Consider the following 57,671-nt stretch of genomic DNA (forward strand, 5'->3'; position numbering starts at 1 on the left):
CAAAAGAAGCAACCTTACCAACGGCCGGATTTTACTCCGCCACGCTCAGCACCACGCCGGCGTTCCAATGGCCTGCTTTGTCACCGCCGCATCCACGTGGCGATGCCACGCCGAAATTGTGGCCGAGCTACCGCAATCTGCTCGTCCGAATGTTCGACCAGAATCAGACTGATGTCGTCGGCCGACCAGAAGAGCTGCCCGAACTCTACGCGTTCGACGCAGCCATAGAACGCGAGGCAAAGAACCTCGCCGAAGATCAAGCCGAGATGCCTGCGCAGGATGATATGTTGCGTCGAGTTAGAGCCCAACGCGACCGGATCAGCGAAATATTCGATCGTGCAGGGATGCGGTCGGAATGGTTCAGGTCGGACGATGCTCTGACGCACGGGAGGGATCGGTTTCAGCGCGCATTCGCCGAGTAGTAGACCATTTACAGGAAAAAGCGGTCGGCCGCCGATAGCACCCGCGCATCGTTCGCGTATTTACCGGTCAGTCCGTCGTTGATCTCACCTATAAGCCGTTTCATAGAGGCAACGCAGTGATCGAAGTAGGGCTGCCCGACATCCAAACGCTGGCCAACCTTGGCACGCGCGAGATCTCCGGCTTTTTCGATATAGATCGCGTTCGCGCGACCATTAGCGTGAACTATCATATCCCTCGTCGCCTTTGCTTCGCTGAACTTGGCTACCGTTTCATCGACCGCTTTCAACTGCAGGATCGCGGAAAGATACTTGAGGTATTCGGTCGGCCTAGCGTGAAGCACGCGGTGGAGACGCTGCTGTATCCGCTCGTCGATGATCGCGTCTCTACCCTTCACGAGCAGGTCATCAAGCGTGATCGGCGTTTCCGAGGGGCCGCCCTTAGGTCCCAAAGCGAGCCTCTCGGGATACGCGCGAAGCATCATGCGCATAGCATTATGGAGATAATCCTCTGTGATGCCGACACACAGCAGCATCGCCTTCGCGCACTCATCGTGTGAGATGAGCTTGTCGATGAGCGTCGCCATCTGCTTTGGGTCACGTCGGATGCGACCGACGGAGGAACCGCCCGACGGAACGACGAAGTGATGATAAGGACTTTTCTTGCGCTGCACTGGCACCGTTTCACTCAGTTCATTTAGCGACCTCAACGTCAGCTGCGTTCCAAGGTGCACATCGTTCAAACGCTTGAAATACACTCGCTTGAAATGGTCCAATCCACCCACCGTAGCTTGTTTTTTCGGCTCTAGGATCATCACGTCATCCCCTCACAGCACCACTATGCGAGGATTGCACACGTCCGTCCCGCTCGCGACCGCCAATGATCTCGCCCGCGACCAGAATGCCTGGTCCACCTCGGCGTCGAGGAGTGCGAGAGTATCCTGATCACGATCCGCCAATGCTGTCCGGCCACGCGGCAACACGGTGTGGCCATCGGCCAGGCAGCCGCGCCGTCCGCCGGTTAGCGATTGCCAGTTAGCGTCGATTCCTGGTATGTTCCAACGTCATCAGCGCATCCGACGCGATCTGGAGGCGACTGGCTTAGATAGACCGTTGGCGGCGCGAGAGCGCCGATCCTATAAGCCGTCACATGTTCAAGGAATGATGGCGTGATGAAGTGCTGAACACCGAGATATCGAGCGTTTCTTCAGCGTTAAGCGCCTTCGAGGTTATCAACCTGGATGCCGCGGCGAACACCGTTCCGACAGAAGAGGTGATCGACGCGGTCGTCGCGGCAATGCGCAGCGGCGCTGCAAATGCGGCCAGCGTGCACGAGCTCGGAAACCGTTCGCGGGCCGCGCTCACCCGCGCCCGAGATGCCGTATTATCGCTTGTGAGCGGCGCGCAGGATGATGGCGTGACATTCACATCAGGCTGCACCGAGGCGAACAACACCGTGTTCGCAGGCATACCGGCAAGCACGATCATCACGAGCACCGTCGAGCACCCCTCCGTGCTCCGGTCGGCCGAGCGGGCCGCATCCTGCGGAACTAACGTTCTTTTCGTCGGTGTCGATCGGGCTGGCTTGGTGGACCTCGAGCAGCTCGAGGCGATGGTCGCGTCAGCGCAGGGGCCGCTTCTCGTCTCGATCCAGTTCGCGAACAGCGAGACCGGGGTGATCCAGCCTGTTGCCGCGATCGCGGCCATGTTGGACACCCGACCGCAGACGACGTTCCACTCGGATGCAGCGCAGGCGTTCGGGAAGCTGCCGATAGATTTATCGCGCGGCGTCGGCCCTGACGTGATCACCGTGTCCGGCCACAAGCTGCACGCGCCGATGGGCGTCGGCGCGATGGTGGTCGCGGAACGAGGCGTCGCGCTCGCGCCGCTACTCGTCGGTGGCGACCAGGAGGGTTCGCTTAGAGCGGGCACCGAGGCGGTTCCGCTGATCGCTGGCTTTGGTGCTGCCTGCGAAGCGCGAGCCGACGCGATGAACGAGTGCGTCATCCACATGGCGCAGTTGCGCGATCATCTAGAGGCGAGATTGCGCGGCGCCCTTCCCGACGTTGTGCTTTCCCACGAGAGAGCCGAACGGCTGCCCAATATTTCTAGCGTCCGGTTCCCGGGTGTCGACGGCATGTCCCTGATCGCGCAGCTGGACAGCCGCGGCGTCGCCGCATCGCAGGGATCGGCATGCTCAAGCCGACGCCCCGAGCCGTCGCATGTCCTGATGGCGATGGGCATGTCCGAGAGCGATGCTTTCGAAACCGTCCGCTTCTCCATTTCCGCCATCAACACAGAGGCAGAGATGGACGAAGCGGCAACGATCATCGCCGATGCTGTAAGTCATTTGAGGAGCGTGTCATGGTCACGAGCATGATGCGCTTCTCCTATGGCGGCCACGTCACCTTCCCGGTTCGCTACGGTTGGCTGCCGAAGGGTCTGTCGCGCATGCACAAGGATGGTGCCTTCCATCCCAACACCGAGGTGGGCGACGATCTTGGTCTCGGCTCAAAGATGGTTGAGTCCTTGGCATTCTGGCTCAAGGCTACCGGCCTGGCGCGCGACGGTGACGATGGACGGTCGGGCCGTGTGGCGTCTGAGATCGCCGATTTGGTCACCGCACATGATCCCTATTGCGAGCTACCCGGCACTTGGTGGTTCCTCCACCTGATCCTGGCTACGCGTGAAGGAACGGTCTGGTCATGGTTCTTCAACGACCATTCGGATCGCATCTTCGACCGAGCCGCGTGCGCCGAGGCCTTCCTTCAGTTCACGCGCGCAAAGGCCATGCGGCCGGCAAGCGAAGCCATGGCGCTCAAGGATGTCTCATGCCTTCTCAGCGCTTATGCCGCGCGGCCGGGCGTCGATCTGGTGGATCCTGACGACGTTGGCGCGTGCCCGTTCCGCGAACTGGGCCTCATCGTCCGTCATGATCTGGTTCGGCGCTTCGAGCGCACCCGTGCCCCCGTCGGCCTGCCGGTCGAGGCGTTCCTCGCCTGCTCCTCGCTGCTCGCCGAGGAGACTGGCAGGAACGCGTTGTCCCTGCGCGAACTCGCCACGCTTCGCTCCGGTCCGGGGCGGGTGTTCTGCGCTGGCCTAGACGCCGTCGACGAGATGGTTGGTAGAGCGTCAAAAGCAATGTGGATGAAAGGTGTCAGCGTCGAGACGCTGGCGGGTGAGCGGTATCTGCGTGCGACGGTCAGGCCAATTGAACGATGGCTGGGCGACTATTACGCCCGCGTCGAGAAAACATCATGATCGGCGCCGACTTCTTCCGCTCACTCAGCTTAGTTGAAGACCTGGAGCACCCCGAGCGGTTCGGCCACTATCGCCCGACCCGCCGGGCGTTGCCGATCATCACGGCGATCCTGGAACCAGGCGCCACGACGATGGTGATTGCGCCCTATGGCAGCGGAAAGAGCCTGGCCGCTGGTGTAGGAGCGCTGCTGGTGTTCAATTCGAACGAACACCGTCGCCCGCTCGCGCCTGTGTTGGACCGCGTCGACCAAGTCGATGCACCAGCGGGAATGGCGCTACGCAGCCGGTCAGCCGGATCGCTTCGGGGTCACGTGGTCGTTCTATCGGGAATGGTCGACGACCCGATCGCCGCGATCGCCGAAGCTGTCGGGATGGAGCAGCCGCCCAAGAGCGTTGAGGGCTTCGGCAAGGCGATGCGCGATGCTGGGTGGGATCACGTCGCGATCGTCTGGGACGAGTTCGGGCGACATCTCGAAGGCTTGGTCGCCGATGGCCGATCGGGCGAGCTCGACGTAGTCCAGCGTCTGGCCGAACGCGTTTCACGCGCGTCAGCGCCGACGATGAGCCTAACGCTACTGCTGCACCAGAATCTGCTCGCCTACGCGACACGCCTGAACGAAACGTCGCGCAGCGAGTGGCGGAAGATCGAAGGCCGGTTCCGCCCGCTTCGCATGATCGAGGACAGTCAGGAGTTCTACCGTCTCATCGCCGACATCGTGTCGGAGATGCGCGCGCCTGACAGTCCCTCTATCATGGCGCCTGTTGGTCAGGACATTGCCGACGAGGTCGTCAAGTGGAAGTGGCTCGACGGTATTGAGGACACGAGCCAGGCGCTAGCGATCCTGAACGACGCGAGGCCCTTGTCGCCTGGCGCGCTGCAGATCCTGCCCACGCTTGTCGCACGGGTGGGACAGAACGAGCGCAGTCTGTTCTCCTTCTTGCGCGAGATAGACCTGACTCGAAAAGTCGACATCGAGGCCGTATACACGGCGTTCTCGGACGCGATGCGAACCGACGTCGGTATCGGGGGCACCTACCGCCGCTGGATCGAGACCGAGAGCGCGCGGTCGCGGGCTGGAACACCTCTTCAGCGAATGCTGCTGGCAGCGGCATGCGTGCTCCAGCTCGGCACCAGTGGCGAACGACGACGCCTGCCGCGAGACGTGCTCCAGCTAGCGGTGGCCGAGGCGGACCTCCCCGCCACCGAAGTCGCCGCCGCGGTCGACGAACTTCTCGCCGCCAAGTTGCTGCTCTGGCGCAAACACACCGACGACGTGGCGGTTTGGCACGGCGCAGACATCGACGTGGCGATACGCGTGCGCGAGGAACGCGAGCGGCGGATGAGCGCCTTCGATTTGCGAACCTTCCTGGAAGGCCGTTTCCCGGCACCACACCTGCGGGCGCCGCGTCACAACGCGGAGTTCGGGGTAAACCGTTTCCTGATGGGGCGCTACGCTTCCGTCGACGAGCTGGAGACACTGCTCGACAGCGGAGGCGGCGCGGCCGGCGCGATCATCTACGTGCTCGCCGAGGACAAGGCCGAGATAGCAGCCGCGCGGAAGCTGGCGAAGAAGTCAGATGCCCAAGGAATCATCGCGGTGCCTAACCGGCCGCTCGCCGCCGAAAGCGCAGCGATCGAACTGACGTCGATCGAGGCGCTCCGTTCCGACAAGGACTTCGTAGCTTCGGATCCGATGGTGACTACCGAGATCGACGAACTCCAGTCGGTGGCGTTCGAGGAGCTGGCGACGCTTCTGCGCGGACTGCTCGATCCACGCGCCACCGGCTCGACATGGTATTCGCAGGGTCAGCGTCTCGAGGTATCGCCGGAGCGCCCGGGGCCGATGGCCGCCTCGCGTCTACTCAGCAAGTGGTTCGATAAGACGCCAAGGATCGCGAACGAGCAGCTCATGCGCGGCGCGGCGTCGCGCACAATGCAGACCGCCCGCGTGCGCGTCGTTGGGTCTATCCTAGAACGCTCCGACCGCCCGCGGTTGGGATATGAGGAGGGTGATCGCAGCGCGGAAGGGTCGATCTACCGAACGGTGATCGAGAACACCGGCCTTCGCCCCGCGGGATCGAAACGGTTCGCCGACCCCGATCAGATTACCGAGCCCGGCCTTCAGGAGGTCTGGTTCCGCATCGCCGCCTTCTTCATGACCCCAACAGGCCACGGTAAGGGAGCATACCGTGACCTGAACGCATTTGTCTCTAGCCTGGCATCAGCGCCGATGGGCGTCCCGATGGCCGTCATACCGGTGCTCGTCGCTGCCGGGTTCAAGCATTTCTCGCGTGCGGTGGCGCTTTACGACAGCGGTCGATACGTGGCGGACACCCTCGGCTTCCAGTTTGACAACATGGTGTCGAGCCCGGAGGGGTTCTGCGTCCAGGTGCTGGACCCCACACCCGATCTTGTCGAATACCTATCCGAGATCGCCTACGTCTTCGCCCACGAACGACCGACGGCGAGCACTGAACTCGTCCGTTTCGCCCAGGATGCGCTGACGCGCTGGCTGCTCACCGTTCCAGACGGGTCACGACGCTCGCAGAAGCTGGGGACGCATGCGAGGGGGCTGTTGCGGACAGTGGACAGCTCCTCCGATCCCGTGCAGCTCCTACTCAATGATCTTCCTTCAGCGCTCGGTGCGAAAGGCCCCTCGCCCACCCTGATCGGAAAGCTCGAAGCGGCGCGGAACGAGATCGACCATCTTCGTGACCAGTTCGCTCAAGATGCTGTCGAGGTGATCGCCGAGAGTTTTCGGTCCGCCTACATTGGCGTCGATCCTTTGGAGGCGGTTACCGCATGGGCGGGCTGCTTTGATGCCGCGTCGCTCGACCGGCGCGACGATCTGCGCATCGTCGATCGCGCGGTGCTGCGAAAGGCCGTCGAGGCGGTGAATGGCCGCTTTTCGCCTAAATCACTAGCAAACGCGCTCAGTTCGATCCTGCTCCAGCGCAGCCTCGACAAGTGGGACGATCGCACCGCCGCGCAGTTTAGATCCGCGCTGCGCGACGCGCGGGAACGGATCGAGGCGGCGGCGCTAGAAACCGATACACCGACGGTGGCCCTGAGGCCGATCGTTCACGCCCGCGTCGAAGAACTTACCAGAATGCTTGTTAAAATTGACGAGACCGAAGACAGTCGCATCCGCGACCTTCAGGTCGCCGGGGAAAAAATATGAGCTTGGTGGCCACCAACGTCGATGACGCGGTGAAGGATACTGGGGCACGGCACATCGTGCCTGTGTCCGGGGGCAAGGATTCGTCCGCGCTCGCCGTCTATCTCAAGCAGCGCAATCCCGAGGTGAACTTCGAGTATGTTTTCTCCGACACAGGCGTCGAGCTGCCCGAGACGATCGACTACCTAGACCGGCTCGAGAATATTATCGGAGTGAAGATCCACCGGGTCTCGGCGATGGAGATGTTCGACGTCGCTGAGAAGCCGGGCCGCACGGCGTTCGACGTCGCGCTGTTCGAACACTTCGCCGGCTTCCTGCCCAGCCCGCGCGCGCGTTGGTGCACGCGCATCATGAAGATCGCGCCGTTCGAGCGCTTCATCGGTGGCGACCGAGCCTATTCCTACATTGGCATACGCGCGGACGAGAACCGCGCTGGATACCTCGGGACGGGCACGGCTGGCGCCAAGCCAGTGGTGATATCGGAAAAGCCCAACATCACGCCCGTCTATCCCTACCGGGACGACGCGATCGACATCGCGGAGGTTGGCCGGATTCTCGATAGCGCCGGGCTCGGCCTGCCTGATTACTACGAATGGCGGAGCCGTTCAGGGTGCTATTTCTGCTTCTATCAGCAGATCGGCGAATGGCAGGGTCTCAAGGAGCGTCATCCCGAGCTGTATGAAAAGGCGAAGGCATACGAGACGATGAAGAAGGGGCGGAAATACACTTGGGTCGATGGCCGATCTCTAGACGATGTCGAGAACATGCCGCGACGGGCGGTTAAGTCCAAGGCGGATGACGGCTGCGCCGTCTGCCACCTTTGATGAGTGCGCCGGCCCATAACAGGCTCGTAGACTTCCTTGCGACATACGGCCCGGTCGCCGCCTCGGACAGCCTGTGCGACGAGAACATCCGGATCGCAGAGGAAGAATATGGCATAGCCAGCATCAGCACGCAGGCACCACGCCTTAAGGACATAGCCACGGAGCTGAACACGAATGGCGGTAGGAACGTCATCCTCACTGGCACCGCGGGAGATGGCAAGACGTTCCATATCCGGCGTTTTCTCGAGGAGCATCACCCTGCCGCTCTGGTCGGCTGGCCGGGCGCGGAAGGGGTGCTCCGGATTGCGCTTGCCGACGGTCGAGAGCTCCGCGTCATCCGCGATCTGAGCGAGATATCAGATAGCGAGAAGGTCGCCGAGCTCGCGAACTTTGCGAGTGCTCTGCTCGGCGAGACCGAAGAGCGATTATACTTGGTAGCCGCGAACGACGGCCAGCTGCTGAAATACTTCCGAGACGCCGCTCGGGCGGGGGGAACCGAGGTGGATCGCTACCGGCTGCTCCACGAACGCATCACCGAGATGCTGCGCGCCGAGAGCGAGATTGCGGACGGTGTTTCACTGCGGCTGATGAACCTTAGCCGGACCTGGAGCAGCGCAACAGTCGATGCCATTTTCGACGCGGTCCTCGAACATCCCGACTGGGACGGGGCCTGCTCTGGATGTCCGGGCGCCTCGGGCGAAAACCCATGTCCGATCCAGTTGAACCGCTCCCTGCTGATGGCGTCGAACGGAGTGCCATCGTCGTTCCGAAATCGACTGCGGGAGTCGCTTCGCCTCGCCGCGGCCAATGATCAGCATGTGCCCATCCGGCAGCTGCTGACACTCGTCGTGAACATCATTCTCGGCGACGCGAAGAACGCCGATCGGCCCTTGCTCGACTGCGCCACGGCGAAGAAGCGGACGGCGGCACGCGACTACGGCAGCACAAATCCCTACAACAACGCGATGGGTCGCAACCTGCGTGACGACAGGCGTCGCGCGAACCGGGTCTTCGGGATCTTCGAAGTGCTCGGGGTGGGGTTCGAGACGAACAACCTCGTCGACGCGATGCTCGTGCAGCGCGAGCCGAAGTCGCTCTACGACACGCTGTTTGGTCAAGAGCAAACCTACGGTTCCAACCTCTTCGACCCACTCCGTCAGGAATATCTCGGCGGAGGCGGCGGCGATGTCGCGATCCGCGCGTTCCGCCGCGGCTTGGAAGCGCAACGCCGACGCGCGTTCTTCCTCCTTCCCGACCATGCAGACTTTGAGGCAGCCACGCCGTGGCGGCTGACAATCTTCCATCACGGGGGCGAATATCTCCGACTGCTGGACGCACTCGCGGATGGCGCTGGGCGAGACGTCACCGATCCATTCACGCGGCAGCTCGTCCGCGGCCTCAACCGGGCACTGACGGGCATGATGGCCGCCGACGACAACCATCTCTGGCTGTCGGGGACGATAGGCAAGACCGACGACCCCTCCGGAAGGGTCGCCACAGTCGAGGCCGTAGACCGCACGTCCACCACCAACTTGTCGGTGAAGCTGTCGCGGGATCCCGTCACGCGCCGCCCATCGCTCGGGGTGGCGGTCCCCAAACTCTGGGTGCAGTCGAAGATGCCGCAACTCGACTTGCGGCCGCTCCTCTTCGAGTATCTGATGCGTGTCGCCAACGGCAGCCTTCCAGCCAGCTTCTCGCGGCAATGCCACCAAGAGATACGGCACTACGCGCTGGTAGCGACGGCGGCGATCCGCGCGATGCACGTCGACGATGAGCCAGGCCCGGAGGTCGTTCGCATGCTGTCGCTCGGCACCCAAGGCGAGATTCAGGCCAGCAGGATCGAGATCTGATGACGACGAGCCGGAACCAGCACCTGCAGCTCGCGAAGAACGCCGTGCGCGTGCCCGAGACCCAGAACCTTTCGAGTGTCAAGCTGTGGTGCGAGTATGCGATCTGGGGCCTGCTGTTCTATGACGACCAGTCACCCTGGCTCACCGTGGTCGAGGCGCTGCACATCTGCTTCCACCGTAAGGGACAGGGAGATCCCGTCTTCACGCCGGTTGCACCCGTGGATTCGGCGAAGCACGAAGCAGTCACCTACGGACTGCGGCTCAATTACGAGCTCCGACACATGCTCTTCCGCGACCGTGAAGTGCTCCGTATCGCTAACGGCCAGTCAGTGGACGAGAAGGCGCGCTGGCAGACCTGGCTCGAAACCGTCGGTCGCGACTATGCGGGCCTCGAATTGGGTTACCTGCAGGAGGAATTCGAGACGTTCGGCGAGATGGCCCGCTCGGTCGAGTTGCTCCGCACCGCCGAGATTGAGGCCCAGTCTGCAAAGCGGTGGACGTCGCGGCACATATTGCCGCTCGGACCAGAGATGCTGTTCGCAGACGTGAATGACAAGAACTCGCTTGATCGCAAGTTCATGCGTCGAACGGGTGAGATGCTTTACCTCATGCTGAACCGCGCCTCGCCGCGGGAGGCGCTTGGCGAACTCATCGAGAGGCGCCTCCTCAGCGCGACGGGCCCCTGGAACCGGCTAGCAAAGCGCGTTGGCGGGCCGGCCCCTGCATCGGTCGGCGATACGCACATCGGTTATCTGCCAGTGCCATGCGCTACCAGCTACAATCGGTTAGCCGAAGACTGGATCGCCCTGCTCTCCCTTGGCAACATCCCGGTCGAGAACCTGCTCGATCCCCTCGAGCGTGTCAGCGGGCTGATGCAGATTCTCTATATCCTTGGGCGTGCACAGGAGACGATCGGCGACGACGTTCCGGTTCCCCCCTTCTTCCTGGATCTTCTCGGCGCGCCCGGAAACAACCCAGTACGCAAGCTATCCGCGAACCAATTCAAGCGGCATCGCTCGATGCCACAGGAAGCGATCTGCGCCTTCATCGACGACTTCGCCGCGTCGGACGAGTGGAGCGGTATCCTGGCCAGCGCCGCAGGTGCGAAGGAGTCCATGGATCTTCTTGCGTCGCGCTTTCTGTGGAAGCCAAGCCGATCGCCAAATCCGGACTGGATGCCCTCCCCGCGGGACCAGCTCGCTGAACTGCGGACGCAGGCGCAGAACAGCAAAGGACACTCAATCACATCGACATTCTCGAACCACGCCAAGCACATCGGCATGCTAAGGGCACAGCGCAGCTCGGGCACATGGTATGCGCCAAGCGACGCATTTCTCGAGGCGCTGGTGCTGGCAAACGTCAAGACGCCAATGGAATTCGGCGATTTTCTCAATCGCCTTATGACAAGATACAACATCGTCATTGGACCAGAAGAGGTGCGAAGCGCCTTCAACGTCAAGACAAGCGCCCTTCCTGCGCCGTTGGCGGACCTGAAGGACAACGAGCGACGGCTGGAGGACAGACTGCGCGTGCTTGGCTTCCTCGACCGTAAGTCCGACGACTGCGCGTTTGTCATAAATCCATTCCATGACGCGACAGCGGTCACCAGCGGAGCAGCGCAACTTGTCCACGCTTGAACTAATTGGACAGGTGGCCGCGCGTCGCCTCGCCGACGTGCGCGATACGTCAACTGGCCGCGCATTCTACTGCATCATCGGTCTCGACGCCGCCGTGACCAGCGCCATCGCGAAAAGCGTGGCGCAGGATGCGGCGGCGCACGGTGGAGATGTTGAGGTGTTCATCCACCCGAAACTGGCCATTGGAGACGTGGCGCCCGCTGTCATATCGGACCAGACAGCACCGTGGCACCGTAATCATGCGACGGTGGGAATGAAGCTAACGGTATGCACCGTTCCGCCTGACATGGTGAAGGCGACCGAACCAACGTTGGCGCACAATTCGAAAATCGATGAGGCATGGCTGCTGCAAAGTCCTGCCATCTGGTCACAGGTGGCACTCAAGCAAAGCTCGGAAGAGATCCGCGACAAGTTCACCAACGTTCTCGAAGGGGTGCTAAGCGCATTCGTCGCACACGACGCGGAGACGATCGGCGACTTTGTGTCGAGCGTCGTCATTCAGCTCATCGACAACGGCCTCGCGCCCGAGAACGCGGTCCGTGCCTCCCTCCCCGCGTTGCGGCTTCCAAGGGACAGCGGTGATCTGCGAATGAAGATCACGGAGTCGGCCGAAACGGCAGCGCGCTTCTTCCGCAAGATCGTTGAGGACGTCCAGCCAGCGATCTACCTGCGCGCCAAGGACGGCGATCCCCTCAACCGCGGCGAGCTGCGCCAGAGGCTGGCAGATATGAAGGCCGATGGTGCGCTCACAGATGAACTTCATGACAAACTCCAGGCGCTTGTCGCCGACCGTGGCGTTCACGACGGGCAGTGGACCCCGAGCCAGCAGGCGGTCTCCGAGCTTGGATGGGACCGCATCGAGCCGTTCTTCAGCGAATCCAAGCGCAAGCCGAAGCAGTCGTTCGGTGGCGAGACAAAGTCCTTCTTCGAGCGCCAATATCCCGGCACGTTGACGCCAGCCGACGACGAGTTGCTCACCGACTTGGCGAAGGAAAACCTCAAGCCTTCAGAGCAGGTCGATGACTTCTTCGCCAGGCATCGTCCACGGCTCCAAACCGACCCGAAACTCTACAAGCGGTGGGAGCGGATGGTATTCCGCGCACCGATCGAGACACGAGACCTCGGCGAAGGCCTTCTGCGATTGGCGCACCGCGCCTTCCCGGAAACCGATGATGCCGACACGGAGGAAACTCCGCGCGTTCTATTCATCCGGCTCCGCAATGCAGAGAAGATGGATTTCTGGGCGTCGGAGAAGAACACACGTATCCTGCGTTACCTTCGTGACCGATACCGCGGCCTTCCCGGTCTGCTCGCGCCACACACGATCCTCGACTTCGGACGATGCTGGGCGGATAGCTGGGAGCAGAGCGTCGCCGAGGAGAATACCAGCAGCGGGAAGACGGCGACCGAACTCGAATTCGAGGCATTCCTCGTCACGCCTCAAGAGCTCGAGGCCGTTCTCAAGGACCGATCCAGCAAGCCTCACGCCAACCGAGCGCAGATGGTCTGGAAACCGCATCCCGAGGCCCTGGGCCTTTCGCTCTCGATTGATCTGCGACAAATCCGCCAGCAGGACGCAACACATCCGACGCACCTGATCTCGGGACGAATTCACCAGAATAGGGCGAGCCGCAGCGCCGCGCCCAGCACCGTCGATCTCGCTCAACGAAGCTCCGTGTCGGACGCGTTCCAGCAGAGCGAAGGGCTGCTGGCGAACCCAGGGCGCGAGGAGAACCGGATCGACCTCATCTGGCCGCGCTCGCTGGCGGCCATCGTCGATCAGGGCGTAATTACGCACGATCAGGGACAAGAGCTGCGATCAGCATACGACGCGTTTGTCGCATCGTATGGCGCGGCTGTGGACGCGCTTGTGCGGGGCACGGGCATCGGTGCCGACGAGATCCTACTTCAGGCCGAACTCTATGGCGACCTGCTCCGCAGCGTCATGACGATCGCACCGCAGGAACTATGCATCCGCGACTTGCTCGCCCCCCTGGCCAGCATCGGCCTCGTAACCGTCGAGGGCGAAACGCCGTCAGCCATCCTGACCGCATGGCATCCGCTAAGGCTTGCCGAGATCGGTGCGAAGGCCCGCCAGCTGGCCGAGGCAGTGACCGCCGTCGTCACCAGCGATCCCGATCAGCGCAGCGGTGTCGAGGATTTCGTTTGCGACCGGATCGCGACACTCGGCGGCACCTACTATGGCGATATCGCCGTTTTACAGACCCTCGATGCCCAGCTCCTCGCCGAAACCCAGGCCATCATGGACTACAGCCTGCTTGAGCCAATCTCGGGGGGCACGCAGCACGGCGTGACCAACGAACCAGCCGATGCTGCCATCGCGGCGTTCGACCGGGTAGCGGACGAATACCTGAAACTACGGCCGCACGAGCGTGCTAACTTCTCGGTGGTGATCTTGAACGCCGACTCCGAGAACCTCCCGCTTGCCATGGCCAACGGGCTTTCGCGGAGGGTCGAAGACGACAGCGAGATCCGGTGCGAACTGGTCGTCACCGATGACGACCCTGTCCGACTGCGACAGGTCTACGAGCGACAGAACCGCCGTATCAGCCACGAGATCGACACCAGCCTCGCCAGCGAGGCCGCCCGAAACTTCCTGTCGCGCCTGCGCGTCGGCATTTTCAGCCCCGAGACGCTCGCGCAGGAGACGCAGAAGGCGAATGACGTCGTTCTGCTCCAAGATGTGATCGCGCGCAGCAGCAAGGTTCGCTGGACAAAGGGGTTCGACGATGGCGCCAGCGAGGAGATAGCGACCTTCGTCCCGACCGCGCGCTCTAAGCGAAGGCCGTTCCGCAAGGGGAACACCACGTCGGCGTTGTATCTGACCGCGCCGAGGCAGCCGCTCGCCGGACGGGTCTACGTGGACGCCCTGCGCACGATCATGATGCGCGACGTCGCGACGAATGCGGAACCTTGGCTTCCCGTGCAAGAGGTCGAGTTCAAGGCTGGCGAGGTCAGCCAGATACTCGCGAAGGCGCACAAACTCGGCAACTGGGTGATGACGTTCGACCGTGTCGCCGACCGCCGCCTCATCGCGACCGACGAACGCCGCATCATCCGATACTTCAGCGTGCCAGGATCGACGCACAACGTGATCGTGTCGACGGAGATCACGGAGCGCGAGCTTGGCGACTGCATTGATACGGACATCGGCATTCTGCTCCAGGGTCTCGATGCAGACACGCTTTCGGCACTCCGGCACCAGCTGTTCATCCGTGCGGCGCAGCTCTCGGGCGGCGTCGTCATGCGTGGCGCACAGTGGGCGAACTACGCTCACGAGCTGCTCGGCCTCGTCCTATCCCAGCGCGAACTCGACCGACTCCTGCGCGTCGATCGCGAGAACAGGACCGCGTGGTTCTTCCTCGATGACTACCGAGACTGGCTCGACCTGACCGGGGAGATGGCCGATATCCTCGCCATCGACTTCGCGGTCGGCGCGAACGGGCCCGAGATCCGCGTCGTTGTGGCCGAGGCTAAATACGTCGCTCAGGACGGAATCTCCGAGCACCGCAAACGGTCGGCCGGACAGCTGGAGGCGACCTGGACGGCGCTGAACCACCGCCTGCTTGGCGGCGCTGCAAACCTCGACCCGGCGATCTGGCGACATCGACTTGCGGACATGGTCCTCGAGCATATGGAACCCTTCGATCAGGTCGGCGGCATCGGACAGGACCGCTGGCTCGAAGGGCTGCGGGACGGCACCTTCCCCATCTCGGTCGACGGACACTCGATGGTGTTCAGTCACGAGCTTGACGCCGTCTTTGAGCCAATGCCTCAGCTGCCCGACGAGGCAAAGGTGATCGCCGAGAGGAGGCGCCTTGCGCAATGGGTATTCTCACGCGCGGATACGGCGAAGGCTCTGCGCGGCCTGGCCGACGACTCGGTAGCCGCCATGATCCACGTGCCAGCCGGTTGGCCGCAGCCGGTCGCAGACGCTGGAGCAAGCGACGTCGAGGCGAAGTCGATATCTCCGCAGGGGAATACTGGGCTGACGCAAGATGGTCCCCATAACGATGCATCATCTTCATCATCGCCGCCGTCCGATCCACAGCCAGACGTGCCAGCTTCCATGAGCGACGAGGCGGACGAAGGGTCCGCCGATACTTCTGCAACTGAGGGGCTCGCCGAATCTGTAGGCCCCTGGAGCCACGATATCGCCAAGGCGCTCCACCGCCTTAGCAATGCTAGCGATCAGGCGGAGGGCCAGTCATGGCTGACCGGACAGATCGACGCACTGCGCGCGGCGCTCCAAGCCGAGGGTATGGACGCACCCGTAATGGGCCAGCGGCTGACGCCAAACACGGGTCTCGTCTATGTCGGCGGTCGCACGCTTACCGTCGCCTGGCTGGAACGGAAGCGCACGGACCTTCTAACCCGCTACGGGCTCGACATTGTGCGCATCTCGCCAATGCCTGGACAGATCGCGATTGGTCTGCGGCGACCTGCACGCGCAATCCTTCACCTCGCCGACGCGTGGTTGAAGCGAGCGACGGACCCTACAGATGGCCAGCGCACGTCGCCGCTGCTGGGCGAGAAGGAGGATGACGGCAGCCTGTGCTACCTGCCGCTGGCCAGCGGCTACCTCTCACAGGAGCGCGCGGCGCCCCATAACCTGATCTCGGGTAACACTGGCAGCGGCAAGGGCATCCTCGTCACTAACCTCATGCTTGACCTCTGCGCGCTCAACAGCCCCGAAGAGCTGGAGATGCACCTGATCGATCCCAAGCGTGGGGTTGATTACGCGTGGGCGCGTCGCCTGCCGCACCTGAAAGGCGGCATAATCGACGATCAGGAGGAGGCGATGGCGCTGCTGGAGCGGCTGGTTGGCGACATGGACCGACGATACGATGAGATCAGCCGCGAGAACTGCCGCAACATCGATCAATACAACCGAAAGGTGCCACCCGCGCGGCGCATGCCACGGATCATCATATTCTTCGACGAGGTCGCCAACTGGATGCAGGACGACGACTTCAAGAAGGTGGTCGACGGCCTCATCAACAAGATCGCAACGAAGTCTCGCGCGGCGGGCTTCCATCTGTTCATGGTTTATCAGCGAGCCGACAACCAGGTCATGACGATGCAGTTGAGGACCAATCTCGGCAACAAGCTGATTCTGCGCCTCGGCGACGAGGGGAGCTCGCGGATCGCGCTCGGAGAGACCGGCGCGGACCGGCTGCTTGGTAAGGGCCATCTGATCGCCAAACTCGACACCGACGACAAGATTTACCTGCAGGTGCCCTTCATCGGCGATGACGAGGTCGAAGAGCTCGCGGACGCGGTGATCGCGACCTGGGCGGAGGCACGACGGGAAGCGGCGGAGTAGATGGCGGTCGGGAAGCTAGTCCGTGGCGCGCTCTATGCCCACCGCGACGCGATCGGGGCGCTCGAAAAGGATGTGCGGTCGATAATCGACAAGGCGGTTGCGATCGCCGGTGCAACCCGGTGGAACGTCGCGCGCGTCGAGAAGCATGTCGTCGGGCTGCTGGAATACGAGGACTTTGACGCAGCCGCCTTTCCGCGGCTCATCGCCTCGACCCGCGTGAACGTCGCGAACGGTGAGCATGCTCGGACCGACTTCAGTCGCTCCGCCAACCCACTAATCCTGCACCGCAAGGAACAGCTGCTGACGCTGGACGATCCGCGCGTCGGGCGCTGGGCTGAGACCACAAGACTTCTAGTCGAGATGGGACTATTCAGGGATAGCCATCTCATCGGGCGACAGAAAGTCTGGCGGGAGCGACTTGCGCAGGCGGGGCTGGCTTTCGTCGGAGACTAAGTGTTGCAGGCATGACCAACGTTACCGTTCACCGCCATCGCACCGCCATGGTGCGGCACACCCTATCGCAGCCGATGTCGCTTGCGGTTCGCCACGGTATGGTGCGGCCTGGGGTGACTGTGTTCGACTACGGCTGCGGCCAAGGAGACGACCTGCGAGCGCTGGCGGCGGCGGGCGTTGAGGCGGTGGGCTGGGACCCCCATTTCGCACCCGAGGCACCACGGCATGAGGGCGAGATCGTCAACCTAGGCTTCGTCCTGAACGTGATCGAGGATCCGGTCGAACGGGCCGATGCCCTAAAGGGAGCGTGGGCGCTCGCGACGCGCGTGCTGATCGTCTCGGTGATGATCGTAGGCGCCGTTCCTGTGGACGGCCTGCGCCAGTTTGGCGACGGCTACGTAACGGCCAGGGGCACTTTCCAGAAATACTTCCAGCAGGCCGAGCTCAAGGCAATGTTGACCCTGACCTCGGGGATCGAGCCCGTCGCTTTGGCACCAGGCATCTTTGCGCTCTTCCGCTCACCTGAGGACGAGCAGGATTTCCTTCTCGATCGACGCCGCGGATGCCGTGCGTCCACGAGCGCATACCGTGCCAATCGCCCCGCCCGGGCAGCAGTCGCCAGACCGCAACTCGCCGATCGGATTGCCAGTGCCGTCGACGCTATAGCCAACTTCGCACTTGAGCGTGGGCGGTTGCCTCACCCCGACGAAATGGAACCAGGTCTACACGATCTTCTTGCCGCGGAGCGCGTGTCGTTCGCGCGAGCGATCGAGGCCAGCCGAGATGATGGCATAGATGCAGGGTTGTTCGCGCAGGCGGCGACAGAACGACGCGAAGATTTGCTTGTCCATCAGGCGCTCAACATTCTCAACCGGTCACGCACCGCCGCGCGCCCGAGCCCTGCCATCGTGCGCGACATTCGCCATCACTTCGGCAGCCAGCAGCAGTTCGGCGAGCAGGCGCTCGAATATCTCCATGCCCTTGCCGATCCGCAGCGCACTGTGATCGCCATGAGGCGCGCGGCCGCTTCGGGTTTGGGCGCGCTCGATGAGGACGAGCGCCTCGTCATCGACAGCAAACGAGTCTCCGAGCTTGAGGGAGTGCTCAGGTGTTATGTTGGGTGCGCGCTCTACCTTTCAGGCGATATTGAACAGGAACATCTCGTCCGGCTCGACCCGCTGCGCCGTCGCACCACGCTCTTCCCGCTAGCCGGAAGGCGCCAGCCGTTTCCCGAGACGAACATCTCGATCACGATAGACCTGAAGCGACAAGACTTCGTCGTCCGCACCGATTCCCGCGTCCTCGTCCGCAAGGCGGATGTGTTTGGAATGGCGCGACGCTCACGGCAGCGATCGCTTGAGGAACAGCATCGCATTACCAATGGCAACGGAGAGGTGAAGGTTCTCGTCAGAACGTGATCTGATTCGAGCGAATGGCCGCGACATATCTGCCCTCGGCGCTCTGATGGGTGGTCCACTGGTCGGGCGCTGCTAATCGAGGAGCTGCCTAAGATCGGCTGGCAGGCGACGGGCAGCTCGACTTCGCTACCGAACGGAACCGCGCAGTCATGATTTATTGACGATCGCTGCCCTATCGCGCTCGTCTCGTCCCGCCCTGCGCGACCGCCCCCCAAATAGGCATGAGGTTTGAACCGTCGGCAGTCCGCCTCGACGTTTTGGGATTGGTGAAGTGGGAACTGCGATGGTGCGGGGAAAACAGATGCGCTTACGCCGCATCGGGAGACAGTTAAGATGCCGAATGAAGTTGCGAACACCGAACTCTCGCTGCTTGCGTTGATGGTCGCGAGGCAGTTGAAGACGGAGCACGGGATCGACGAGGCGCCACACGTTGCCGACTACGAGATCCAAATGGCAAGTGTCCGGCCCAATGGCTCGACTGACGTCCGCGTCGAGATACCTCTCGCCCGCGGCATCGCGATCGACGTGAAACAGCACTGGTGGGTCAATGACGGCAAAGACCTAACCGAGCTGGTCGAGGCGGCGACCGAAATCGCCGCCAAAGTCGCATCGGTGAATGACGTTCGTGAGGAAATTGTCGACATGACGAGGTCGGTACGGGCGGCCGCCTCCCGCGAGATTGCCAGAGCACGTCGGCGCGGGCTCCGGTACCGTTTGGTCTCGTGTAAGCCTGAAACGGTCTACAGCACCGTCGACGAAGGAGTCTCCGTCAGGGTCGTCTGCGAGCACTTGTCCGAATATCTCCGGCCGGAACAAGTGGAGTTCATGGCCGGATGCGTTGACGATGTCATCCGGGAGTTCGAGGCCAATCGGGAGGAGCAGGCGAAGCGGACGATCCGTCGCTACCATCTCGACGAAGTCGGCGGCACGGGAGAGTTGACAGCGTCGTGATGAACACCGTTCGTGAGCCTGGTCATGACGTCGCCAAGGTCCTGAAGCAGCTCGCCACGTTTAATCCGCGACATCTTTCGCCGCGCCTACGGGGTCCAATATAACAAGCCGTTCTGGCATTACCGCATCAGCTCGATGCTGGTGATCGTGGCGTCGGTCGTGCTGGCGCTGCTGTTGTTCCTCATTCAGGGCCTGCTCACGGCGGTCGAGCGCTCATCTACTTGCTTGGCGTCAGCCAACTCCGCTTAGCGATTATCCACGGTGTTCGGCATAATCGACGCGACAGCCGCCACGACCGGCCGAAGCGCCGAGACCATCACGCCGATACCCGACCAGGAGTCTATCTCAGCGGCGTCCAGCCGCGCGAAACGGATAGCATTGTGCGCCGCTACCGCATTGGCTGCGAACGATGCCAGATGCGCTTCTGACCAAGGCGTTCCCCTGGCGCCAACACGGCGAGGAGCCCCTCCCCGCGGATGAAGGGGCAGGGTGTCGATCGCGCCGTCCAGGACATCGGCGAGGCGATCGCCGCTCCGACGACGCTCGCCCGCCACCACGGTCGCGGTCGGCGCGCCTTCACGCAATGCCATGTCCATCGTATGCAACTGTTGCATGTCGCTCGTGCCAACGACGATGGTGACGTCGGCGGGCAGCGGACGCTGCACATCGAGCCTGCGACTGACGAGTGTGGCCAGGCCCTGCGCGAGCGCCGACCGCTGCAAGGCAAGTGCGCGTATAGTAGGGCCAACCGCATAGCCGAGCACCAGTCCGCTCGACACTTCGACGGTCGCGGCAATGACGGCCGGGTGCTCGCCGCCCCCCGCCTCGCATTCGATTCCCAAGGCGCACACGTCCGAGAGCAGTTGTCGACCGTAATGTTCGGCGAGCCAGACCGGATCCGCACGCAGCCTTGCGCGCCGCTCTCGTGCCACGATGCGCGCAGTGTTCAGTGCCAGCGTGACGCCCGTGCGCGCCAGCGCCTCCCGCGTCAGAGTGACCAGCGTCCACGGGCGCGGCTCGGCCAGCAGTCCATCTAACGCCCGCTCGAGCGCCTGATGGGCATCACTCTCGCCGCGCTGACGCTTCGCACGACTGGCATACGGAAGCAGCGTGCGCGGATGGCGTTCCTGCCGCCATCGCCGCACCAGCGACTGGAAGCCGGCATTCGTGATACCGCGCGGATCATTCAGGGGTGCCCGAGATGCCGGACGTTGGCCCGCCTCGACCTCGAGCAACGCGGCCAGCCTGTGTTCCGCCACGTTCTGCTCGTCGGGATTCAGCTTTGCGAGCAGCGCCTCGCCGTCGGGATCAACACCGTCCGGCCAAGCCTCACGCACGGTGTTTCGCAGGCGGTCGCCCAACCCGTCGCTCATTTGATCCAGCCAAATTTCATCATTCGCATCTACTAATACGCGGATCAGTGCGCAAGGCTTTTGACCTGCTGTTAGCCAACCATGCGGTCTAGCTCGAGAGGATGGAGCCGGTCATCTGACGCGGACCTCCCCCAGCTCGAACTGTGCCCCGGCGGCGGGCTATCATTGTCATATGCTGATATCTTGTTTACGTTCCCCGTTGCGCTCACCTCTTGTCCATGAACTGGCGCCGAAAAACCGGTCGCATCGGATGGCTTCTGGGAGACACACGATCTCGTCGGCAAGAGGGAAGCTGACCGCCTGACGGCTGACGCGCCTTGGTCGACTAAGCCACCACAGCGCGATGTTCTCATTTTCATCTGCTGGTATGTTGACATCGAACCGGTTTAGGCCCATCTCATCTTCATGAGCTGGTATGTAAACACGATTCGCCGCGTCAAGGCGCAGAGACAGGATCTCATCCCGACGGACGACGCGCTCGCTTTGTTCGGGAGCGAGACTGTCCACGGGGTCACTATCGTGCGGGCGCCCGACCGGGATCAGCTGCGCGGGCAGATCACGGGCAAGAAGTCGATAAGGACGGTCGGATATCCGTCTAAGAAAATGCGCCGGGCCCGCTACGGCGAAGCCGGAACAGAATGCAACCGGATCCCCGAGGAAGAAGTGGTCGTCGATTTCGTCGACGCAATTGCGCAACAGGTTCGCGTCGAAGCGTATATCGGCGATAAAATCTATACCCACATCCTCGACTTCACCAATCTACTCGCGGACGGCCGTCGGGTTCTGGCGGATGCCAAACGCACATGGGCTGACTTCCGCAAACCCGATGGGGTCAAGCAGACATTCCTCGGCATGCTCGCTGCGGAGGCGATGGGCTACGAATACGAACGCATCGTCTTCGCCAATGGTGGCGACGACGTCCGGCGCTCCAACATCGACGAGATCCAGGCCTCGCGCTTCGTCCCCGTGCCCGACCATCTTGTGGCCCGCGCCGCCCGCGCACTTGGTCAGGGTCCGATCTCGCTCGGAAACCTCGGAGCCCTCCTTCACCCGGTGAACAGTCGGTCGATGGCCTATGCCCTTATGATCAGGCGCGTGGTCGAGATCGACCTCGACAGCCGCCTCACGGACAAAAGCGAATGCAGGGCAGTGCCCCCGCTCCCGCTCTCGATGCCGAGCATACGGCGATGACCCACGGCCAGCGACTCACCGCGCGTGTGCCCCGGCGCGCGGTGATGCCCGGCGGTGGAAGCCGCGGGCCACCATGGAGCATCGGATCCACACATCAACGCCCACCACAGACTGGACCAAGATTTTCCATGAATACCCTCGACAAGGAGATGCCGCTTGCACCGCTTGGCCGTCGCGCCGGCGGGGCGTGTCGCGGGCCACCAGGGCGCGGGCGACCTCACGGCGCCCGCGCGCCAAGAAGAGTCTTCGTAGTCGAACCGACAGCATCCTCACGATCAAAAACGATTTGAAGCGGCCCCGCTCGTGATGTCGATGCCGGGCATTCGCCGATGATGCGCAGTGGTGGAAGCAGCGGGCACCAACAAGCGTCGCATCAAAACCCCCACGATCATGACCAGACTGGACCAAGAACTCCAATGAATACCCCCAACAAGGAGATGCCGCTCTCCCCGCTCGGCCGTCGCGCCGGCGGGGCGCGCCGTGGCCCACCATGGCGCGGACGGCCTTCCGTCGTCCGCGCGCCCTACGCGAGCCAACATCGGCGCGGCGCCGCCGCGCGAACGACGGAGAATTCAAATGAACGACGACGGCAAGAAGAACACCATCAACGGTGTAATCGGATCAACATTCATCACCCCGGAGGGCCAGAAACTGCTCATCGAGCGCGAGCTCGGCGACGGTCTCCTCCACATCGTGAGCCTTCCTTCCGGAACCACCTTCCGCGTCGAGGACCCGGAGACCGGTAACCTCATGCTGCCGGACACCGCCTGGTTGGAGCGCGAGCTTGCGCAGAACGGACTTCGTTTTCTGGCCGACGCGAGCGGCCCGGTCGCGCCCGAGCGTCAGACCGCCAAGCTGTTTGATCGGGAAGAAATACTGAAGCTAGACCCCTACGCCGAGGCGAGGCTCGTCCTCATGCTGGGCCTGATCAACAAGGGCATCGACGGCTCAAATCCGCGATTGAGTGCGGAGATCGACGAGCTCTGGACGCCGGGACTCGAGGCGAAGCACGGACCGAGACCCACCACGGCGACCGTCCGTGAGTGGTTCGGCCGTTGCAACGGCGCCACCGTCGACCTCAACGACATGTTGAGCATGTCTGGTCGCGTTCCCCGCGCCAACCGCCTCGAACCGGAGGTCGAGATGATCATCGACGAGGAGCGGAAGCGCTTCTGGATGCACCGCGGCTTCAAGATCGTCGACGTCGCCGCAGCCGTTTTGACACGTGTCCTCGCGGAGAACACGCGGCGCGTTGCATCTGGCGAGCCCCAGCTTACGCTTCCCGGAAAGGAGACGATCAGACGGCGCGTCAACGAGATGCTCTGTCGCGACACCTACGCGTTGAAATTTGGCGAGAAGGCGGCAAAGCGCAAGTTTGACGGCTCCGGCCGCGGCATCACCGCATATAAGATCCTCCAGATCGGACTAATGGACGACGCGGTCATCGATCTCGTCACCTGCCTCGACGTGGATCGCGGGCTCATCGCCGGCCGACCCTATCTGACGGTGCTCATCGACGTGCACTCGAGGTGTGTCGTTGCCGCTTCGGTCAGCTTTCAGCCGCCGTCCGTCCGGAAGGCGGCCGACTGCATCCGCATCGCGCTGCAGTGCGTGAGATCCGGCAATCAGCCTAAGATCGACATCCGCCCCGAACGACTCGCCCGATACCCGAACCTCGCGCGCATCAATGGGAAGTTCACGAAAATCGTAACCGACAACGGCACGAATTTCGTCTCACCCGGCTTCTCCGAGATGCTGCTGGACCTTGGCATCACCCACGAGCTCGCCCCGGTAGGTGCGCCGCGGCACAAGGCGATCATCGAGCGGTTCTTCCACACTCTGAACACCTGGCTGATCGGAAAATTGCCGGGCTCGACCCTGGACCCGAGCATATTACGAAAGCTCGGCATCGACCCGACCGCCGAGGCGATTGTCACCACCACCGAGCTCAAGGAACTGCTCGCCGAGTTCCTCTACGTCTACCACATCAGCCACCATAGTGGCATTGACGCCGTCCCGCTTCAGAAGTGGGGTGCCAGCATGGCCGTGCACGGGCGGGACATGATCCTCGACGGGCGTAAGGTCGATATCGTCACCGGCGTCACGGTGCACAACAAACGTGTCACCGCCAACGGCGGCGTGCGCATGTTTGGGATGACCTGGAAGGGCGAGAATCTTCAGAACGGCGTAATCAATCCGCTTTGTGCGGCAGAGCCGCACCGTGACCGGATTGACGGGACCACGGTCGTCACCACCAAGATCAAATACAATCCCGAGGACACGCTCTACATCCACGTTTTCGTCGGCGACGACTGGGTGCGACTGGAGAACACCCAGCCCGAATACGCAGCGGGCCTGGGACTGTGGCAACACAAGCAGATCCAGAACTGGGCGAAGCAGCAGCACCTCGACTTCAACACCCAGGCGGAGCGGCTCGCTGCGCGCGATGACTTGAACAAGATGATCCGGACGCTGTTCCCGGACATGGACGCGCGCGAGCGTCGCGCGATGGCGCGCATGTGCGGCGCAACCCCCGAACCCACGTTCGAGGTCGTTTTCGCCGAAGCGGAGCCGCGCCACGACGGAATGGGACCGATCATCGAACACGATGCGCCCGCCAACGAGCGTGAGGACGCACAGCGCCCCACAAGCCGTCCGGCAATCGAAAAGCCGAACGATGACACGCCCGGCGACGAGACGAACGACGACACTCCCGACGATGAAACGAACGACGGCGAGGACCACGAACCGGTCCTCGGCAAGGCCAAGCCGATCGTCGAGCCGGCGGAGCCCGACGAGCACGACGACAACGAAGACGGAGAATACGCATGAGCGGCAAGAAGAGCAAATCGCCTCTCGGGGCGTTCAGCCCCGAGGAACTGCTACCCAGCACCGGCTATCCCGACGCTCGACCGAGCCCCGCGAAGTCGGCCGCAACGCGCGTTCGCGACCAGCTCGTCCGGTCGATCTACATCCATAATCCGAACCACGTGAACGTGTTCAAGGCTCTGGACCTGGTCATATCCCTTGGCGTGAAAGGGGAATTCCAGACAGGCGTAAGGAATGCCGCGAGGAGCTACGCCGGCAAGAGCTCGTCGGCAGACGAGTTCGCGCGGATCGTGGCCGCCCGAGGCACCTACCCGGCCGGAAGCCGACCGGTCGTCAGGGTGGAACTCGAGCAGGCCTGCACCTCAAAGCGCTTCTGGACCTCGATTCTAAACGAGTATGGCGACGGGTTTGCCTCATCAAGGGATGAGGAAGGTCTGAGGCGCGCCGCATATGACGCGATCGCGAAATACGGCACCGTGCTCCTCATCATCGACGAAGTGCAGCACGCCGGATATCGGTCCAAGGGCAGCTCGGCGGCGACCGACGTGATCAAGCGTTTCATCTCAGACGCGCAGGTCGGCATCGGGCTCTTCGGGAACGAGGACGCGCTAGAACTGCTGCAGTCCAACAATCAGCTTAGCCACCGCCTCATCGAGCCGTGCGACATCAAGCCGCTCAACCTCTCGGATACAGGCGATCAGGCCCGGTTCCGAACCTTCGTGCGAAAATATGGCGAGGCGCTGGTGGCGCACAAGCTGTTCGGAGAGATGGCGAGCCTTTCCGATCCCAGAGTAATCGACTGCCTGATGGCCATCTCCGGTGGCTATCTCGGTCGCGTCAGCACGCTGCTGAAGATCGCAGGACGCCGCGCCTTCATGCGCGACGCAACCACGATTGAGATCTGCGATCTCTCGCATGCCAGCACGGCATGGGCGGTTGAGCAGCGGCTGACACCCAAAGATCCCTTCCGCTACGGCACAGGAGGTCAGAATGGCTGACGTGGCGGCACTCCGGCAACCCACTTGGAACGGCCAAGGCTCACTATCCGACTGGCTCGCGGACAACTGCGGCTGCGCGGTCTGCGTAACTTCTAACCCGGACCGAACCGGGCCGCGGGTGATGTCGAGTATCATAGCGCACCCCGACGAAAGCCTCGTCAGCCTTATCGCTCGCGCGTCCGCGGAGAACTGGCTGCCGCGCCTTCGAGCGATCTTGAGCACTGCCTCGCCGACCTGGCATGCTCACTTCAATCTTGCGGCCCGTGAAGACTTCGACTTCGGACAACTCGCGTTCGCGGCAAGGCTGCCGCCGCACGAAGTCGAGGCTCGGCGCTACCGACGGTCGGAGATGATTCCCGACCTTCCGATCGTCGGCTTCCACGGCGCAAGCGTCCCGGTATATGATCTGAACCTCAAACCCCGCAGAGTGACCACCAGCTGGCTGAAGAGCGGTTACCACTCGGCGTTCGGGCATCATGCGCTCGTAACGCACTGTCCCGCCACGGGCGAACTGCTGTTCGACAAGTGTCCCCGCTGCAGCACCGCCCTGACATGGACAAAATCTGCAATCACCCGCTGCACAGCGTGCGGGCTCGACATCGCCGATCACGAGGGCGAGCGTGTTTCCCGGAGGACGCTCGCGGCCACCCGTTTGATGCTGGACATCATCCATCCCCACCCGGCGCGGCACTCGGAGGCAATGGCGGACCTTCACACGCAACTCGCGGGGCTCGACCGTGGCCTCGTGTTCGAACTCGGATGGCGCATGGGCTGTGTCCTGGTCGGTGTGGGGCTTGGCGGCCGCGATGAAGCGGCACGTTTGCCGATCGACGTACGGCTGAAGGTCCTGGAGGCCGGTTCCAGCGTCCTGTCGTCATGGCCCGAGAGTCTCTATGAGGCACTCAAAGGGCGCATAGCAGGCTCAACGGTAGCGCCCTCGACGAAACTCGCTGGTCAGATCCGTGAAATCCTCACTGCGAAGAACTGCTGGCCCTCATTGCGCGAGGTCCTGCATCAAGCTGTGCCCGGGTTGAAATGGTCCGCAGGCTCTGCGGTTAAGTCGGTCCTTGAGCTTGGCGTGAACTCGGGTGAGCTGCAGCAGACGCTTGGCGTCAGCCAGAAAGTGCTCGATCGCCTGCGGGTCACGCCCCACCTGACCGCCGTCCGCTCGTCCGGGGAGGTGAACTCGCACGAAATATTCGAGGCCGCCGGGCTCCAAGATCTGAAGGTCCTGCTCGACGACCGTGTAAGCGTCGGCTCTATCGCCGAGCGTCTAGATATCAGCCGACACGGCGTTGAGCAGCTGGCATGCCTTGGCTTCATCAAGCTGTTCGATCATGGGCCGCTGCGCAGCGGATTTCTCGCACGACAGGCAAAGAGATCCGACTACCTGACGATGATGGAGCGCCTTAATAAGTCGGCGATCGACGAGCCGGATCACGGCGAGGCCAAAAAATCGATCATCTCCATTGACCTGGCGTTAAAAGTGATCGGCGGACGAGAAAAACCGTGGGGTCCGGTGATCGCGGCAATGCTCAACGGCACCCTCCCGTTCTATCTCGACCGATCTAACGAGGACAGGTTCATGGGTCGCGTGAGCATCGCCGCCGGCGATGTCCGCCTTGTCGCTGGCATGCGCTTCAAGACAGACAACTTCGCCGTTGAAGCAATAGAATTCGAGCCGCTCATAAACGGACGCGACGCCGAGGAACTACTCAACATTTTCCCCAAATACACTAGGGCTGCTCGGCTGGACCGCTCGCTGCCGCCGTTCCGGGATAAACACTACGACCGAGCTACGATCCTCGAGCTCGCGACCAAGCACATCACCGCTTCCGAAATCCTCGCTCGCTGGAACGGGCGCGATAAGAAAATGCCCAAGCCCTTCGTTGGCCGCCGCGGACTTCGTAAGCTAAATACCTTGGGATGGGACCGCATTGCTGCGGAACGCGCGATGACCGTGTTTCACGCAGATTCGTCAGCGCATCGCCTTCAGGGCCTCCAATTGTGAGATCGCAGGAGCCTAGTCGCGAATATGGCCTCTCGATTGCCGAGCAGTATATTTTTAGCAATCTTCCGAGGCTCGTCGAACTAGAGGCAGGCGAGGTCCTGACGGTGGGCTATTCTTGGAACACGATATCTATCGCCGTCGAACGGCATTTCTCTCCGGTGATTACCTTTGTCGATCCTGCGGTGGCTTTGATGCGCGGCATGGCGCGCAGAGTCGCGATCGAAAGCGACGTTGCCCGTGCCCTCACAGCACTTGCGCGATTGCGCATATGGCGCAGCGTCGGAACGATCGCTCCCCCCGCCACACTTTTCTGCGGCAACGAGCTATGGGATGCCCTCGCCGCCTCCGGCCGCCTAGAGCCCCAGAGCTTAATAGACCGGGTCCACTGGGCGATGGGCGATCCCGACGAGTGTGCCGACACAACGGCGCCGGAAGGCACCTGGCGCACCATGGGTCGAAAGCCGCTGCCGATCGCGCGCTGCCGGGAACTGGTCGGTCGCCATCATGTTCAGCGGCGAGGGAACGAGCCCTGGCTATCAGGAAGTATGCACGGTGAGAGGCTCTCGGTGACCACGTATGCCCGTGACGACACGTTCGCGATCCGGATGGCAAGTCCTGTCCGCCGAGGCGGCAAGCTCCACGCGACCTACGAGGTCAGATCGACGATGATCCTCCCGGAAACCCTGGTCGACGCCACCATCGGACGGCTTGTTTCGACCGTCATCGATGAGGACGTCGTCAACGAACTCGCCGGCGAGATCATTGATGCGCGGAACGCTACGACCACCCGCAGATTCCGAGTTATGATGGGCCAGCGCCCTCCTGTATTCCGCCAGATCGAACATGCGGTGGCATTCATGTCAGAAGTGGAAAAGCTGATGCCCCGGGCGAACGCGATATCCGCCATGATCGACCGGGCGTTCGACCGCCACTAGTCTTACTTGCCATCGCTATCGCCCCGTCTTGCCCGGGACGAAGGGCCTCTCGACGTATCCCCATAGGATCTCGCCACTCTCCCCGGCGGCGCGTTCTTCACGCCTTCAGCGGCTTTTTTTGGGCGAATACAGCGTTAGTGGGTTTGACGCACTGAAATGGGTCTGTAAGTGGGTTTCGGGCTATGGGTCGAACGTCCAGATTGGCCTTCCCACGAGGGGCGGACCAAATGTTTCTAAACGGGTCCGATCATCCTGACAGCGTCGGAGACATGGTGATGACGATGCGTACGGTCTTCATCACGGGCGGAACCTCGGGCATCGGCGAGGCCGCGGTCCGCGCGTTCGCTGGCGCTGGCTGGCGCGTCGTCACCACCGGGCGCCGGGCCGATCGGCTGCAGGCATTGGCCGATTCGCTCGGTGACACGGTCCACACGCTCGCCTTCGACATTCGCGACCGCGCGGCGATGGAGGCCGCGATCGCCAGCCTGCCACCCGAGTTCGCGCAGATCGACGCGCTCATCAACAATGCCGGCCTCGCGCTCGGCACCGCGCCCGCGCAGGACGCAAAGCTCGAAGACTGGCAGACGATGATCGACACCAACGTGTCGGCGCTGGTCGCCGTCACGCGGGCGCTGCTGCCGGGCCTCGTCGCGCGCAAGGGCGCGATCCTCAATCTGTCGTCGGTCGCGGCGACCTACCCTTACGCAGGCGGCAACGTCTATGGTGGGACCAAGGCGTTCGTCCGCCAGTTCAGCCTCGGCCTGCGCGCCGATCTCCACGGCACCGGCGTGCGCGTCACCTCGATCGAGCCCGGCATGGTCGAGACCGAATTTACCGTTGTGCGCACCGGCGGCAACCGGGCCGCGTCGGACACGCTCTATGCCGGCGCCAACCCGATGACCGGCGGCGACATCGCGGCAACGCTGCTGTGGATCGCCGAACTGCCGGCGCACCTCAACATCAACACGCTCGAACTCATGCCGGTCAACCAGTCGTTCGCGGGGTTTGCCGTGGCGCGCGAAAGCTGATCGCACCGCACACGGTCCGCAGCGGATCGCAGGATATGTCAGGCGTGTAACGAGATTTTAGGGGGCTAGACGCCACAAGGCGCGGGTCCGTAGTCCAGACAGGCCCGACCACCATGCGCTACCCCTTGATCGCTCCCAACCCTCCGCGGCTCAGCGATCATGTCGACGCACTGCAGCGCGTCGAGGCGTCGGGCCATTTCAGCAACAACGGCCCCGAGGTCCGCGCGTTCGAGGCCGCGGCGACCGCGCAGCTCTTCGACGGCCAAGGCGCCTGCCTTGCGGTCAATAATGCAACGCTCGGCCTGATGATCGCGATCCGCGAAGCTGCGGGCGAGCGCACCGCCGGCCGCTACGCGCTGATGCCCGCGCTGACCTTCGCCGCGACCGCGCAAGCGGCCTTGTGGGCGGGGCTGACCCCCTTGATCTGCGACATCGACCCGGCCGACTGGACCGCGAGCGCCGAAGCCGAGGAGCGCTTGCTGCGCGACTATGGCGATCGCATCGCGGTGCTGCTGCCCTATGCGACCTTCGGCACCGCGATCGACCTCGACCGCTACGCCTGGCTCCAGCGCGAACACGGCGTCGGCGTGGTGGTCGATGCGGCCGCCTCGCTTGGCACGCGCGACGCTGGCGGCGGCGGGTTCGGCGCGGGGGCGCCGTTCGCGGTGGTGCATTCGATGCACGCGACCAAGACCTTTTCTGTTGCCGAGGGCGGGTTGATCCATTCGGGTGACACCGACTTGATCGCGCGGCTGCGCGCGATGACCAATTTCGGTTTCGAGGCCAATCGCAGCGCGACGGTGTTCGGGCTCAACGCCAAATTGCCCGAAGTGCTCGCGGTGATGGCGCGCGCCAAGCTCGCCGAGATCGACACGGTATGCGACCAGCGCGCCGCGCTCGAGCATGCCTACCGTACGCAACTAAAGGGAGTCGCGTTCCAGCAGGCGGAAGGCCAGCGCCGCGCCAGCCAGTTCATGCCGGTGCTGCTGCCCGAAGCGGTGGCGCATCGTCGGAGCGAAATTGCCGCCGCGCTCGCAGCGGTCGGGATCGGGTCGGGCCAGTATTTCAGCCCGCATCTCGGCGAACAGCCGCTGTTCCAGCGCACCGCGACGATCCTGCCGACGCCAGTCGCCGATTCGATCGGGGCGCGGTCGCTCTCGTTGCCCGTCACCGACGCGATGACCATCGCCGACGTCGCGGTGATCGCCAAGGCCTTCAACCGCATCCTGGCGCGCGAAACGCGCAGCGCCGCCCGGCCGCGCCAGCACGCGATCGCCTCGCTGCTCATCGTCGGCGGCGGCCCTGCCGGCACCGCGCTGCTCACCGCCGCGAGCAAGCGGGGTCGTCTGCCCGAGCTGGCAGCATCGGGACTGATCGTCGCCGAACGCGAAGCGACGCTCGGCGAAGGGCGGATCGGTCGCTACGCGATCACCTCGGACAGCACCGCCGAGACTTTTCTCAGCGCGGTGCGCGACAATCCGCATCCCGAACTCGCCGCGCTGGTCGATCATCCGACCGGACAAGCCGTGGGTCACTATATCGGCGCGATCGGCGTGCCGCTCGTTGAAGTGGGCCCGTTCGTCCAAGCCACCGGTCATCGCCTCCAGACACTGGTGGCGCAGCATGGCGGGACGGTCCTGACCGGACACGACGTGCTCGGTACGACGCGCGTGGCAGGCGGGCTGTGGTCGAGCCGCATGCGGCGGCGTGCCGACGGGCACGAGTTCGACCAACTCTCGAGCGCGGTCGCGATCGCGACGGGCGGCCACCAGCCGCTCGACCGGCTCGCGGCGCAACGCGTCGGCGGGGTGTCGCTGGTGAGCGAGGTCGGCGATCGGCTGATGCAGTCGGACGAAGCGCTCGCGCTCGGCGGCCCGGCCAAGATCATCGATCTGCTCTCGACCAAGCGCAATCCCAAGATCGTCGTGATCGGCGGATCGACGAGCGCGATCGCGACGATTGTCCTGCTTCTCAAGACCGCGAGCCTGCCGCTTGGCGCCGGCGCGATCACGCTGCTTCACCGCCGCCCGCTTCGCCCCTTCTATCCCACCCCCGCCGCGGCCCAGGCCGAGGGCTTCACCGATTTCGGGCCCGACGACATCTGCCCAGTCAGCGGCTTCGTCTATCGCCTTGCGGGCTTCCGGCTCGAGGCGCGCGAACTCGTCCTGCGCGAGCTCCGCGTCGACGGACGCACGCCCGATCCACGGCTCACCGTCCATCAGGTGCGCGGCGACGACGATGCGGTCGCGCGCGCGCATCTCGCCGAGGCCGATCTCGTCATCGCAGCGCTCGGCTATCGCCCGCGCGCGCTGCCGGTGCACGATCAGGATGGCCGCGCGATCGCGCTCGCGGCGCACCAGGGCAGCGCGATGGTCGATCGGCATTGCCGCATCCTCGATGCGAGCGGCGCGGCGATCCCGGGGCTGTTCGGCATCGGCCTGGCGGCGGGCTTCGTGCCATGGGGCAGGCTCGGCGGCGAAGCGAGCTTCTCGGGGCAAGCGAACGGACTGTGGCAATGGCAGAACGATGTCGGCGCGATGATCGTTGACCAGGTGCTCGGCGATGGCGCACGAGCAGTGGCATGACTCCCCCTACCGTTAGTGTCATCATGCCCGCCTATAACGGGGCGGACTTGATCGGCGAGACGATCGTTTCGCTGCAGGCGCAGACGTTTGCCGATTTCGAACTGATCATCGTCGACGACTGCTCGACCGATGATACCGTCGCGGTCGCGCGAAGCTTTGCCGATCCGCGCATCCGCGTGATCGAGGCGCCGTCCAATCGCCGCGTCGTGCTGACGCGCAACGCCGCCTTTGTCGAGGCGCGCGGGCGCTACATCGCCGCGCTCGACCACGACGATCTGTGCCACCCGACGCGGCTCGCGCGCCAGGTCGCCTATCTCGACTCGCATCCCGAGATCGTGCTGGTCGGCAGCGCGGCGAACGTGCTGTTCGAGGGCGCGATTCTGCCGTCCGCGCTCGCGCCGCTATCGACCCCGGCGCTGATCGAATGGTTGATGCGGATCGAGAACCCACTGGTCTGGTCGTCGGTGATGATGCGCGCCGACGTGGCGCGCAAGCTCGATCCGTTCCAGCGCCCCGAGCGCGTCTATGCCGAGGATTTCGATCTGTATCACCGTATCTCCGCGTTTGGCGGAATCGCGCGGATCGACGACGAATTGCTGACCTATCGCCGGCATGGCGGCGGCGCGTCTCAGCGCCAGGCGACGGCGATGCGCGAGCGTGCGAGCGAAGTGCTGGCCGATGCCTATGCCCCGCTGTTCGGCGATGCGGCGGGTGATGCCGCAGCGTTGATCGGCCGCTACGTGATGGCGCAGCAGCCGGTCCCTGATCGCGTGACCTTCGAGCGCGTCGGCGAGACGCTCGTCGCGCTGCAGGACGATTTCATCCGCCGCCACGCGCCCGACGCCGAGAGCCTCGCCCTGATCCGCTGGGAAACCGCGCGGCGCTGGGCGCGGATCGGGCGCGCCGGCTTGCGCACCGGCCGGCTGAAACTCGGCGACGCGACCGGCGTGCGCCCCGATCATCTCGGGATGGGCTATGCCGGGATCGAGGAGCTGATCCTGTCGCGGCTGGTCGGCACGATCCGCTCGGCGCAGCGGCGCAAGACCGGCTGATCCCACGCCGCGTCAGACCGTCGCCAGGTCCTCGTCGACCGCCGCCAGATCGCCCCGCGCGCGCGCCGCACGGCCATAGACCGCCTCGAACAAGGGGGTCGCCATCACGGTGGTGACGATCGCCATCAGCACGAGCATCGCGAACAGCGTCGGCCCGATAATGCCCTTTTGCAGCCCGATATTGATGATGATCAGCTCCATCAGCCCGCGTGAGTTCATCAGCGCGCCGATCCCGAGCGCGGTAGAATTGTCCTCACCCGACAGCCGCGCGGCGGCATAGCAGGCGCCGAACTTGGCGAGGATCGACACGACCAGAATGCCGAGCGCGATCAGCAGGAGCGAGCCCGACGCGACCATGTCCATCCGCGTGTTGAGCCCCGAATAGGTGAAGAACATCGGCAGCAGCAGCACGACCGCGAGGGGCTCGACCTTGCGCTTGAGTTCCGCGACGAACAGCCCGCGCGGCATGCACACCCCCATAAGGAACCCGCCGAAGATCGCATGGATGCCGATCGCGTCCATCACGAAAGCCGACAGGCAGAACAGCAGCAGCGCGACCGCGAGCATTCCGCTGGTCATCTCGCCGCGCGCCTCGACGATCCGGCCGAGCGGCGCAAGCAGCCGCCGTCCGAGCAACAGCATGAAGCCGGTATAGAGCAGCGCCCCGCCGATCGCGAGCACCGCCACGCCCGCCCCCGCCCCGAAGGTCGCGAGCACGATGGCCAGCACGCACCACGACGCCGCATCGTCGAACGCGCCCGCGGTGAGCGACAGCGTGCCGAGCGCCGAGTTGGCGAGCCCGCGCTCGTTGATGATCCGCGCGAGCATCGGGAAGGCGGTCAGCGCGATGCACGCGCCCATGAACAGCGTCGCGCTCGACCGGTCGATGCCGGGCGCAAACAGGCCGGGCACGGTCAGCAGGAAGGGCGTGATCAGCACCGCGAGCAGGAACGGCGCGGCGATCCCCGCTGCCGACACCATCGCCGCGCTGCGCGCCTTGGACTTGAAATGGTCGAGCTGGAGCGTCAGGCCGACGATGAACATGTAGAGCCCGACGCCCAATTGCGCGCCGACATAGAGGACGTTGCGTGTCTCCTTGGGGAAAATCGCGAGCTGCAGGTCGGGCAGCAGCAGCCCGAACAGCGACGGGCCGAGCACGACGCCCGCGATCATCTCGCCGACGACTTGCGGCTGGCGCAGCAGCTTCTGCCCGAGCCAGCCGACGACGCGGCACGCGAGGATGATCACCGCGAGCTGGAGGAAGAAATGGACGCTGAAATCGCCCGGCGTATAGCTCTTGACGGCATTTACCGCAGGGCCGTGTGCCCCCAGCACCCCGCCCAGCGCCTGCCACGTCTGGCCCAGCAATTCACCCATCATCGTCCCCACATGTCCCGCGCAGCGCTCCCCGCCGCGCCCGAGTGACGCGCTAGCGCATCACCCGGTCACCGGCACGATATTATCGTCCGAATTGCGATCGATATAGGTGGTGTAGGGATCGATCCCGGCAAACGCCGGCTTGCGCTTGCTGACGATGCGCAGCGTCTGCACGCCCGACCGCACGGGCAGGCGCTCCATCGATACGACGTCCTTGGACGAGAAGGCGCCGTAATCGGGCTTGTGGTCGAACAGCCCGACCGCGATCGTGTCGGACAGCGGCGCCGGCGTCTCCTTGCCCGTGCCGCTTGCGTAGAATTTCGCGGCATCGACGCTGAGCAGCGTCTCGAACGTCCCGTCGGGCAATTTCCGCACGGTCGCGGTCTTCGCCTTGAGATCGTAGAGCGTGATGCGATCGAGCACGTCGCGGACGAGCTCGCGCTCGGCGGGGGTCCGCGCGAGGCCGAGGAAGCCGTTCACCAGATCGAGCGAGCGCGGATACGGCTGGCTCTTGAAGCGATATTTGGCGAGCAGGTCGCGCAGCATCGCGTTGACGCGCGCCTCGCCGAGCCGGTCCTGAAGCAGGTACATCACCACCGCGCCCTTGCGATAATGAATGTATCCCTGGTCCTCGACACGGTCGAGCGGCAGCTCCTCGATCCGCTCCGATCCGCGCGACCGCAGATAGCTGTCGAGCTCGTACTTGAGGAAGCGGCGGATCTTGTCCTCGCCATTGAGGTGCTTCATCACCATCAGCGCCGAATATTGCGCCATCGTCTCGACCAGGATCGTGCCGCCCTGCATGTCGGCGCTGATGATCTGGTGCGCCCAATATTGGTGCCCTAGCTCGTGCGCGGTGACATAGGTGACATAGTCGATCTTGTCGGGCGCATTGGCATCGGCGAGGAAGCCGATCCGCTCGGAATACGGGATCGTCCCCGCGAACGCCTGGGCGAAGCTTGCATAGCCCGGGAATTCGATGATCCGCGCATAGTCGAACTGATACGGGCCGAAATTGGCGCGGTAATAGCCAAGCGCGCTCTTCATCGCAGCCAGCATGCGATCGACATTATAGGCGTGCTTCGCATCGTAGAAGACCGACAGCTTGACCCCATCGGCCATCTCGGACTTCTCGGCATAGGCCGCCGATTGCACCGAGAAGAACGCGAGGATCGGCGCGGGCGAAACGAAATGCGCGGTGCGTCGTCCGTTCGCGACGGTGTCGGACAGCTTGCGCCCCGGCGCGATCGGCGTCTGGCCGGCATCGGTCGAGACGGTGATGTCCGAATTCACCCAATCGGCATCGCCGATATAATTGCGCCGCTGCGCCGATACGTCCTCGAGTTTGGCCTTTCGCAACTCCGGCGTCAGCCCGTATTTGCGCCGCTTGGCGCGGTCGCTGAGCAGGCCGTCGCGGTCCATCCCGATCTGCGGGGCGAATTCCGAATTGCTGAGGAAGGTGCCGTTGCCGACGAGCCGCGCGTCATCGCCATTGGCGCGCAGCGCGACCGTCTGGCGATGCGTCACGAACGACAGCGTCCCCGTCGCCCCCGGCGCGAGCGGCGTGGCGAAGCGGTAGATGCGGTATTTGAGATCGGCATCGTCCATCGCGAGCGTGGCGCCCGGAACCGCGATCGACACGATCGAGGTATCCTCATTGGCGAGCCGCACGTGCAGGTCGCGCAACGGCGCGCCGGTATCGTTGACGAAGCGATAGCTACCCTTCGCCTCCATCCGGCGCTGCGCCGGATAGAGCGCGACATCGAGTTTGATGTCGGTGGTCGACGGCTGGAGGACCTTTTCGTACTTCAGATACTTCTTTTCATACGTCGCCAACCGCGCCTCGCGGTGCTCGCGCGTGCGATAGACGTTAAGCACGTCCATCTGACGATAGAGCCACACCCCCGTCACGATCGACACGAGCAACCCGCCGGCAAGCACTGCACCCGCCGGCCCCTTGAGCCGCGCCGGGAGCTGGCGCAGCCGCGGCGCGAGCCGCGTCTCGGTCCCGCGCCGCCACAGCAGATGCGCGACCACTGCGAGCGCGAGCGCGATCCCCGACCAATAGAGCCGCAGCCACCAGCTGAGCGGCCCGCCGATCTGGTCGCCGTTCATGTCCGACAGCTGAAGGTTGCCGCTGCTGCCGTAATTGTAGAGCGGATGCTCGAACCCGATATTCTGCAGCGTCAGCGTCGCGACGAGGTAGATCACCATGATCCCCCAGCCGACGAACTTGTTCGGGCTGAGCGCCTGGACGAACACCGACAGGATGGCGATCAGCACCATGTCGACCGTCATCGGCAGCAGATACCAGCCGAGATACTGCAGCGGCTCGAGCGCGGTCACGCCGCGCGCGAGCTGGACGAGCATCGCCGCCACTGCCGAGATGACCAGCGTCGCAAACAGCACGCCCGAAACCGCGAGTGCCTTGGGCACGATGTACGCCCAATTGGGCAGCGACGTCGCATCGATGATCTCGTGCATCCGCCGCTCGCGGTCGCGCCAGACGACCTCGCCGCCGTAATAGATCGCGATGATCAGCGGGAAGACGCCGAACGCGCCCATCAGCGTGCCGATCACCGCAAACGTCAGCGGGCGCGCTGCTGTGCCGTACATCTCGCCTGCGAACAGCAGACCGCCGAGCGCGTTGAACAGACCGATCAGCAGCAGCACGAAGAATGCCGGGCTGCGAAAGACCAGCCCCATCTCGAAGCGGCAGCGCAACCACAGCCGCGCGCCGTTCGCTGCTGCCGGGCGAACCGGCGGGAGGCGATCGACGAGGAGCGGCGGCGACACGGCGAGCTTGGCGTCCTTGCGCTGCTGTCGCCGCAACTGGCGCTTCGACGCGCCGCGTTCGGAAAAAGTGAAGCGCGAATAGGCCAGCGCGAGCGCGGCGAACGACACGACGAGCCAGATCAGCCGGTTCCACAACAGCACGCCGGCAAACGACGGCAGATGCGTGTTCGATTCGCTTGCGGTGAAATAGCGAGTCGTCTTGGCGAGCGCGCCGAGCCCGAACGGCTCGATATACGCGCCCAGCTCGCGATATTCGGGCTTCGCGCGGATCACGGTGTTGAGCACGACATAGGCGACGAGGAACACGACGACGCCGAGATACGAATACATCATCGACCGCGTCATCGTCGCGACCGCGAAGAAGATCGACGCCGTCAAAAACAAATTGGGCAGCGCCAGCAGGAAATAGACCGACACATAATCGAGCAGCCGGTTCGCCCCCATCGTATCGGCATCGACCCACGGCATCAGCGAGCCGAGATAGATCGCCAGCGGCACGACGATGAACGTGATCGCCGCGGCGACGAACGCGCCGAGGAAGCGCCCCATCAGATAATCGAAGCGCGAGACGCGCGTCGAGCGCACCATCGGCCCGAAGCCGCTCTCATCGTCGCGCACGATCACGTTGGCGACGAACGCCGTCGTCACGAACATGTAGAACAGCGTCAGGATCAGCGAGATCTGCGCGATCGCGACGGGCGCGTTCTTGTGGATATTGCCGCCGCCGCCGATCTGGATCTGCTCGGTCGTCATCGCGCCGAACGGCAGCAGGAAGAACAGGACCGAGACGACCCAGAACACCGGGTTGCGGAATTGATAGCCGAGCTCGAAGCGCGCGATCTTGCCGAACATGCCCCCGGCCCCCTTCACGCGGCTGCGACGGTGGGATGGACCAAGGCTGCGTCGCCGCTGCGCGAGCGCGACAATGTCGAGAAATAGACATCCTCGAGCCCGCCGATCACGGGCGCAAAGCCGTCGCCGGGATCGGTATCGGACAGGACGTGGATGATCGTGCGGCCGGCGAACAGGCGGGTCGAGATGACCTTCTGCGTCTGCGCATAGTGCGCCATGTCGTCGCGCGCGATCGTCTTGGCCCAGACGGTGCCGCGCGACGCCTGGATCAGATCCTGCGGCGCGCCCTCGAGCTGGATCCGCCCGGCGGCGAGCACCGCCATGCGCGGGCACAGATCGGCGACATCCTCGACGATATGCGTCGACAGGATGATCACGACATTCTCGCCGATCTCGGCAAGCAAATTGAGGAAGCGGTTGCGCTCCTCGGGGTCGAGGCCGGCGGTCGGTTCGTCGACGATGATCAGCTCGGGGTTGCCGATCAGCGCCTGCGCGATGCCGAAGCGCTGCCGCATCCCGCCCGAAAAGCCCGCGATCGCCTTCTTGCGCACGTTCCACAGATTGGTCTGGTTGAGCAGCGTCTCGACCGTTGCTTTCCGCTCCTGCGCCGAGGCGACGCCTTTGAGCACCGCCATGTGATCGAGCATGTCGTACGCCGAAACGCGCGGATAGACGCCGAAATCCTGCGGCAGATAGCCGAGCCGCTCGCGAAGCCGGTCGGGGGTCGCGAGGATGTCGATCTCGCCGAAGCGGATGCTGCCAGACGTCGGGGCCTGCAACGTGGCCACGGTCCGCATCAGCGTCGACTTGCCCGCGCCATTGGGGCCGAGCAGCCCGAACATGCCCTTGGGTATCGACAGCGTGACATCGTCGAGCGCCCGCGTTCCGTTGGCATAGACATGCGTAACGTGTTCGAGTTCGAGCATGATTTCCCCCTGTATCGGGAGGAAGCTAGCGCAGTGTATTAGGAAGCTAAAGCGCAAAATGCAGCGCGCATGCGCCGCAGTGCGGCCGGGTCAGATCAGCGTGCGCCGGCGAGCAGGCGATACCCCCATGCCGGCAAGGTGACCTTGCTCGCGGTATCGATCACCAGCGCCGATCCGTCCGCGGCATCGACATAGCGACCCACGACCGGGCCGTCGCTGAACGACACGGTCTGCGGCGCGCCCGACAGGTTGAACAACGCGAGGACTTTGTCGCTGCCCTTTTCGCGCACGAACGAGAAGACCTTGGTCGGCGCGCTGTTGACCACCGGCGTCATGCGCGTGCCCCACGGCGCGTTCCACAACGCCGGGTGCGCATCGCGGAATGCGATCAACTGGCGAAACAGCGCCGTATTGGGATGGTCGCGCCAGGTGATCGGGTCACGATCGAAGAATTTGAGCCGCCGCGGGTTGCCCGCCTCCTGGCCGTTGTGGATCAGCGGCATCCCCTCGCCGACGAACGACAGCGCGATCGCGGCGGGAAGCGCGGGACCGAAGCGTTCGAACTCGGTGCCTTCCCACGCATTCTGGTCGTGATTCTCGGTATAGGTCATCCGCATCGCCTCGGCCGGCCATGCGCTCTGCACTTCGGAATAATACCCGAACAGCGCGTTCACATCGGCCTTGCCGGCGCCGATGTCGGCCATCGCATTGTTCCATTTCCAGGCATAGGACGCGTCGAACGCCTTGGCGTGGACATCGCGCTGGTCGAATTCGGCGAGCATGAAGACGGGCTTGATCGCGTCGAGTTCGGCGCGCGCCGTCTCCCAGAAATCGAGCGGCACATAGCCCGCGACGTCGCAGCGGAAGCCGTCGACACCGACATCGCGCACCCAATATTTCATCGACTCGGTCATGTATTGCCGCAGCCCGGGCTTGGAATAGTCGAGATCGATGATGTCGGACCAATCCCAGAACGGCGTCGGCCGGTTGGCGCCCTTCCAGTCATGCTCGTACCAGTCGGGATGCGTGGTGTGGATGACATTGTCCCATGCGGTATGGTTGGCGACCCAGTCGAGGATGACATGCATCCCCTGCGCATGCGCCGCCGCGACGAACGCCTTGAGATCGTCGACCGTCCCGAACTCGGGGTTCACCGCGCGATAGTCCTTGACCGCATAGGGGCTGCCGAGCCCGCCCTTGCGGTTCTTCTCGCCGATCGGATGGACCGGCATCAGCCACAGGATGTCGACGCCGAGCGCCTTCAACCGCGGCAACTGCGCTTGCGCGGCGCGAAACGTCCCCTCGGGGGTGAACTGGCGCGTGTTGATCTGATACAGCACCGCCGTCTTGGTCCAGGCGGGATGGTGCAGCGAGACATAGGGCCGCGGCTGATAGCGCGCGTCGATCGCGGCGCTGCCCGGAGCGGCCGCTTGCTTGGCTGAGGCCATGCCCGAGGACAGCAGCGCGACCATCGCCAGTCCAAGCGCACCCATCCGCATCGCCCGCATCGCATTCCTCCCGTTTTATCTTGGGGCGCTTATGCCACTGCTCGGGCGGGGAGCACGGTGAATACGTATGTGACGGCGCGTGCGACGCCGCCGCGTGTTAGAGGCACCGACGCAGATTTGCCCATGCCATCCCGGCCAGCGGACGCCCGACCACTGCCCCCTGCGAGTGCACGGTTTTTTGGCAACGGAGCATGCCGGTCATTATGTTGGATCGTGCGCCTAAAGCAGGCCATGACGTGCGCCATGTCGCGCGCCGTCAAACTTCTTCTTTCGATCGATCGCTTTCTCCTCTGGCTGATTGCCACCGTGGTGCTGGCAAGCCTGCTGCCCGCGTGCGGGGCGGCGACGGGCTGGGTCGATCCAGTGCTGCTCTCCGGCATGCTCTACCTCACGCTGCTGCCCTCGACGGTGCAATCGTCGATCGCGGTCACGGCAATGGCGCGCGGGAATGTCGCCGCGGCGGTGTGCAGCGCATCGCTGTCTAATTTACTGGGCATTCTCCTGACGCCGCTCTTGGTCGGCGTGTTCCTGCACGCCGCGGGCGGCGGCGCGGTCGCGTCGTCGCACTCGATCGGCACGGTCGCGCTGCAATTGCTGCTGCCCTTGCTGGGCTTGCAGGTGATCGGCCGGCCGGGGGCCGAGCGGACGCTGTTCCGTTCCGCGGCGATGCTGGAGGAACGGGGGCTGACCGGCGTTTCCCCGCCGGGCGGGGCATTTCAGGGGGACTATCGATGACGCAAGCGACCCGACCGATCGATCCGGGAGCCCCGCCGACCGTAGGCGCGCACCGCCTCGACCGCTATTTCCGGATGAGCGAGCGCGGCACCACGGCGCGGACCGAGGTGCTGGCGGGGGTCACCACCTTCCTGACGATGGCCTATATCGTGCTGGTCAATCCCGCGATCCTCGGCCAGGCGGGGATGCCGGTCGCCTCGGTCGCCGCTGCGACCTGCTTTGCCGCCGCCTTCGCCTCGATCCTGATGGGTGTGGTCGCCAATACCCCCTTGGCGCTCGCGCCGGGCATGGGGCTCAACGCCTATTTCAGCTTCACCGTCGTCCAGCAGATGGGCGTGCCATGGCCGGTCGCGCTCGGATGCGTGCTGATCTCGGGCGTCGCCTTCCTGCTGCTGACGCTGACCGGCGTGCGGCAGATGATCGTCGCCGTCATCCCGCAGCAACTGTTCGCCGCGGTGGCTGGCGGGATCGGACTGTTCATCGGCTTTATCGGGTTGAAGAATGCCGGGATTGTCGTCGCCAGCCCGGCGACGCTGGTCGCGCTCGGCGATCTCACGGCACCCGGCGCAGCGCTCGCCTTGTTCGGCCTGCTCGTGATCGGCGCATTGAGCGTGTGGAACGTGCGCGGTGCGATGCTGATCGGGATCATCGGCACCACCCTGGTCGGCTGGTTCGCGGGCCAAGTCGTGTTCAAGCCCGAGCCCTACAGCCTCTCGGCGCTCACCGGCACCGCGTTCAAGCTCGATCTGCCCGGCGTGTTCGGGATCGGCGGGCGGCACGGGCTCGGGCTGATCGAGATCCTGTTCGTCTTCCTGTTCGTCGATCTGTTCGACAATATCGGCACGCTCGTCGCGGTGACCAAGCGCGCCGGGCTGATGGACGCCGCCGGGCGCATCCCCGGGCTCAACCGCATCCTGATGACCGATGCCGTCGCGACGATCGTCGGCTCGCTCGCGGGCACGAGCACGGTGACGTCGTATGTCGAGAGCGCGGCTGGCGTGCAGGCGGGCGGCCGCACCGGGCTGACCGCGGTGGTGACGGGCGTGCTGTTCCTGCTCACCATGTTCGTCGCGCCCTATGCGCAGCTGATCCCGCTGGCCGCGACCGCGCCCGCGTTGATCATCGTCGGCGGGCTGATGCTGCTCCCGTTGCGCGAAGTCGACTGGGAGGATGCCTATTCGGCGATCCCCGCCTTCCTCACCGTGGCGATGATCCCGCTGACCTTCTCGATCGCCAACGGGCTCGCCTTTGGCATTACCGCGCATGCGCTGTTGAAGCTGATCCGCGGGCGGATCACCACCGCGGACTGGTTCCTGCTGCTGCTCGCCGGGTTGTTCGTCGTGCGCTTCGTCTGGATGAGCGCGGGGGCATGAGCTGATGCGCCACACCGTCCGATCTTATCGCGGCTTGGTCACCGCGCCGCACCACCTCGCCGCGCAGGCCGGGCTCGCCATGCTGCGCGACCGCGGGACCGCAGCGAACGCGCAAAAGCTATCAAGCTGCGCCGGCAGCGCCGCACCTATCCCGCGATCTTCGAGCGCGTCGGCCGGCCGTTGCGCGAAGGCGAATGGCTACGGCAGTTGCTGTTTGCCGAGCATCGGCCAAGCGATCGTGCTCGTCGCTGCGACAAGCCGCAGCGCGGCGCGAAAGACCGCCCAGCTCGGCCGCGCAGCATGAGCGCGCGCGGCTTTCGCGGCGCGCTGCTCTCGGTCGCGCACGATCCGCGCGATCATGCCGATGCGATCCGCCACGAACCCGATGGACTGCTGATCGTCGAGGACGGGATCGTCGTCGCGCGTGGCTACTATCAGGACGTGGCGCCGCGCTATCCGGGACTCGCGATCGAGGCACTGCCCGGACTGATCGTCCCCGGCTTTATCGATGCGCATATCCACTATCCGCAGATGGATCGCATAGCGTCGCACGGCGCGCAATTGCTCGACTGGCTCGACACTCACATCTTCCCCGCGGAGAAGGCGTTTGCCGACCGCGCACATGCCGACGCCGTCGCCGCGGCGTTCCTCACCGAATTGCTGCGCAACGGCACGACCAGCGCGCTCGTGTTCGCAACCGTCCACCCGCAGTCGGTCGATGCGCTGTTCGAGGCCGCCGCGCGCCGCAATATGCGGATCGTCGCGGGCAAGGTGCTGATGGACTTGGGGCCAGAGGGCCTCGCCGATACCCCGCATTCGGGCCGCGCCGAGAGCGAGGTGCTGATCCGGCGCTGGCATGGCCACAAACGGCTCGGCTATGCCGTGACGCCGCGGTTCGCGCTGACCTCGTCCGATACGCAATTGGCCGAGACCGGCGCGCTGCTCGCGGCGCATCCCGACGTCCTGCTCCACACGCATCTCGCCGAAAATCTCGGCGAATGCGCCGCGGTTGCCGAGCGCTTCCGCGACGCGCGCGATTATCTCGACGTGTACGATCGTTTCGGGCTGGTCGGCCCGCGCTCAGTCTTCGCGCACGGCGTGCATCTGTCCGACCGTGCCTGCGCGCGGCTTCACGAAAGCGGTGCGGGGATCGCGGTGTGCCCGAGCTCGAACCTGTTCCTCGGCTCGGGCTTCTTCGACTTCGGGCAAGCCGACCGCCACTCGCTACGGCTCGGGTTCGGTACCGATGTCGGCGCGGGGACGTCGTTCTCGCTGCTGTCGACGGCGGGGCTCGCCTATCAGGCGGCGCTCGCGCGCGGCGATCGGCTCGATCCGTTCCGTGCGCTGTATCTGGCGACCGCAGGCAGCGCCGGTTTGCTCCACATCGCGGACCGGGTCGGCAGCCTCGAACCCGGGCTGGAAGCCGATTTCGTCGTGCTCGATACAGCCGCGACGTCCTTGCTCGCACGCCGCACGACCGGCGCGAGCCTCGCCGAGCAGCTGTTCGCGCTGCAGGTCCTCGGCGATGACCGCGCAATCAGCCGGACCTATGTGCTCGGCGAGTGCGTGTGGGACAAACACGCCGATCGGTGACGCCCTCGCGTCAGGCGAGGCGATGCGGAACCGACAGCGCTTCCTCGACGATCGTCTCGCTCATGCCGACGGCTTCCCACGGGAAGACGAACCAGCGCTTGTCCTCGGCGCGATCGATCGTCCTGGCGTGATAATCGACGCGCACTCGCGAGCGGACATTGTCGAGCAGCACGGCGAATTGCACGTTGCCGGTGTCACACCCCGCCTCCGCGAGCAGGCGCCGGATGTCGGCGATCGTTCCGCCGCTGTCGTTGATGTCGTCGACGAAGAGCAGCCGGACGCCATCCGCGCTCTTGGCCGCGACCTTGCCGAGCAATTCGTCGGCAAAGCCCGTTACTTTCGACGAATGATCGATCGACAGCATGTGCACTTTCAGCGCGTGCGACAGGAACACCGCGGGCACGAGCCCGCCGCGCCCGATCCCGACGACGAAATCGGGCATCCAGTCCCCGCGCGCGACGGCGTGCGCGACGGCTTGCGTATCGGCGACGAAATCGTCGTGCGGAATGTAATAGAGCTGGGGGCTGGCGGCGGTGCTCATGACGCGACACTCCGTATGGCGGCGCGATGGCGGCCCGCCGAAGCGAGGCCGGTTATCGCGTCTGGTCGGCAAGGGCAACCGCCGCCGCGCCTGATGGCGGATGCCGACCTGTCGGGGATCAGAGCGGTTCCGCACGACCAATTTTCGGATCGCTCTGGCGTCAAACGCACAGATGCGGGACACAGGCACCCGGTGCCGGCGACGGCGCGGATGGATCGTTTCCTCTTTCATCATGGATACTCGCGATGCTGAGACTGCGTACCTTCAAGACTGTGTCGCTTACCGCCTGTGCGCTTTGCGCGACCATAGTGGCGGGATCGCTCGCCGCCGGTGCAGGCCCGTCGACCGACGCCGTGATCGCCACGCGAGTCGATGGCTTCAAGAAGATGGGTGGCGCGATGAAAGCGCTCAACGATGAGTTGAAGAGCGACGCGCCCGTCAAGGCGACGATGGTCGCCGCCGCGCAGATGATCGCCGAGACCGCGCGCGCGCAGGGCAAGCTGTTCCCCGCCGGCAGCGGGCCTGCGCCCGGCGTCAAGACCGATGCGCTGCCCATCATCTGGACCGACCGCGCGACCTTCGACGCGCAGATGGCCAAGCTCGTCACCGCCGCCGACACGCTCGTCGCGGTCGCGAACAGCGGCGACGCCGCGGCGATCGGCGCGCAGGCGAAGGCGACCGGCGCAGTGTGCGGCGGCTGCCATCGCCAGTTCCGCTCGAACACCTGAAGCATCGATGCGCGCCCGCGACTGCCGGCGCGTCTGTTCGATTCGCTGCGCGTCGCTCTGCTCGACGTTTCGGGGGAGCGAGTCGCAGAATCCGGTCGCGGACGTGGGCCAGTGACGACGGCTGAGCCGGCGACGGATCGTTCCTGGGCGTTGGTAACCACGCTCTGCGCAGTCGGTGCGGGGTTCATCGCGCTCGCGGTCGCGGGCGGGTTTCGCTTTTGCCGCTATTGCACGTGCTACCGTGGGATATTGTCGAAGACGATCAGACCGTTGCGTTGTATAAACACCAAGACTCGGATCGCGATGACGTCGGCGCCTGTGAAAAAGGCGTGCGACGATCCGCGATCTGCCACGCTTTCGACGATCGGCGTGAGGCCAAGCGAAAACCGACTGACCTTTTCAACTTCATCGAATAGTCACGACAGTTTTATCGAGGTGATTTCGACAAGAGCACCGCTCTAAACCGCTCTCAGACGCACCGCTTCACACTGCCTCATCGGGGAACGCTGCCATGTCGAGCATTGCACACGCCGTACGCCACGCGCCGTTCGCCAGCAGCGCCGCCCCCGCCGAACAGGTGAACCGCTAACGCCTCCCGACCGAATTCCCCCCCTGGCCAAAAAGGACTGACCCATGAGCTATGTCACCACCCAAGACGGCGTCGAGATTTTCTTCAAGGACTGGGGCGCGAAGGACGCGCAGCCGATCATGTTCCACCACGGCTGGCCGCTGTCGTCGGACGATTGGGACTCGCAGATGCTGTTCTTCCTCGCCAACGGCTACCGCGTCGTCGCGCATGATCGTCGCGGGCACGGTCGCTCGACGCAGATCGGCACCGGCCACGATATGGACCATTATGCCGCCGATGCAGCTGCGGTGGTCGAGCATCTCGACCTTAAGAACGTCATTCATATCGGCCATTCGACCGGCGGTGGCGAAGTCGCGCGCTATGTCGCCAAATACGGTCAACCGCAGGGCCGCGTCGCCAAGGCGGTGCTGGTCAGCGCGGTGCCGCCGCTGATGCTCCAGACCGAGGGCAACCCCGACGGCCTGCCGATGGCGGTGTTCGACGGGATCCGCGCCGGGCTCGCCGCCAACCGCGCGCAGCTGTTCCACGATTTTGCCGCAGGGCCATTCTACGGCTTCAACCGCCCCGGTGCGACCGTCGTCCAGGCGACGATCGACAATTGGTGGCGCCAGGGCATGATGGGCAGCGCACAGGCGCACTACGACGGCATCGCCGCCTTTTCGGAAACCGACCAGACCGCGGATCTCAAAGCGATCACCGTGCCGACGCTGGTGCTGCAGGGCGATGACGATCAGGTCGTGCCGTACAAGAACGCCTCCGTGATGCAGGCCGAACTGCTGCCGAACGCGACGCTAAAGATCTATCCCGGCTTCTCGCATGGCATGCTCAGCGTGAACGGCGACGTGATCAACGCCGATCTGCTCGCCTTCGCGGGCAGCTGACCCGGCCTCACGCCGCGGCGGCATGGCAACAAGCCCCAACGGATCGCGCCTGCGTCGATCCGTTGGGGAGCATCTTCACGCCCCGCCGCGACTAGACGTCGCGCATCCCGTCCTCGCCCCGATCGTCCGCGCCCAGCGCGACGAATTGGTCGAGCAACCACGCGGCGGCCGGTCCGGGCGGGGTGTCGCGCCGAAACACGCCCGCGAAGCGATAGGTGCCGCCGGGGTGATCGGGCATCGCGAGGCGTTTGAGCGTACCCGCGATCAGATCGGGCTGGATCAGCGGCAGCGGCATGTTGCCCCACCCGATCCCCTCGCGCAGCAGCGCGTGCTTGGCGCCGAGATCCGCCAGCCGCCAGGTCCGCGGGCTCAGCACCGAGAAATCCTGTCCCTGCGTCAGCGGCGACCGGTCGGTCAGCACGAGCTGGACGTAATCGCGCCCTGCACCGGGCGCGATCCGCTCCATCTTGCCGAGCGGGTGGTCGGGCGCTGCGACCGGCACGAGCACCACCGATCCAGCACCGACGCATTCGACCCCTTCGACCCCGGCGGCGAGCGGCCCGGAAATCCCCACGACCGCATCGCGGTTGAGGACCAGCGACGTGATCGCACCCAAAGCCTCGACGTGCAGCCGCAACGTCACGGTCGGGAACGCCGCGGCAAAGCTGCGCAGCACCATGCCCAGCCGGTGCGTCGGCAGCATCACGTCGACCGCGAGATTGACCTCCGCCTCGAGCCCGTCGAGCAGCCCCTTCACTTTGGCGCGCAGCCCGTCGATCCCCTGCGCAACGGTGCGCGCCTCGGCCAGCACCGCGCGACCGGCGTCGGTCAGCTGCGGCTTGCGCGTGCCTTCGCGGTCGAACAGCGTCAGCCCGAGCTGCGTCTCGAGATTGCCGATCCCGTAGCTGATCACCGAGACCGCGCGGTTCAGTTTGCGCGCAGCGGCGGCAAAACTCCCCGTCTCGACCACGGTGAGGAACACGCGCAGCTGGTCGAAGGTCGGCGTGCCGGGGTTGGACATATCAATTCCATCGAACGTTTCAGTCTGTTTTATCCGACTGACCGGGCATGTCGAGGCCGTCTATATCCGTCGCAACACAATGGAGACACGCCATGATCGACATTCGCCCCTTCGCCAGCCTCGGTGGCGCCAACCACGGCTGGCTCGATGCCAAGCACCATTTCTCGTTCGCCAACTATTACGATCCGGCGCGCGAAAGCTGGGGCAATCTGCGCGTCTGGAACGACGACACGATCGCCCCGCAATCGGGCTTTCCGCCCCACCCGCACCGCGACATGGAGATCATCACCTATGTCCGCGAAGGCGCGATCACGCATCAGGACAATCTCGGCAATCTCGGCCGCACCGAGGCGGGTGACGTGCAAGTGATGTCGGCGGGCACCGGCATCACGCATGCCGAATATAACAAGGAAGACGTGACGACGAAGATCTTCCAGATCTGGATCCAGCCGACGCAGACCGGCGAGAAGCCGAGCTGGGGCGCGCGTCCCTTCCCCAAGGATGATCGCGCCGGACAGTTCGTGGTGCTCGCCAGCGGTTTTGCCGAGGACACCGACGCCTTGCCGATCCGCACCGATGCGCGCGTTATCGGCGCGACGCTCAAAGCCGGCGAAACCGCGACCTATCGGCTCGGCCGCGACCGCCGCGGCTATCTCGTCCCCGCCACCGGCGCGATCGAGATCGAGGGGAAGCGCATCGCCGCGCGCGACGGCGTCGCGATCAGCGACCAGGCGGCGGTGGTGATCACCGCGCTCGAGGACAGCGAGATCGTCCTGGTCGACGCGGCCTGAGCGATGGCCGTCCGGCGCGTGCCGGGCGGCCTCGCAGCATTGGGGCGAGTGTCCCGGCTCGCTTAATCGCGCCCGGCATCGCCCTGTCGCCGCCGCCCCGGAGCGTCCGGGGCGGTGATCGTCGCGCGGTCTAACGCTTCGGGCACCAGCGCAAGATTCTGGATCGCCGCGAGGCCCCATTGCGCCGAGGCATTGGTCGAAACCCCCGGCCATTCGAGTACCCCATCGACGCGATGCCGCGGATCGGAGGGCCAGGTGCCGAGCCCGGCATCGCCCGAGAGGAACTCGTCTGCGGCGCGCGTCGCGAGCGCCGCGTCCTTCTCCTCGAACGCCGCGTAAGCGGTGAGCCGCGAATGCCCCTCGCGCAGGTTGCGCGGCCCGAACGGTGCGCCGAACTTGGCGAGATACGCGCTCTGCGGCGCGTTGTACCAGCGGCAATAGTCGAGCCATGCAGCGCGGTAGCGCGGCACGTCGAACAGGCGGATCAGCTCCGAACTCACCTCGACCGCGCCGAACACCGCGTTGAGATGCGAGAACTGGATGCCGCGCCCCTGATCGAGGAAGCGTCCGCTCGCCAGGTCGAAGGGCGCACTGCCCGTCATCCAGCCCTTGGGCAGCCGCCCGATGCTGTCGAGCCCCGCCGTCACGCGATCGCGCCAGCGCACGTCGCCGGTCCGCTCCCATTCGGTCAGCCACGCCGCGGCGAGCGGGCACCAGGTGGTGCCGAAGGTCATCTCGATCGTCCCCGCCGGCAGCGCGGGCTTCTTCGCGGCGTTCGGCACCTTGCGCCCGATCTCGACCGTGGTCAGCGTCTGGTCCGAGGTGATCAGATCGTGGAGCAGGTCGCCGACCCGCTCGTCGGCGGTGAGGTAGTAGAACGGCCGGCGATAGCTCGCATTGCTGACGCGCGGCTGTTTCGAGCTGTCGCTCCAATGCTGCACGCCGTGGCGCGTCCCCATCCCCTTGAAGCGGCCGCTATGATAGACGTCGACCTCGCCGGTATGGCGCGTCATCGCCTCGGCGAAGCGCCAGGTCTTCGCATCGCCGGTGCGCAGCACCTGGTACCACAGCCACAGATCCGGCGAGAGTTCGCTATTGTCCCACGCAAAGCCGCCAATGTCGTAGCGCCAGCGATGCCGGTCGCTGTCATAGCTGTGCATCACGTCGCCATGGTTCCAGAAACCGTACCAGGCGCGGCGATCGACTTCGCCCGCGTAGAAGTCGACGAGGTTGCTCAGCTGATTCTCGATCGCTGCGCGGTTGGGGGTCGACCGGTCGGGCAGCCCCCAGTCGCCGAACACTTGCGCGGCGTGGAGGTGCGCGGGTGCGACCATCAATTGCGGCGGCGCGGCCTGCATCGTCGCGAGCCCCTGCAGCAGTGCGCTGTCGGGCGTTGAGGGGAACGCCCACAGCATCAGCTCGCTGGTCCGCGCGATCCCCGCGGCATCGTCCCAACCGGGCTCGTAATCTTCGTAGGTGACCGACAGGCCTTCATTCTGCGCGTCGAAGCGCTCCATCCCCATCGTGCCGTGATACGGCCGCATGTCCATCGCCGCCGCCTCGGGCGACCACAGCCACGCCGTAAGCGCGGCGGCGTCGCCGGTCGCGCCATCGATGTGCAGCGCGGTCGGATGCCGCTGCCAAAAATAGCGCACACCGAGCGCCGCGCCGCCCAGCGGCGAGCCGACATACGCGAGCCCCGGCGCGCGATGCCCTTCGTCGGCGTCGATCCAGCCCTGCTCGGGCGCGGTCCGCTTGGTGATCGTCCAGCCATTGGCGCTCGGCTGCTCGAGCCGGAAATCGCCCCAGGCGGGGATCCGCTCGAGCGTCGCGTGTACCGCCTTGGCCATCGTGTCGAGCGGCGGCACCGCGCGGCCGGCGACCTGTGCCGCCTTGAACGCCACTCCGGGATCGCGCCGCAACCCGGTCAGCGGGCGCACCCCTTCGGCGAAGAATTGCGCGTCGGTGGCGAAGCGCACGTGGCGATCGTGGAGCGCGGCGTCCTTCACCGGCACGCTCGCGCGCACGCCCAGCGCCGAGATGAAATCCCTTGATGCGCTGCCGTCGAACACGACGCTGTGGACCATTCGCAACCCGGTCGACCCGGCATAGGCATAGAGCCGCACGACGAACGGCAGCCAGCGGCGCTCGCCCGACATGTGTGCGCCCTCGATCTTCACGACCGCGCGCACCGGCCCGGTCTGCTCGACGGTGACGCGCTCGATCCGCCCCGCGAAGGGCAGGTCGGCGCCGTGGAGCGGCTCGGTGCGCGATGCACCGATGAGGGTCACAGGGCCAAGCACCGCGCGGCCGGCGATGCTCGCTTGCTGCACCAGCGCCGCGCCCGATTTGCCGATACGCCATTGCAGATCGCCGACGCTGATCGTCACCGCATCGGCGCTCTCGGTCACGCGGACGGGGCGTGCCGGGATAGTGGGGCGGCCGCGCGTGACGCTCAAGCCGTCGGGCGCGATGTCGGCGGGGATCGCGTGCGCGCTCCACTTGATCGAGCCGTCGGGCCAGCTCGCGGTGGTCCAGCCTTGCGACGGGACCGGCGTGCCGTCACGCGCCGTCACGCTCAGCGCCGTGCCGCGCTTGACCGCGCCGCGCGGCCAGGCGACGCCGAAGGTCTGGCCTGGCTGGAGCGCGGGCGCCGCGCCGTCGATCCAGCGCACCGGCGCTGCTTGAAACGCCGCGACCGGGGCCGCGCCCAACCGCGCCGGCAGCAGCGCAACGCCGCTCCCGAGCAAAGCCGCCTTGAGCGTCTCGCGGCGATTGAGCATGTCTCTCTCCATCAACGGTGCGTCACCGCCACGCGCCGGATGCGCAGGTGGCTCCACGTGGTGCGCAGCCCCCAATGGCCGCGCGTGTAGGGTTGGGCGTCGTCGAGCGTGAACAGCCGCTTGCCGTCGCGCTCGACCGCGATGATGTGGCCGTCGGCGATCAGCGCGATCCGCGTCCAGCGATTGGCGACGAGCATGTCGGCGGGGGCTGCCGTGTCATGCTCGGGCAGGATCGGGCGGTTGCCGGGCACGCCGATATAGCGGCGGAAGCGCGTCGTCGTATTTCGGTTGCCGCCGACCCCGACATAATAGGTGATGAGGTCGTCATAGCCGCCGAACGCGCCGGAGCGCGGCGTGGTCAGCACCGACGACCCATCGCGATTGGTCGCCATCCAGAAGGCGTTGAGGTCGCTGACCTGGTCATTGGCACCGCCGGCGGACACCGCCATCGCTTCGAAGGTGATCGTCGTCGGCGCGGTGATCGGCGTGGTCGACCACAGGGTCAGCCCCTTGGGCGTGTCGATGTCGATCACACCGCGAGCTTCGGTGACTCGCGCAGCCGGCGATTCGGCCTCGACCCGCCAACCGTCGAGCGACGCCTGTGGCGAGGCGCCGAGCAGCGTCAGCGCGGCGATGCTGCCGAGGAGCTTTACGCTCTGCATACCCTCTCCACCGCCTCTACTTAGCGTTCGCGCCAGCATAGGCCGGCGCAGGTCGCTTTGCCAAGCTATTCCCGCAATCTATAACTAATGGTCATATTGTGGAAAATTCTGCTCGACGTCAGCCGATATGAGATGTTGCGATTTATGGAATCAAATCGCATGATGCGGGACACAAAGAATAGAGAGGATGCCATGAAGGCGAAAATCCTGCTGAGTACATTGCTGGCCATCGTCACCGTGCCAGCGATCGGCGCCAAAGCGCCGCCGCCGCTGCGCATCTTCATCGCCAGCGATTCCACCGCGCAGGACTATAAGCCCGAAAAATATCCGCAATCGGGCTGGGGGACGATGCTACGCTGCGCTCTCGCGGCCAATGTCACGCTCGAGAACCGAGCGATCGGTGGGCGCAGCACCAACAGCTTCATCCGCGAAGGCCGGCTCGACACGATCGCGGCCGATCTGCGCAAAGGTGACACGCTGATGATCCAGTTCGGCCATAACGATCAGAGCGCCGACAAGCCCGAACGCTACACCACGGTCGACCAGTACATCGCCAATCTCCACCGCTTCCTCGCCGTAGCGAAGACGGCCGGGGCGAAGGCGGTAATCCTCACCCCCGTCGCGCGCCGCGACTTCAAGGATGGGATCGAACAGCAGACCTATCCGCTCTACGCCAACGCCGCGCGCCAGGTCGCGCGCGACACGCACACGCCGCTGATCGATCTCGGCAAGCTGTCCGAGGCGATGGTGCAGGCGCTCGGCGAACAGGCGGCAGCGGCCTATTACCTGCATTATGACGGCAGCGCCGGAGCGCCGGGCTATCCCAATGGCGTGCACGACAACACCCATTTCAGTGAACTCGGCGCGCGCCATGTCGCCGACCTCGTCGCGGTCGAGCTGCGCGCGCTCAAGCTGCCGGTGTCGCGTTACGTCACCCCGCATGTCCCCGCGCTCACCCGCACGACGCCCGCCGGCGGCCCGTCTTGCGCCTGATCGCCGGTCTCGCATTGAGCCTCGCCGTAGCGCTTCCCGCGCACGCGCAGACGCGCAGCTTCACGCTCGCGGGCAAGGCGGCACCCGGCGCGACGCCCGTCGCCCCCGATCACGCTTATGCCGACGGCTTCGGCTACGAACCCGGTTCGACGCGGTTGTTCTCGGTCGCCGCAGCGCCCGGCAACTACAAGGTCACCGTCACGCTCGGCCTGCCCCGTCAGGCCACCGAGACGACGATCAAGGCGGAGTCGCGCCGGTTGATGCTCGATGCGGTCCGCGTGCCCGCTGGGCACAGCATCACGCGCAGCTTCATCGTCGATGTCCGCAATGCCGCGCTCCTCCCCCCGCCGCTCAACGCGCCCGGCGGCAGTGCGGTGCTCCTCAAACCGCGCGAGCGGAGCTCGTTCAGCTGGGACGACAAGCTCACGCTCGAGATCCTCGGCAATCATCCCGGCGTCACCGCGATTTCGATCGCGCCGGTGCAGGTGCCGACCGTCTTCCTGCTCGGCGATTCGACCGTCACCGACCAGGGCGCCGAACCCGCCGCGAGTTGGGGCCAGATGCTCCCCGCTTTCTTCAAACCCGACATCGCGATCGCCAACCATGCCGAGAGCGGCGAGACGCTCAAATCGTTCATCGCCGAATTGCGTTTCGCCAAGGTGCTCGAGTCGGTGAAGCCCGGCGATTGGGCGGTCATCCAGTTCGGCCATAACGACCAGAAAGCGAACTGGCCGCAGACCTATGCTGCGGCCGAGACGACCTATCGCGCCTATCTGCGCACCTGGATCGCCGAGTTCCGCCGCCGCGGCGTCACGCCGGTGCTCGTCACCTCGCCCGATCGCCGGATGTGGAACGGCACCAAGATCACGTCGACGCTCGCCGACTATGTCGCGGCGGTGAAGGCGGTCGGCGCCGAGCAGCAGGTCGCGGTGATCGATCTCAACGCCGCGAGCATCGCCTTCTACGAAGCGCTCGGGCCGGAGCGTGCGCCGCTGGCGTTCAACGATGGCGGCAAGGACGCGACGCATCACGACAATTACGGCGCGTGGGTGCTCGCGCGCAGCGTCGCCAAGGGCATTGCCGACGCCGGGCTGCCGCTCGCCGCGCATCTTGCGCCCGATCTGCGGGCGTTCGATCCGGCCCGGCCGCCCGATCCCGCGACCTTCCGCCTCGCGCCCAGTATCGCCCACGACACCACCCGACCCGACGGAAGCTGACATGACCTCACGCCGCACCTTCCTCGCCTGCGGGCTCGCCGCGAGCCTTCCCCTTCCCGCCTTTGCACAGGATCCCGGTGTCGGCGCGGGTGCGCGCGTCGGCAGCGGCACGGCCGAGCGCTTTCCGCTCTGGCCGAAGACGCCGCCGGGCGCCCCGCAGACCAAAGTGACCGACGCCTGGGTCAAGCGTTCCCCCACGGGCGCCGCCGACGACATCGCCTGGCCGCATGTCGCGACGCCGATGCTCACCGTGCTCAAGCCTGCCCGGCCGAACGGCGCCGCGATGCTGATCTGCCCCGGCGGCGGCTATGTCCGCGTCGCGGTCGGGCGCAATCCCGGCGCGATCTCGCAATGGTTCGCCGATCGCGGCGTGACCGCGTTCGAACTGCTCTACCGGCTGCCGCACGACGGCTGGGCGGCGGGGCCCGACGTCGCGTTGCAGGACGCGCAGCGCGCGATGCGCGTGATCCGCGCGGGCGCGGGCACGCGCTGGACGGTCGATCCCGCGCGCGTCGCGATCACCGGCTTTTCGGCGGGCGGCCATGTCGCCGCGAAGCTCGCGGCGCGCTCGACGCTCGCGGTCTATGATCCGCAGGACGCCGCGGACCGGCTGTCGGCGACGCCGACCGTCGCCGGGCTGTTCTACCCCGTCATTACGATGTTCGACGAGGGCGTCCACGCGCAGTCGCGCCGCGAATTGCTCGGCGCCAACGCCGCCAGCCCCGACTTCCAGCGCCGCTATTCGGCGCAGGTCGACCTGCCCGCCGACATGCCGCCAACCTTCATCGCGTGCAACGCGGACGATCCTGTCGTCCTCTTCAAGAACAGCCTGCTGATGATCGAGGCGCTGCACGCAGCGAAAGTCCCGGCTTCGCTGATGGTGTTCGAAAAAGGCGGGCACGGTCCACCCGCCAAGCGTCGCGACGGGACGATCGTCCCCTGGCAGCAGATGTTCGCCGATTGGGCCGGGGATCATGGCTGGCCCGCCTGACCCGACGCCACGACCAAGGAAATGACCATGCGTATCACCGTCGCGGCGCTCCTGCCGCTCGTCCTGCTCGCCGCGCCCGCCGCGGCGCAGACCGCCGACATGAAGAGCTGGGTCGATGCCAAGACCGGCCACAAGATCGTCCGCATCACCGATGCACCCGGCAATTACGCGCTCTACTTCAACTACAACGCCTACACGCCCAACGGCGACACGATGCTCTTCTCGACCACCGAGGGCATCCAGGCGATGGACCTCAAGACGTGGACGCTGCGCACCGTGCTCAAGCGGCGCGGCGTCCGCTTGTTGTTCGCCGGCCACAAGACGCGCACCGCCTATTTCTCCGAGACCGACCGCAGCAAACCCGACGCCCCGGTCACCATCTCCGCCGCCGACATCGATACAGGCGTCGTGCGCAAGATCGCCGAGGTGCCGCGCGGCAGCCAGATCGACACGATCAATGCCGACGAAACGCTGCTCGCCGGGCAGTTCACCACGCGCCCGGTCGAGCTCCAGCCCGGCACCGCCGGTCGCGACCCGCGCACCGACCAGGCCGCCTATGCCGCCAATGGTCCAGACGGCAAACCGCTGCCCTATGCCGAGGCCAAGGAGGTACGGCTCAACGATCGGCTCGCGGCGAAAATCCCGATGGAGATCTTCACGCTCGACGTGAAGACCGGCGCGCGCCGCACGATCGTCACCGCGACCGACTGGCTCAACCACCTGCAATTCTCGCCGACCGATCCGACCCTGCTGATGTATTGCCACGAAGGCCCGTGGCACAAGGTCGACCGCATCTGGACCGTCCGCACCGACGGCAGCCACAACACCAAGATCCACACGCGCACGATGAACATGGAGATTGCCGGCCACGAATTCTGGTCACCCGACGGCAAGACGATCTGGTACGATCTGCAGACCCCGCGCGGCGAGGATTTCTGGCTCGCGGGCTATGACGTCGCCACCGCCAAGCGCCGCTGGTTCCATCTCGAGCGCAACGAATGGTCGGTGCATTACAACGTCTCTGCCGACCAGACGCTGTTCTCGGGCGATGGCGGCGACCCCGAGATGGTCGCGCACGGGCCCGACGGCAAATATATGTACCTGTTCCGCCCGCGCGCGATCCCCGACGTTGCGGGCATCCATGCCGACAATGCCGGCGCGCTGATCGCGCCGGGTACTTTCGCGACCGAGAAGCTCGTTGATCTCGCCAGGCAGGATTACAAGCTCGAGCCCAACGGGCGCTTCTCGCCCGATGGCCGCTGGCTGTTCTTCCGCGCCAACATCGAGGGCAAGGCGGCGATCTACGCCGTCGCGACGGACAAGGCGCGGTAGCGCGTCCGGCGGGCGTGACGCCGCGCCGGACGCTCCCCGGCTTACTCCGCCGTCTCGGACGCGGTCAGGCTGCCGGGGAAATAGCCGAGATGCGGCGGGTGGTTATACGCCGTGTTCTGCCACGCCACCCCGGCGCGATAGACCGGGTCCTGCATCAGCGTGACCAGCCGGTGCGTGGTCGGATAAGGTGTGATATAGATCCGCAATGCGCGATTGTCGGCGGTGCGCCACACCACTTCCTCGCGCCAGTCGCCCAATAGGTCGGCCTGCAGCGCCGGGGTTGCCTTGGTCCCGTTGTTCGACGCGAGCCCCTCGGGCGACAAGAGCGGGACGGCGGTGGCGGTCTTCCAGTCCCATTTGCTGATCGTCGTCTTGTCGAGCAGCTCCTGCAGCAGGTCGCCATCCCAATAGAGCGCGAAGTTGGTTTGGCGCGGCGCCGGGCCGATCGCATTGCCCTTCACGTCGAACAGGTCGCGACTGTTCGAGCCCCACAGTTCGGCGCCGACATGCCGCGGGTCGATATCGGCAGCAAGCCCGCGGCCGGTGTCGGTGTCGGCGGGCTTGGTCCACAGCACTTGCCCGGTCCGCGCGTCGAGCAGCGCCGAGCCGATCCCGCCATTGGTCTTCACCTGCTCGTGCAC

Annotated in this window: 41 protein-coding genes (1 of these 41 running past the window's edge); 30 read left to right on the plus strand and 11 right to left on the minus strand. The window is 64.9% G+C overall.

Annotated elements, in window-relative coordinates:
- Positions 1–422, plus strand: a 422-nt coding sequence (locus ABIB28_RS12065) for a hypothetical protein (protein WP_354288321.1), incomplete at its 5' end; no start/stop codon positions are given.
- Between the two features lie 8 nt (positions 423–430).
- Here the strand turns inward: ABIB28_RS12065 and ABIB28_RS12070 are convergent.
- On the minus strand, positions 431–1,234 hold the full coding sequence (locus tag ABIB28_RS12070; RefSeq protein WP_354288323.1) for a hypothetical protein: 804 nt from the start codon (positions 1,232–1,234) through the stop codon (positions 431–433).
- A gap of 362 nt (positions 1,235–1,596) precedes the next feature.
- Between ABIB28_RS12070 and ABIB28_RS12075 the strand changes: the two genes are divergently transcribed.
- The 10 genes from ABIB28_RS12075 to ABIB28_RS12120 all read left to right on the plus strand — a co-directional run bounded on the left by ABIB28_RS12075 (position 1,597) and on the right by ABIB28_RS12120 (position 19,339).
- Positions 1,597–2,799: a cysteine desulfurase family protein gene (locus ABIB28_RS12075; protein ID WP_354288324.1), complete on the plus strand. Its 1,203-nt coding sequence runs from the start codon at positions 1,597–1,599 to the stop codon at positions 2,797–2,799.
- The gene (locus ABIB28_RS12080) at positions 2,784–3,680 is read left to right on the plus strand and encodes a DUF4007 family protein (RefSeq protein ID WP_354288325.1); all 897 of its coding nucleotides are present in this window, start codon (positions 2,784–2,786) and stop codon (positions 3,678–3,680) included. Before ABIB28_RS12075 ends, ABIB28_RS12080 begins: the two co-directional genes overlap by 16 nt.
- Positions 3,677–6,862 carry a hypothetical protein gene (locus tag ABIB28_RS12085; RefSeq protein ID WP_354288327.1) on the plus strand — a complete coding sequence of 1,062 codons (3,186 nt, stop codon included), beginning with the start codon at positions 3,677–3,679 and terminating at the stop codon, positions 6,860–6,862. Before ABIB28_RS12080 ends, ABIB28_RS12085 begins: the two co-directional genes overlap by 4 nt.
- Before the next feature lie 5 nt (positions 6,863–6,867).
- The gene (locus ABIB28_RS12090; protein ID WP_354288328.1) at positions 6,868–7,683 is read left to right on the plus strand and encodes a phosphoadenosine phosphosulfate reductase family protein; all 816 of its coding nucleotides are present in this window, start codon (positions 6,868–6,870) and stop codon (positions 7,681–7,683) included.
- Positions 7,683–9,533, plus strand: a complete 1,851-nt coding sequence (locus ABIB28_RS12095) for a hypothetical protein (RefSeq protein ID WP_354288330.1) — start codon at positions 7,683–7,685, stop codon at positions 9,531–9,533. The genes ABIB28_RS12090 and ABIB28_RS12095 overlap by 1 nt, the downstream gene beginning before the upstream one ends.
- Entirely contained in the window at positions 9,533–11,170 is a 1,638-nt protein-coding gene (locus ABIB28_RS12100; RefSeq protein WP_354288331.1) for a hypothetical protein, read from the plus strand. Before ABIB28_RS12095 ends, ABIB28_RS12100 begins: the two co-directional genes overlap by 1 nt.
- A 13-nt stretch (positions 11,171–11,183) precedes the next feature.
- Positions 11,184–16,517: an FtsK/SpoIIIE domain-containing protein gene (locus ABIB28_RS12105; protein ID WP_354288333.1), complete on the plus strand. Its 5,334-nt coding sequence runs from the start codon at positions 11,184–11,186 to the stop codon at positions 16,515–16,517.
- On the plus strand, positions 16,518–16,970 hold the full coding sequence (locus tag ABIB28_RS12110) for a class I SAM-dependent methyltransferase (protein ID WP_354288335.1): 453 nt from the start codon (positions 16,518–16,520) through the stop codon (positions 16,968–16,970).
- Between the two features lie 11 nt (positions 16,971–16,981).
- On the plus strand, positions 16,982–18,388 hold the full coding sequence (locus ABIB28_RS12115) for a DNA phosphorothioation-associated putative methyltransferase (RefSeq protein WP_354288336.1): 1,407 nt from the start codon (positions 16,982–16,984) through the stop codon (positions 18,386–18,388).
- A 333-nt stretch (positions 18,389–18,721) separates the two neighbouring features.
- On the plus strand, positions 18,722–19,339 hold the full coding sequence (locus tag ABIB28_RS12120) for a hypothetical protein (RefSeq protein WP_354288338.1): 618 nt from the start codon (positions 18,722–18,724) through the stop codon (positions 19,337–19,339).
- A gap of 245 nt (positions 19,340–19,584) precedes the next feature.
- On the opposite strand, the gene ABIB28_RS12125 is transcribed toward ABIB28_RS12120, so the two are convergent.
- Positions 19,585–20,712, minus strand: a complete 1,128-nt coding sequence (locus tag ABIB28_RS12125; RefSeq protein ID WP_354288340.1) for a hypothetical protein — start codon at positions 20,710–20,712, stop codon at positions 19,585–19,587.
- Between the two features lie 405 nt (positions 20,713–21,117).
- On the opposite strand from ABIB28_RS12125, the gene ABIB28_RS12130 reads away from it, so the two are divergent.
- The 8 genes from ABIB28_RS12130 (at position 21,118) to ABIB28_RS12165 (ending at position 33,341) form a co-directional block, all read left to right on the plus strand.
- Positions 21,118–21,903, plus strand: coding sequence for a hypothetical protein (locus ABIB28_RS12130; RefSeq protein ID WP_354288342.1), 786 nt, complete (start codon positions 21,118–21,120; stop codon positions 21,901–21,903).
- Between the two features lie 576 nt (positions 21,904–22,479).
- The gene (locus ABIB28_RS12135; RefSeq protein WP_354288344.1) at positions 22,480–24,735 is read left to right on the plus strand and encodes a TnsB C-terminal domain-containing protein; all 2,256 of its coding nucleotides are present in this window, start codon (positions 22,480–22,482) and stop codon (positions 24,733–24,735) included.
- Positions 24,732–25,730 carry a TniB family NTP-binding protein gene (locus ABIB28_RS12140; protein WP_354288346.1) on the plus strand — a complete coding sequence of 333 codons (999 nt, stop codon included), beginning with the start codon at positions 24,732–24,734 and terminating at the stop codon, positions 25,728–25,730. The genes ABIB28_RS12135 and ABIB28_RS12140 overlap by 4 nt, the downstream gene beginning before the upstream one ends.
- Positions 25,723–27,741, plus strand: a complete 2,019-nt coding sequence (locus ABIB28_RS12145; protein WP_354288348.1) for a hypothetical protein — start codon at positions 25,723–25,725, stop codon at positions 27,739–27,741. Before ABIB28_RS12140 ends, ABIB28_RS12145 begins: the two co-directional genes overlap by 8 nt.
- Positions 27,738–28,676, plus strand: a complete 939-nt coding sequence (locus tag ABIB28_RS12150; RefSeq protein ID WP_354288350.1) for a hypothetical protein — start codon at positions 27,738–27,740, stop codon at positions 28,674–28,676. Before ABIB28_RS12145 ends, ABIB28_RS12150 begins: the two co-directional genes overlap by 4 nt.
- 281 nt (positions 28,677–28,957) lie before the next feature.
- Positions 28,958–29,704, plus strand: coding sequence for an SDR family NAD(P)-dependent oxidoreductase (locus ABIB28_RS12155; RefSeq protein ID WP_502958242.1), 747 nt, complete (start codon positions 28,958–28,960; stop codon positions 29,702–29,704).
- A 113-nt stretch (positions 29,705–29,817) separates the two neighbouring features.
- Complete coding sequence (locus ABIB28_RS12160) at positions 29,818–32,289, plus strand: DegT/DnrJ/EryC1/StrS family aminotransferase (protein WP_354288353.1); 2,472 nt, start codon at positions 29,818–29,820, stop codon at positions 32,287–32,289.
- Positions 32,286–33,341 (plus strand): glycosyltransferase family 2 protein, encoded by a 1,056-nt coding sequence (locus tag ABIB28_RS12165; protein WP_354288354.1) that lies wholly within the window; start codon positions 32,286–32,288, stop codon positions 33,339–33,341. Before ABIB28_RS12160 ends, ABIB28_RS12165 begins: the two co-directional genes overlap by 4 nt.
- A 12-nt stretch (positions 33,342–33,353) precedes the next feature.
- Here the strand turns inward: ABIB28_RS12165 and ABIB28_RS12170 are convergent, their stop codons facing one another.
- From ABIB28_RS12170 to ABIB28_RS12185, 4 genes are all read right to left on the minus strand, one after another.
- Positions 33,354–34,718 carry a cation:proton antiporter gene (locus ABIB28_RS12170; protein ID WP_354288355.1) on the minus strand — a complete coding sequence of 455 codons (1,365 nt, stop codon included), beginning with the start codon at positions 34,716–34,718 and terminating at the stop codon, positions 33,354–33,356.
- Positions 34,719–34,778: 60 nt separating this feature from the next.
- Positions 34,779–38,366 (minus strand): ABC transporter permease/M1 family aminopeptidase, encoded by a 3,588-nt coding sequence (locus ABIB28_RS12175; protein WP_354288356.1) that lies wholly within the window; start codon positions 38,364–38,366, stop codon positions 34,779–34,781.
- Between the two features lie 14 nt (positions 38,367–38,380).
- Positions 38,381–39,292, minus strand: coding sequence for an ABC transporter ATP-binding protein (locus tag ABIB28_RS12180; RefSeq protein WP_354288357.1), 912 nt, complete (start codon positions 39,290–39,292; stop codon positions 38,381–38,383).
- Between the two features lie 95 nt (positions 39,293–39,387).
- Complete coding sequence (locus ABIB28_RS12185; protein ID WP_354288358.1) at positions 39,388–40,800, minus strand: alpha-amylase family glycosyl hydrolase; 1,413 nt, start codon at positions 40,798–40,800, stop codon at positions 39,388–39,390.
- Between the two features lie 123 nt (positions 40,801–40,923).
- Here ABIB28_RS12185 and ABIB28_RS12190 point away from each other — a divergent pair, with 123 nt between their 5' ends.
- Genes ABIB28_RS12190 through guaD form a run of 4 tightly spaced genes read left to right on the plus strand, consistent with a single transcriptional unit; the run spans position 40,924 to position 44,501 of the window.
- Positions 40,924–41,535 (plus strand): bile acid:sodium symporter, encoded by a 612-nt coding sequence (locus ABIB28_RS12190; RefSeq protein WP_354288359.1) that lies wholly within the window; start codon positions 40,924–40,926, stop codon positions 41,533–41,535.
- Entirely contained in the window at positions 41,532–42,908 is a 1,377-nt protein-coding gene (locus ABIB28_RS12195) for an NCS2 family permease (RefSeq protein WP_354288360.1), read from the plus strand. Before ABIB28_RS12190 ends, ABIB28_RS12195 begins: the two co-directional genes overlap by 4 nt.
- Positions 42,909–42,912: 4 nt before the next feature.
- Positions 42,913–43,212 carry a hypothetical protein gene (locus tag ABIB28_RS12200; RefSeq protein ID WP_354288361.1) on the plus strand — a complete coding sequence of 100 codons (300 nt, stop codon included), beginning with the start codon at positions 42,913–42,915 and terminating at the stop codon, positions 43,210–43,212.
- Positions 43,209–44,501 (plus strand): guanine deaminase, encoded by a 1,293-nt coding sequence (guaD, locus tag ABIB28_RS12205; RefSeq protein ID WP_354288362.1) that lies wholly within the window; start codon positions 43,209–43,211, stop codon positions 44,499–44,501. The genes ABIB28_RS12200 and guaD overlap by 4 nt, the downstream gene beginning before the upstream one ends.
- Before the next feature lie 10 nt (positions 44,502–44,511).
- On the opposite strand, the gene ABIB28_RS12210 is transcribed toward guaD, so the two are convergent.
- Positions 44,512–45,042, minus strand: a complete 531-nt coding sequence (locus ABIB28_RS12210) for a phosphoribosyltransferase (RefSeq protein ID WP_354288363.1) — start codon at positions 45,040–45,042, stop codon at positions 44,512–44,514.
- Between the two features lie 245 nt (positions 45,043–45,287).
- Between ABIB28_RS12210 and ABIB28_RS12215 the strand changes: the two genes are divergently transcribed.
- Together ABIB28_RS12215 and ABIB28_RS12220 are read left to right on the plus strand one after the other, a co-directional pair.
- A complete protein-coding gene (locus ABIB28_RS12215; RefSeq protein WP_354288364.1) occupies positions 45,288–45,770 on the plus strand; it encodes a c-type cytochrome in 483 nt (160 codons plus the stop codon).
- A 633-nt stretch (positions 45,771–46,403) separates the two neighbouring features.
- The gene (locus ABIB28_RS12220) at positions 46,404–47,240 is read left to right on the plus strand and encodes an alpha/beta fold hydrolase (protein WP_354288365.1); all 837 of its coding nucleotides are present in this window, start codon (positions 46,404–46,406) and stop codon (positions 47,238–47,240) included.
- Positions 47,241–47,331: 91 nt separating this feature from the next.
- On the opposite strand, the gene ABIB28_RS12225 is transcribed toward ABIB28_RS12220, so the two are convergent.
- A complete protein-coding gene (locus ABIB28_RS12225) occupies positions 47,332–48,261 on the minus strand; it encodes a LysR family transcriptional regulator (RefSeq protein WP_133190644.1) in 930 nt (309 codons plus the stop codon).
- Between the two features lie 92 nt (positions 48,262–48,353).
- On the opposite strand from ABIB28_RS12225, the gene ABIB28_RS12230 reads away from it, so the two are divergent.
- The gene (locus ABIB28_RS12230) at positions 48,354–49,052 is read left to right on the plus strand and encodes a pirin family protein (protein WP_354288366.1); all 699 of its coding nucleotides are present in this window, start codon (positions 48,354–48,356) and stop codon (positions 49,050–49,052) included.
- A gap of 62 nt (positions 49,053–49,114) precedes the next feature.
- Here the strand turns inward: ABIB28_RS12230 and ABIB28_RS12235 are convergent, their stop codons facing one another.
- Positions 49,115–51,835: an exo-rhamnogalacturonan lyase family protein gene (locus ABIB28_RS12235; RefSeq protein ID WP_354288367.1), complete on the minus strand. Its 2,721-nt coding sequence runs from the start codon at positions 51,833–51,835 to the stop codon at positions 49,115–49,117.
- A gap of 11 nt (positions 51,836–51,846) precedes the next feature.
- Complete coding sequence (locus ABIB28_RS12240) at positions 51,847–52,497, minus strand: DUF6250 domain-containing protein (RefSeq protein ID WP_354288368.1); 651 nt, start codon at positions 52,495–52,497, stop codon at positions 51,847–51,849.
- 192 nt (positions 52,498–52,689) lie between these two features.
- Between ABIB28_RS12240 and ABIB28_RS12245 the strand changes: the two genes are divergently transcribed.
- Genes ABIB28_RS12245 through ABIB28_RS12260 form a run of 4 tightly spaced genes read left to right on the plus strand, consistent with a single transcriptional unit; the run spans position 52,690 to position 57,030 of the window.
- A complete protein-coding gene (locus ABIB28_RS12245) occupies positions 52,690–53,490 on the plus strand; it encodes a rhamnogalacturonan acetylesterase (RefSeq protein WP_354288369.1) in 801 nt (266 codons plus the stop codon).
- The gene (locus ABIB28_RS12250; protein WP_354288370.1) at positions 53,481–54,707 is read left to right on the plus strand and encodes a rhamnogalacturonan acetylesterase; all 1,227 of its coding nucleotides are present in this window, start codon (positions 53,481–53,483) and stop codon (positions 54,705–54,707) included. The genes ABIB28_RS12245 and ABIB28_RS12250 overlap by 10 nt, the downstream gene beginning before the upstream one ends.
- Position 54,708: 1 nt before the next feature.
- Positions 54,709–55,698 carry an alpha/beta hydrolase gene (locus ABIB28_RS12255; RefSeq protein WP_354288371.1) on the plus strand — a complete coding sequence of 330 codons (990 nt, stop codon included), beginning with the start codon at positions 54,709–54,711 and terminating at the stop codon, positions 55,696–55,698.
- Between the two features lie 27 nt (positions 55,699–55,725).
- The gene (locus tag ABIB28_RS12260; RefSeq protein WP_354288372.1) at positions 55,726–57,030 is read left to right on the plus strand and encodes an oligogalacturonate lyase family protein; all 1,305 of its coding nucleotides are present in this window, start codon (positions 55,726–55,728) and stop codon (positions 57,028–57,030) included.
- 41 nt (positions 57,031–57,071) lie between these two features.
- Here the strand turns inward: ABIB28_RS12260 and ABIB28_RS12265 are convergent, their stop codons facing one another.
- On the minus strand, positions 57,072–57,671 hold the final stretch of the coding sequence (locus ABIB28_RS12265) for a rhamnogalacturonan lyase (protein ID WP_354288374.1). 1,308 nt of this gene lie beyond the right edge of the window; 600 of the gene's 1,908 nt are visible here — the last part of the coding sequence; the start codon falls outside the window, past its right edge; it ends in the stop codon at positions 57,072–57,074.

The organism is Sphingomonas sp. UYEF23, assembly GCF_040546165.1.
Lineage (GTDB): Bacteria > Pseudomonadota > Alphaproteobacteria > Sphingomonadales > Sphingomonadaceae > Sphingomonas > Sphingomonas glacialis.

Bases quoted from the DNA above. Each gene is read 5' to 3' on its own strand.
- ABIB28_RS12120 (WP_354288338.1), top strand. From the start codon at position 18,722: ATGCCGAATGAAGTTGCGAACACCGAACTCTCGCTGCTTGCGTTGATG.
- ABIB28_RS12095 (WP_354288330.1), top strand. From the start codon at position 7,683: ATGAGTGCGCCGGCCCATAACAGGCTCGTAGACTTCCTTGCGACATAC.
- ABIB28_RS12220 (WP_354288365.1), top strand. From the start codon at position 46,404: ATGAGCTATGTCACCACCCAAGACGGCGTCGAGATTTTCTTCAAGGAC.
- ABIB28_RS12260 (WP_354288372.1), top strand. From the start codon at position 55,726: ATGCGTATCACCGTCGCGGCGCTCCTGCCGCTCGTCCTGCTCGCCGCG.
- ABIB28_RS12165 (WP_354288354.1), top strand. From the start codon at position 32,286: ATGACTCCCCCTACCGTTAGTGTCATCATGCCCGCCTATAACGGGGCG.
- ABIB28_RS12135 (WP_354288344.1), top strand. From the start codon at position 22,480: ATGAACGACGACGGCAAGAAGAACACCATCAACGGTGTAATCGGATCA.
- ABIB28_RS12195 (WP_354288360.1), top strand. From the start codon at position 41,532: ATGACGCAAGCGACCCGACCGATCGATCCGGGAGCCCCGCCGACCGTA.
- ABIB28_RS12215 (WP_354288364.1), top strand. From the start codon at position 45,288: ATGCTGAGACTGCGTACCTTCAAGACTGTGTCGCTTACCGCCTGTGCG.
- ABIB28_RS12180 (WP_354288357.1), bottom strand. From the start codon at position 39,292: ATGCTCGAACTCGAACACGTTACGCATGTCTATGCCAACGGAACGCGG.
- ABIB28_RS12155 (WP_502958242.1), top strand. From the start codon at position 28,958: ATGCGTACGGTCTTCATCACGGGCGGAACCTCGGGCATCGGCGAGGCC.
- ABIB28_RS12185 (WP_354288358.1), bottom strand. From the start codon at position 40,800: ATGCGGGCGATGCGGATGGGTGCGCTTGGACTGGCGATGGTCGCGCTG.
- ABIB28_RS12255 (WP_354288371.1), top strand. From the start codon at position 54,709: ATGACCTCACGCCGCACCTTCCTCGCCTGCGGGCTCGCCGCGAGCCTT.
- ABIB28_RS12175 (WP_354288356.1), bottom strand. From the start codon at position 38,366: ATGTTCGGCAAGATCGCGCGCTTCGAGCTCGGCTATCAATTCCGCAAC.
- ABIB28_RS12200 (WP_354288361.1), top strand. From the start codon at position 42,913: ATGCGCCACACCGTCCGATCTTATCGCGGCTTGGTCACCGCGCCGCAC.
- ABIB28_RS12245 (WP_354288369.1), top strand. From the start codon at position 52,690: ATGAAGGCGAAAATCCTGCTGAGTACATTGCTGGCCATCGTCACCGTG.
- ABIB28_RS12110 (WP_354288335.1), top strand. From the start codon at position 16,518: ATGGCGGTCGGGAAGCTAGTCCGTGGCGCGCTCTATGCCCACCGCGAC.
- ABIB28_RS12160 (WP_354288353.1), top strand. From the start codon at position 29,818: ATGCGCTACCCCTTGATCGCTCCCAACCCTCCGCGGCTCAGCGATCAT.
- ABIB28_RS12145 (WP_354288348.1), top strand. From the start codon at position 25,723: ATGGCTGACGTGGCGGCACTCCGGCAACCCACTTGGAACGGCCAAGGC.
- ABIB28_RS12210 (WP_354288363.1), bottom strand. From the start codon at position 45,042: ATGAGCACCGCCGCCAGCCCCCAGCTCTATTACATTCCGCACGACGAT.
- ABIB28_RS12100 (WP_354288331.1), top strand. From the start codon at position 9,533: ATGACGACGAGCCGGAACCAGCACCTGCAGCTCGCGAAGAACGCCGTG.
- ABIB28_RS12115 (WP_354288336.1), top strand. From the start codon at position 16,982: ATGACCAACGTTACCGTTCACCGCCATCGCACCGCCATGGTGCGGCAC.
- ABIB28_RS12240 (WP_354288368.1), bottom strand. From the start codon at position 52,497: ATGCAGAGCGTAAAGCTCCTCGGCAGCATCGCCGCGCTGACGCTGCTC.
- ABIB28_RS12170 (WP_354288355.1), bottom strand. From the start codon at position 34,718: ATGGGTGAATTGCTGGGCCAGACGTGGCAGGCGCTGGGCGGGGTGCTG.
- ABIB28_RS12190 (WP_354288359.1), top strand. From the start codon at position 40,924: ATGCCATCCCGGCCAGCGGACGCCCGACCACTGCCCCCTGCGAGTGCA.
- ABIB28_RS12230 (WP_354288366.1), top strand. From the start codon at position 48,354: ATGATCGACATTCGCCCCTTCGCCAGCCTCGGTGGCGCCAACCACGGC.
- ABIB28_RS12235 (WP_354288367.1), bottom strand. From the start codon at position 51,835: ATGCTCAATCGCCGCGAGACGCTCAAGGCGGCTTTGCTCGGGAGCGGC.
- guaD (WP_354288362.1), top strand. From the start codon at position 43,209: ATGAGCGCGCGCGGCTTTCGCGGCGCGCTGCTCTCGGTCGCGCACGAT.
- ABIB28_RS12070 (WP_354288323.1), bottom strand. From the start codon at position 1,234: ATGATCCTAGAGCCGAAAAAACAAGCTACGGTGGGTGGATTGGACCAT.
- ABIB28_RS12130 (WP_354288342.1), top strand. From the start codon at position 21,118: ATGAGCTGGTATGTAAACACGATTCGCCGCGTCAAGGCGCAGAGACAG.
- ABIB28_RS12080 (WP_354288325.1), top strand. From the start codon at position 2,784: ATGGTCACGAGCATGATGCGCTTCTCCTATGGCGGCCACGTCACCTTC.
- ABIB28_RS12225 (WP_133190644.1), bottom strand. From the start codon at position 48,261: ATGTCCAACCCCGGCACGCCGACCTTCGACCAGCTGCGCGTGTTCCTC.
- ABIB28_RS12140 (WP_354288346.1), top strand. From the start codon at position 24,732: ATGAGCGGCAAGAAGAGCAAATCGCCTCTCGGGGCGTTCAGCCCCGAG.
- ABIB28_RS12125 (WP_354288340.1), bottom strand. From the start codon at position 20,712: ATGAGCGACGGGTTGGGCGACCGCCTGCGAAACACCGTGCGTGAGGCT.
- ABIB28_RS12085 (WP_354288327.1), top strand. From the start codon at position 3,677: ATGATCGGCGCCGACTTCTTCCGCTCACTCAGCTTAGTTGAAGACCTG.